The sequence below is a fragment of the Pelagibius sp. genome (assembly GCF_028281305.1).
GTDB lineage: Bacteria > Pseudomonadota > Alphaproteobacteria > Kiloniellales > Kiloniellaceae > Pelagibius.
Genome location: NZ_JANQKD010000001.1, coordinates 1 through 42,718, shown reverse-complemented (window position 1 = coordinate 42,718; position 42,718 = coordinate 1). Strand labels below are relative to the sequence as shown.

The following is a 42,718-nucleotide window of genomic DNA, read 5'->3' as shown; positions in this document are numbered from 1 at the left end:
CAGCGAGATCCGCCTGTGGTCCCTGAACCGGGTCACCGACAGTTCCGGCAACGCCATGACCTACCACTACATCGAGGACTTGGCGGACAAGAGCTACCGTCTCGACAAGATCGCCTACGCCTACGATGCCGCGGTCACGACGGCCAAAAGCGAAGTGCGCTTCCTCTACGAGGCCCGGCCGGATATCCGGACCGGCTACCTGGCCGGCGCCGAACTGGCCATGACCCGGCGCCTCACGACCATCGAGACCTGGACCGACAACGGCGGCGGGCTCGCGCTGGTGAAGGACTACCGTATCGCCTACGAGCTCAGCCCCGCAACAGACCGATCCCGCATCACAGCCATCACCGAGTGCGATGCAACAAACAACTGTCTGGAACCCATAGTCTCCGGTTGGCAGGGACAGACACTGGGATACACCTACGACCTTGTTCGGGACACCTGGGGCATGAGCGATGCCCATTGGGACGCGACCAAGCGGAAGATCCACATCGTTGATTACAACGGAGATGGTCTGAGCGACATCCTCCTACAAGGCCTGCAGGACACGCAGGACACCATCCTGCTCACCTCCAACGGTAGCGGCTTCAACTATACAGAAGTCACAGACTCCTGGGGAATGACCGGTTCTGAGTGGTCTGCGACTCGCAAGAACCTATTTGTCCTAGACCACAACGGCGACGGCCTCAGTGACATCCTGCTGCAAGGCAAGACCGACAGCAATGGTTCGGTCTTGCTGACCTCGAACGGCAGCAGCTTCGACTTCTCGAACGTCAGCACATCATGGGGCATGACCGGCGGGCACTGGGATGCCAGTAAACGGCGCCTTCACATAGTCGACGTCAACGGCGACGGTCTTACCGATCTCCTCTTGCAAGGTCAGATCCAGACCCACGCCAGCATCCTGCTTACCAACAATGGAGCCGGCTTCGACTATTCCAACATAACCAACTCCTGGGGCATGACCGACGGCCAATGGGCTGCGGATAAACGCCAAATCCATCTCCTCGACTACCAAGGCGATGGCCTCAACGACTTGCTGCTGCAAGGTCAATCGGGAACTGAAGCGTCAGTTCTTCTCACCCATGACGGCCCCACCCCCGACCTTCTGACCTCGGTCACCGACTCTCTCGGCCGTGTGTCGACACTCACCTATGCACCGCTGACGGACGGGACGGTCTACAGCAAGGGCGGCGATGCCGTCTTCCCGGTGGTCGACATCCAGGCGCCGCTCTATGTCGTGAAGTCCGTCTCCTCCGACGACGGCCTGGGCGGGCAGAAGGTCACGGCCTACGACTATGCCGGGGCCAAGGTCCACGTCCAGGGGCGCGGCTTTCGTGGTTTCAGGCAGATGACCGCCACCGATCAGCAGACCGGCATCGTCACGGCGACGACCTACGAGCAGGCCTTCCCCTACACCGCCCAGGTCAAGGGCTCCGCCAAGACCCTGGCCGACGGCACCACGGTCAAGACCATCGACAACACCTGGGACCAGCTCTCCCTCAACGCCGGCGCCACGGTCTATCCCTATGTCGCCACCTCGGTGTCGGAGGACTACGAGATCAACGACGGCCTCGGCAACCTGCCCGTCGTCAGCCGCAGCGCCAGCGCGGTCTTCGACAACTACGGCAACCCCACATCGCTGACGACCACCACATCAGGCGGTGGTGAGACCTTCACCGAGACCGTCGCCAACACCTACACAAACGACACAACCAACTGGTTCCTCGGCCTGCTCACCCGCTCCGAGGTCACCCGCAGCAGGGGAGCAACGCCATGACCAGCCACCGCAGCGCCGTCACTCCGCCTGCCTCTCTGCACCGCCTTCCCGCCGCCAGCACCCATCCGGGAGATCCCGTCATGACCCGTGCCGTCCCCGTCTCCGCCCCGCAGCACGTGCGCAATGAGGGCTTGCGCCTTGGCGTCAAGACAACGCCGCTCGCCCTGGCGGCGGGGCTGCTGCTGGCGGCCGGGCTGGCGCCGCAGGGGGCCTGGGCGCAGGCCAGCGAGACCCGGGTGCAGGCGTTCAGCTACCACCCCACTACCGCCCTGCTCACCCAGCAGGTGAACGAGCCGGACACCGCCGCCATCGCGCTCACCACCGACTACACCTACGACGGCTTCGGCAACCAGCTCTCGGCCACCGTCTCCGGCCCCGACATCGCCAGCCGCGCCACCTCCGCCACCTATACCCCGGACGGGCGCTTCCTCGAGACCGCCACCAACGCGCTGACACACTCCGAGACCCACGCCACCGACGCGCGCTTCGGCACGGTCACCAGCCTCACCGGCCCCAACCTGCTGGCCACCACCTGGGTCTACGACGGCTTCGGGCGCAAGACCACGGAGACCCGCGCCGACGGCACCGAGACCCGCTGGACCTACGAACTCTGCGTGGCGCAGTGCCCAACGGGCGGCGTCTATCTGGTCACCGCCCAGGACTTCGATTCCGGCGGCACCGCCAGCTCCGCCAAGGCGATCCAGTACCTCGACACGCTGAACCGCGTCTTCCGCTCGGAGACCGAGGGCTTCGACGGCACCCCGGTCTACGTCGACACCGAGTTCACCGCCCGCGGCGAGGTCCACCGGGTCTCCAAGCCCTACTTCCAGGGCACCCCCGCCCAGGACATCCTCTGGACCACCTATGCCTACGACGTGCTGGGCCGCGTCACCTCGGTCACCCTGCCCGACGGCGGGGTGGAGTCCACCGCCTACGACGGCCTCACCACCACGCTCACCAACGCCCTCACCCAGACCTCCGTCCGGGTGGAGAACGCCCTGGGTGAGCTCGTCTCGGCCACCGACAACCTCTCCAACGTCACCACCTATGCCTACGACCCCTTCGGTAACCTGACCGAGACCAATGCCGCCGGGGTCGTCACCACCATGACCTACGACGTCCGCGGCCTGAAGCTCACCATGGACGACCCGGACATGGGCGACTGGTCCTACGATTACAACGCGCTGGGCGAGTCCATCAGCCAGACCGACGCCAAGGGCCAGGTCACCACCATGGCCTACGACGTCCTCGGGCGCATGACCGCGCGCACCGACGCTTTCGGCACCGTCGATGCCGTCACCATCACCTGGACCTACGACACGGCCACCAAGGGCATCGGCAAGATCGCCAGCGTCTCCGCCCCCCACGACAGCTATGCGGAGGCCATGACCTACGACAGCCTGGGCCGGCCCAGCACCGCCAGCGTCACCATCGACGGCACCGCCTACGACACCAGCACCCTCTACGACACGGCCGGCCGCGCCGACACCCTGGTCTACCCGACGGGCTTCACCGTGCGTTCCTCCTTCACGCCGCGCGGCCACCTCTCCCAGGTCACCGACGATCTCGGCAGCACCGTCTACTGGCAGGCCGACACCGTGAACGCAGAGGGCCAGGTCACCGCCGAGACCCTGGGCAACGGCGTCACCACCGCCCGGGTCTACGACACCGCCACCAGCCGCATCGATTCCATCCTCACCACCAAGGCCGCCGTCACCATCCAGGACCTGGGCTTCGACTTCGACACTCTGGGCAACCTCACCGAGCGCCGCGACCTGCGCCAGGACCGCGCCGAGGCCCTCACCTACGACGGCCTCAACCGCCTGAAGTCCACGACGCTGACCGACACCGCCACCCTGCAGACCCTGGGCACCCCGGTCACCTATACCTACGACGCCCTGGGCAACATCACCAACAAGTCCGATGTCGGCGCCTACACCTACGGGACTGGCGCGCCCGGCCAGCCGGGGCCGCACGCCGTCGTCACCGCAGGGGGCAGCAGCTACACCTACGACGCCAACGGCTCCATGGTATCAGGAGCCGGCAAGACCACCACCTGGACGCCCTTCAACAAGCCGAAGCTCATCGTCGCCTCGCCCAATGACGAGACCTTCTTCGTCTATGGGCCGTCCCGCGCGCGCTTCAAGCAGAACATCAAGAAGGGCGGCCTGATCACCAATATGATCTACGTCGGGTCCCACTTCGAGAAAAAGACCCGCCTCGGCGAGGACGACGAGTTGGTGCACTACATCCGCGCCGGCACCACGGTGGCCATCTACACCGAGTACCGCGACGCCCAGGACACGGTCACAGGGAGCAAGACCCGCTACCTGCACCGCGACCACCTGGGCTCGGTGGAGTCCGTCACCGACGAGGCGGGCGCAGCGACCGAGTACCTCTCCTACGATCCGCATGGCAAGCGCCGCCTGACCGACTGGCAGGCCGGCACTCCCGTGGCTGCCGTCGAGACCCCCCGGGGCTTCACCGGCCACGAACACCTCGACGCCGTCGGCCTCATCCACATGAACGGAAGGGTCTACGACCCGACCCTGGGACGGTTCCTGAGTGCGGATCCTTTCGTCACCTACCCGGAGACCACGCAGGGCTTCAACCGCTACAGCTACACCGACAACAACCCCCTCAGCTACACCGACCCAAGCGGGTTCGGCTACAAAGATGAGCGCGACTTTCGTGGGGGATCAGCCAAGAAGGGCAAGTCTACCGGGCGGTCATCTCGGGACTACGGAAAGACCGGTTGGGAAATGGCGAAGGAGCGAAGAAAAGCAGAGTTTCATCAAGCAGCGAAAGAATACTGGAAAAACCCGGGGCTTTCGTGGCGCGGAGCGCTTGGACAAGTCCGGGGCAATGGGTTTCAGACCGCAAGCAAACAGTTGGCTGACCATTGGTGGCGCATTGAGGATGGAATCTGGAAGAGTACGTCGGGAATCACGTTCGACGCCAGGACACGGCAGCGTATTGGCTATGATGTAATGGAGGATGCATTTGCAAATCGAGAAGTCGACCCTGTAACGGGTGAAGTCACGTATACGCGAAATCCCGAAGTGGTTCGAGCCAGCTACGCCCTCGAAGTAGCTCTTATCGATCCGCAAAACTATGCTAAAGCCCATGGAATACCGGCTGCATTCGATTACTACAACAATCCCAATATAGACAGCATCCGGAATGCCGCAGCCATGCAGGCTGCAAATAAATGCCAGTGCAAAGTTGCCGGACGAGTACCCTACGAAGATATGGCTTACGTGGGTTTGAGTGCTGCTGGCATAGCAGTCACCGCCGCAACGAGATCTTTCTATCGTGGAGCCGCCAAAGGTCAGGTACCCGACTTCAAGGCCGCTTCTAGGGAGTATAGGGTTGATCCAACAACCGGATACGTGAAAGATTCCCATGGGGTCTCCGTGTTTGACAACCCCACCAGCGTTAGACAGAAAGGATTTGAACCACACGAAATTGATCTGAATTCGATCCCCGCTGAGCTACAGGTGAAACAACGAGGCCTTGATCCTAGACACTATGAAATTCGCCCGCGTCCGGGCACCAAGCTCACCCCCGAGCAGTATCAAGAAAAGCTGGATTGCATTCAGTGTTTCTAGGTGTGTGCCGGGAATAACGAATGGGTAACTACCAAATAGTTTGGCCCTCAGATTTTGATAGAATTGAGTGGCTGTTGGAGTCAAAAGGCGTGCTGTTTGACATAGAAGTGAAGGTCGGAGACCATACAATTATGGCGACCTTTTACGATCCAGTGAGGCTGTCGCAAGATATTGAAGAAGAGATTCAAAGTTCTGGGTTCTTTTCGGAGACTTTCATAATTGTTCTCGAAAGACTCACAAAGAGGAATATCGAAGCGACACTGGACAAGATGTATCGTTCAGGATTGTTAGAATCTATGGCTAAGGCGCAATTTGATCGCTAAGGAGGAAAGCTGCTCAATGGTGTTGAATGAACTGCTTACCAAATGAGTTTGATGTCCTTCTGGCAGATATCCAGCGCCAGGATTAAGGTGACAGTGCACTCAATTGACGTTGTCAGAACTCGGGTATAGCTTGCTTGTATGGCTCGTTTGGCGCGCGTGGTGATCCCTGACCTGCCGCACCACGTCACACAGCGTGGCAATGGCCTGATACCGACCTTTTTCAGCGACGACGATTGCCGGCTTTAACCTGATCTCTTGCGCAAACACTGTACGGAGGCGGAGGTCGGCATTTGGGCATGGGTACTCATGCCAAACCACGTGCATCTGACCTTAACGCCGCGGGACGCGGACGGCATCCGGCGGGCGCTTTCGAAGGTGCATCGCACCTATGCCGGCCGCATTCACGCGCGGCTGCGGAAGACCGGCCACTTTTGGCCCGACCATTCTTAACTGGGGCGGTTCGGTTGCGTGCCGATGGATGAAACCCATCTCGCAGCCGCCCTACGCTATGTCGCCCTCAATCCCGTGCGCGCACGCCTTGCGAAGCGGGCGACGGATTGGCGATGGTCGAGTGTGCACGATCAGCTCTCGCGCAAGCGGAGATGTACGCTCACCGATACGGCGCCGGTGCGCGAGCGCTATCCCGATTTCGCCGCCTTCATCGCCGCGGGCGAGGATGAGGACTTGTCCATGGCGCTGCGCCGGGCGGAGACCATCGGTCGCCCGCTGGGCGATGCGGCATTCGTGGAGCGGCTCGAGCGCCAAACCGGCCGCACCCTCCGGCCCGCCAAACGCGGGCCGAAGCCGCAACAGGCGGGGAAGGTGACAAGATGAGATCATCGATTAGGTGCACTGTCACCAGAGCCCCTGAGGCCCCGGAGGCGCATGGTTCGAGACGCATCCTGACGGATGCTCCTCACCATGAGGGTGTGGTGTGGTCCTCACCCTGAGGAGCTTGTGCAACAAGCGTCTCGAAGGGTGGAGCCCCACTCATGGTTCGAGACGCGTCCTGACGGAGGTTCCTCACCATGAGGTCGTAGCCATTCCCTTATCCTGAGGAGCTTGCGGAGCAAGCGTCTCGAAGGGTGTAGTCCCGCCCATGGTTCGAGACGCGCCCTGACGGGCGCTCCTCACCATGAGGGTGGTGCCGGGCGCACAGACGGCGCCGTGGTTCTTGCGGCGAGGCGCCGGGGCGCCTAATGCTGTCGGGGTCTTCGGTCTCACTCGCACGCACGCCCGGGTTCCGCTTTGGTCGTCCCCCTTCTCCCCCTCCTCCTCGCACCCTTCGTGGGCTCGTTCCTCGGCACGCTGATCGCGCGGCTGCCGGAGGAGCGGCCGGTGGTCTTCGACCGCTCGCGCTGCGAAGCCTGCGGGCATGTGCTCGGCGTGCGCGATCTGATTCCCGTGTTCTCCTGGCTGGTCCTGAAGAGGCGCTGCCGGCACTGCGGCGTGAAGCTCAGCACGTTCTATCCGCTGATCGAAGGGACGGCGCTGGGGGTCGCGGTCTGGGCGGTGCTCACCGTGCCCGCGCCCCTGGTCTGGCCGACGGCGGCGCTGGGCTGGGTGCTGTTGGCGCTCGCGGTGATCGATTACCGCCACTTCATTCTGCCGGATGTGCTGACCCTGCCGCTGATCCCGGCGGGGCTGGCGCTGGCCTGGTGGCTGGACCCCGGCACCTTCGGCAGCGGTCTTCCCGGCAGCGCCCTGCTCCACCACGCCCTGGGCGCGGCCGCCGGCTTCCTCGGCTTCGCCGGACTGGCCTGGGTCTACCGCACCCTGCGCGGGCGCGAGGGGTTGGGGCTGGGGGACGCCAAGCTGCTGGCGGCGGCGGGGGCCTGGCTGTCGTGGACGGGCCTCGGCTCCGTCCTGCTCTGGGCCGCGCCTCTCGCCCTGGTGGTAACGCTTGCCGCCGGAGTTATACAGGGTACACTATCCGATAAGTTGGCCGGCCGGTCGGCCCTGCCCTTCGGCCCCTTCCTGGCGCTGGGCTTCTGGCTGACCTGGCTCTACGGGCCGATCCGGCTCGGCGGACTGGGATAAACTGCGCCTTTCCAGGATCTTAACGGGAAAGGCCGGGACGTGAGGGGGCCGATCCCATGGGGGATCCCGCGGCGCTGCAAGGGCCCAGCCCAGGATTGGGTGAAGGGTTGCATGAGGAGCCTGCCGTAAAGCCTTCGGTGGAAAGACTTTCCGCCGGGGCTGCGCCGGCGGCGGGCCCGGCTTCAACCTCAGATACCAGACCGAACGGGGCCGCTTCGGAGGCCCCGGCGGACGGGAACGGGGCTGGTGCTCTGCATCCTTCGACAGAGCCCTCCGGACGCCCTCACCCTTCGAGACGGGCCTTCGACCCTCCTCAGGATGAGGGGAGTTTGGGGCCTCGCTCAACGCCTCATCCTGAGGAGGCGCCCCATAACCGAATGGGCGCCGTCTCGAAGGATGACGCCGCCGCACCCAAAACCGCTCCCCACCGCTCCGCCGGCGATCTGCTGGTGGCGCGGGGGCGGCTGGAGCCTGCGGCCCTGGCGCGGGCGGAGCGGGCCCAGGCGGAAACCGGGGAGCGGCTGGACCGGGTGCTGACGCGCCTCGGCCTCGTCGGCGAGCGCGACATGGCCGAGGCCCTGGCCGAACAGCTTGGCCTGCCGCTGGCAACGCGGGAGGACTATCCCGCCCTGCCCCTCACCGAAGACGCCCTTCCGGCGAAATTCCTGAAAGACAGCCGGGTGCTGCCCATCGCCCTCGACGAGCGCCGCGTCACCCTCGCCATGGCCGACCCGCTGGACGATTTCGCCGCCGAGGCGGTGGGCCTGCGCCTCGGCCTCGCGGTCGCGCGCTGCGTGGCCGTCGCGGCGGAACTGGAGGATGCGCTGGAGCGGCTGGCCGGTGCCGGCGCAGGCTCCCTGGAGCAGATCGCCGAAGCGGCGGCAACGGCTGAGGAGGAGTCCACCGAAGCGGACGTTGCCCGCCTGCGCGACCAGGCGAGCGAGGCGCCGGTCATCCGCATCGTCAACCTGCTCATCGCCAAGGCCGTGGAGGCCCGCGCCTCCGACATTCATATCGAGCCCTTCGAAGCCTCCTTGCGCGTACGCACCCGCATCGACGGCGTGCTGCGGGCGGTGGAGGCGCCGCCGGCCCGCCTCAGCGCCGCCGTCATCTCGCGCATCAAGATCATGGCCGGCCTCAACATCGCCGAGCGCCGCCTGCCCCAGGACGGGCGCATCAAGATGGTGGTGCGCGGCAAGGAGGTGGACCTGCGCGTGTCCACCCTGCCGACGCTGCACGGCGAGGGCGTGGTGCTGCGCATCCTCGACCGCGAGGGGGTGGTGCTGGATTTCGACGCCCTGGGCTTCGATGCCGGCACCAAGGCCCAGCTGCTCGGCCTGCTGGAGCGGCCCAACGGCATCCTGCTGGTCACCGGCCCCACCGGCAGCGGCAAGACCACCACGCTCTACACGGCGCTGAAGCACCTCAACGCGCCGGAGAAGAAGATCCTCACCGTGGAGGACCCGGTGGAGTATCAGCTCCACGGCGTCAAGCAGGTGCAGGTGCGCCCCAAGATCGGCCTCACCTTCGCCCAGGTGCTGCGCGCCATCCTGCGCCAGGACCCGGACATCATCATGATCGGCGAGATCCGCGACCTGGAGACGGCGCAGATCGCCGTGCAGGCGGCCCTCACCGGGCACCTCGTTCTCGCCACCGTTCACACCAACACGGCGGCGGCCACCGTCACCCGCCTGTTGGACATGGGGGTGGAGGACTATCTGCTCACCTCCACCCTGGTGGGCATCCTCGCGCAGCGGCTGGTGCGCCGGCTCTGCCCACACTGCCGGGAGCCCTATGCGGCGCTGCCGGAGCTGGCCGAACAGATTGCAGGAGGGGAGATCGAGCCCAGCGGTTCGGAGGTCACGCTCTACAGGCCGCGCGGCTGCGCCGCCTGCAACGGCACCGGCTATCACGGCCGCGCCGGCATCCTGGAGATCCTGCCCATGGCCGACGAGATCCGCCGCCTCGTTCTGCGCCATGCGGAATCGCGGGAGGTCCACAAGGCGGCGCTGGACCTGGGCATGCGTTCCATGCGCCAGGACGGCCTTCTGAAGGCGCGCGCCGGCCTCACCTCCTTCGAGGAGGTGGCGCGGGTCACCTCCGCCGCGGACGGCTAGGGGCGGGCGGCATCATGGCGAGCTTCCGCTACAAGTCGGTCAGCGACAGCGGCGAGGTAGTGCAGGGCACCCTGGAAGCCCTCGACCAGAGCGGCGTCGTGAGCCAGCTTCACCTCATGGGCCACACGCCGCTGCGCATCGAAGCGGCGGGCGGCGGCGGTCTGCAGGAGCTGCTGAACCGGGAAATCGTGCCGGCGCGGCCGGCCGCCGGCGGCGAGCTGGCCACCCTGACCCGCAAGCTGGCGACGCTGCTGCGCGCCGAACTGCCGCTGGACCGGGCGCTGGAACTGCTGACCGATCTCTGCGAAACGGCGACCAGCAAGAAGATGGTGGCGCGTCTGCTGACCGCGATCCGCGGCGGCAGCACCCTGGCCGACGCCCTGGACAAGGAAGCCCGCGCCTTTCCCAGCTACTACCGCTCCATGGTGCGGGCCGGCGAGGCCGGCGCCAGCCTGGAGGCTGTGCTGACGCGCCTCGCCGACTTTCTGGAGCGCGCGCAGCAGGTCCGCGCGCAACTGCGCTCCGCCCTCATCTATCCGGCCTTCCTGCTGGTGACCGCCGGGGTCTCCCTGGTGATTCTGCTGACCGTGGTGCTGCCCGCCTTCCAGCCGATGTTCGAGGATGCCGGCGCGGATCTGCCGGTCGTCACCCAGGCCGTGGTTTCCCTCGGTGCCTTCCTGCGCGAGGCCTGGTGGGCGATCGTCCTGGGGCTGCTGGCGCTGGCGCTGGCGCTGCGCCTCCACCTCGGCACGCCAGCCGGGCGGCTCTGGTGGCATGCGCGGGTGCTCAGGGTCCCGGTGCTGGGGGCGCTCTGGCTGAAGGGCGACATCGCGCGCTTCGCCCGCACCCTCGGCACGCTGCTGGCCAACGGCGTTGCGCTGCTGACGGCCCTCAAACTGGTGCGGGAAGTGATGGGCAACGCCGCCCTGGCCGAGGGCATCGCCGCCGCGGAGCCGGACGTTCAGGCCGGGCGCGGCCTGGCGGCGCCCCTGGGCGAGAACCCGCTGTTCCCATCGCTGCTGGTTCAGCTCATCCGCGTCGGCGAGGAAAGCGGCCGGCTGGAAGACATGCTGCTGAAGCTGGCCGAGATCTACGACCAGCAGAGCGAGGAGACGACGCGGCGGCTGATGGCGCTGCTGGTGCCTGTCCTCACTCTCGGCCTCGGCGGGCTTATCGCCTTCATCGTCGCCTCGGTGCTCTTCGCCCTCTTCTCCGTCAACGAACTGGTGCTCTAGATGCTGCAGGAAGACCGCAAGCCAATGGATCCGAGAGACGCGCGGGCGCAGCGCCACCGCAAGCGGCAGGCGGGCATGACCCTGATGGAACTGCTGGTGGTGATCACCATCCTCTCGCTGCTGACGGTCACCGCCGGGACGGTGGCGCTGAACTACCTGGGCCGCGCGAAGTCGGAGACCTCTTCCCTGCGCATCGATCAGGTGAGCTCCGGGCTGGAACTCTTCTATCTCGACGTCGGACGCTACCCGACGGAGGAGGAAGGCCTGTTGGCCCTGGTGGAAGGACCGGCAGGCCTCGACGACTGGCGCGGCCCCTACCTGAAGAAGCGCGAGGTGCTGGAGGATGCCTGGGGTGCCCCCTTCCTCTACGCCAACCCGGGCCGGCACGGCGAGGTGGACATCTATTCCCTGGGCGCGGACCAAGCCGAAGGCGGCGATGACGACGACAAGGACGTCACGAGCTGGTAGCCGCGCGATGGCGCGGCCTGGACGGCAGGGCGGCTACACCCTGCTGGAACTGCTGGTGGTCATGGCCATCGCCGGGCTGCTGGCCGTGACCTTGACCGGCACCGTCTTCTCCGGGCGCGAGACCGTCACCTTGCGCGCCGCAGCGGAGGACCTGACGGCACTGCTGAAGCGCACGCGCGGTGCGGCACTGCGGACGAACCGCGAGGCCGCGGTCTTTGTCGACGTGGCTGAGAAGACCTTTGGTGTGGAAGGCGGGCCCAAGCGCTGGCCGCTGCCGTCCGACAGCGATGTGACTCTGCTGACGGCGGCGGAAGAGATCCTGCACGAGGACCGCGGCGCGATCCGCTTCTTTTCCGACGGCAGCGCGACGGGCGGCGGCATCCGCCTGAGCCAGGACGGCAGCAGCTATCAGGTCAGCGTGCACTGGCTGACCGGGCAGGTCTCCCTTGCGAAGTGACCGCGCCCTCCGCCGCCGCCAGGGCGGCTTCACCCTCATCGAGGTGCTGGTCGCTTTCACCATCTTCGCGCTCAGTTTCGCCGCCATCCTGCAGATCTTCTCGGGCGGGCTTCACAACGGCGCCACCGCCGACCGTGCCCTGATCGCGCTGGGCCATGCCGAGTCCCTCATGGCACGCGCCGGCGTGGAGGAGCCGCTGACGCCGGGGCAAACCAGCGGGCAGATTGACGAAGGCATGACCTGGCAGCAAAGCGTCAGCCTCTACCGCGACGCCGCCATGACCGCCGAACCGCCGCCGCCCGGCATGACCCCCTATGCGGTCACCGTCTCCGTCACGTGGCAGGACCGCGGACGCACCCGCGACGTCACTTTGAACTCCCTGCGATTGGGAGACGCGCCATGACCCGCACAGCCAGAACCGCACGGCGCAACGAAGGCGGCTTCACGCTGATGGAACTCCTGGTCTCCATCACGCTGCTGGGACTCCTGGGTGTGATGATGGTGGGCGGCTTGAACTTCGGGGTCCGCGTCTGGGAACGCACGGGATCGGAAGTGCAGGATCAGGGCCGCGTCGCCGCGGTCCAGGCCCTGCTGCGCCGACAGCTTGCCGAGATGCAGCCATTGGAAGTGCGCGGTCTCGACCGCCGCCCGCGCGTCGCCCTCGACGCGACGCCTGGGGCGCTGACCTTCATCGGCCCGGTGCCGGAATACCTGGGCCGCGGCGGCTATCATCTGATCAGTCTTGGAACCGAAACGGTCAGCGGTGCGCGCAGTCTGGTCTTGCGCTGGGAGCCTTTCACGCGCAGCCAGCCGGGCCTGACGCTGAGCGATGACGCGCACAGGGAGGTTCTTCTCACCGGCATCAAGGACCTGCACTTTCAATATCTGGGCCAGGACCAGCGCGGGCAGTCCACCGGCTGGAAAGCGACCTGGACCGACCGCAGCCGCCTGCCCCATCTGGTCGAAGCGACCATCGTCTTCGATGACGAACGGAAGGAACGCTGGCCGCGCTTCACTGCGGCAATCATGACGGAGGCAATCCGGCGATGATCGGCGTGGTGCAAAAACTGCTGTCCGCCGTCGGCGCCTTCTTCCGCTGGTGGTTCGGCGAGCTGGCGGCCCTCGTGCCCGCACCCCTGCGCCGGGTCTTCAGCGGCAACGGCGAGCGCCTGCTGCTGGAACTCGACGGCGCCGAAGCCCGGCTCTACCGCCAGCGCGGCCGGCGCCGCGAGCAGCTCCCGGACAATGCAGTCAAGAAGCGCGCACGCGGCAAAGCGCTTGGCGTGACCTTGGCCTTGCCGCGCGCCCTGCTGGTGACCCGCGATACCGAGCTGCCCCTGGCCGCCGAAGAGAACCTGCGGGAGGTCCTGGGCTTCGAAATGGATCGCCTGACCCCCTTCAGCCGATCCGAAGTCTACTATGACTTCAAGGTCGCCGGGCGCGATGCGAAGCGCGCAAAGCTCCGCGTCTCGGTTCTGCTCTCGCCGTGCCGCGCGGTCGACAGTCTGATCGCCGAATCGGAGCGTCAGGGCTTCTCCGTAGCGGCAGTGGACGTCGCGGCCGAAACGGAGGACGAGACGCTTGGCGTCAATCTGCTGCCGTCGATGGCCAGCCGCCCGGCGTCGCGCTTCGCGCGCTTCGCCGCCGGGGCGTTGACGGCCAGTGCGGCTACGCTGCTGTCTCTGGCTGCAGAGATCCCCATGCAGCGCCAGGCCGACTATGCGGAAGCCCTCAGCCAGCAGGTTGCGGCCGAACGCGCGCGCGTCACGGCCTTGCGCAAGCTCGAAGCGGAAATCGCCGGCCTGCTGCAGCAGGACATCTCGCTCGCAGACTTGAAGAGCGCCGATGCGCTCTCCTTGGCGAAGCTCGATCACATCACCCGCCTGCTGCCGGATGGTGCCTGGCTGACGCAGTTGAGCCTCGCCGGCGACCGCCTGGAGCTGTCAGGCTTCTCGCCGGCCTCTTCGAAGCTGCTCACTACCTTCGAAGAGTCTCCGCTGTTCACTGAAACGGTCTTCCGAGCACCGGTCACGCAGGATCCGCGGCTTGGCCTGGAACGTTTCAGCCTTTCTTTGAAAGTCGTAGCGCCGGAGGCCAGGCCATGACCCGCCTCCACCCCCTGCTGAGCCGCGCCCTGGCGTTCACTCTCCTGATCGCAGCGGCCGCCGCCGTCTATCTGCTGGCCGTGGAACCCTATCAAGAGCGCAAGACGGAGTTGGCCGACTCCATTGCTCTGTCGGAGAGCGTTCTCGAACGCTTGATGCAGGTAAGTGGCGACCCCGAGGCCTTGGTGCGCCGGCGCGACGCCTTGGCCAATGCAAAGCCTGCCCCCGACGGCCTGCTGCGCGGCAACAACGAGCCCATCGCCGGCGCCTTCGTGCAGTCCTTCCTGACGGTGGCGATCGAGGGGCGCGGGGGGACCGTGCGCTCGATCCAGGTGCTGCCGGTGCGCCCTGAACGCGGCCTCAGGCGTGTTTCGGCGCGCGCTCAACTGCGCATCACCTCTGCGGGCCTGCGCGACCTGTTACACCACATCGAGGGCGCCCGGCCTTCTCTCTTCATCGACAACCTCGACATCCGCAGTGGCCAGCAGGCGGCCGGAAGAAACACCGCGCAAGAGGAAGCCGTTCCCCTGCTGGTCCGCCTGGATGTCTACGGATACCTTGCCGCTGCGCCTGTGGCGGAGGAGCGCTCATGAGGGCGCTCACCGCATACAACATCCTGGTCCTCCTGGCCTGCGCGGGGCTGGGTGCCTGGACGTTCTCGGAAACAACGCAGGCGCCCCCTGCCCTGCCGGAACGCCCTGACTCCATCGTCACGGTCCAACCTGCGACGCCGCCGGCACCCCAAAGCGCCTTTCGCATGCCACCGAAGAACACCTACCGGCAGCTTGTCACCCGGCCGCCGTTCTCTCAGACCCGCCGGCCCCCGCGGGCGAAGCCGGCGCCCAAACCGGTCGTCCAGAAGCCGGCCGTTCCGCCGCCCCCGGCGCCGGTTACCGAACCGCAGATTACCCTGGTGGGCATCGTGATCCATGCGGGAAAGAGCGTCGCCATGGTGCGCAAACCAGGAGAAAACGACCTCCTGCGCCTGGCCAAGGGCGCCGACCTCGACGGCTGGCTCGTGGAGGGTGTGCTGCCGGACCGTCTCTTGCTCAGCCATGGGGAAAAACTCCTGGAACTGGAGCTCACCGAGGCTGCTCAGAAGAGCACGGCAAGCGGCCGTAGCAGCCCCCCGGCGCGACCCAGGCGGCAGTGACCCATGGGAATTGCCCGATTCACGACTTGTACCCATAGATTTCTTAGACCGCGGGCGGCTAAACTCATGGTCGAACATCATAAGGGGGGTTAGGGCGAGAACGTGGGGAGGTTCTGGCGCATCAAAGCAGGCCTGATCGCTGCCCTGCTCGCGGGCGGAGTGGCCGCTTGCGAGGCTCCGAAAACCAGCAGCCATGAGTTCTTTCGCGACGTCTGGCATGCGGAGAAGCAGCGGCCCGTGCAGCTCCCTTCTGAACAGGGCAGCGCGGAGACCTACGAGCCGCAGGCCGTAGCGGATGCCAGCGGCGGCATCCAGCCGTTCGAGGTGCGTGGCAGCGGCCAGCTGGCGCGGGTGCCCGGCCCGCGGCCCAGCCTGCAGATCGCCCAGGTCCAGGACACAGCCGAAGGCGTCACCCTCAACTTCGTCGATGCCGATCTTCGCGAGGTGATCCGGGCCGTCCTGGAAGACACGCTGGACCTCAACTACGTCATCGATCCCAATGTGCAGGGCCGTGTGACCCTGCAGACCAGCCAGCCGCTCGAGCCGGAGCAGGTCCTGCCGACGCTGGAGGAACTGCTGCGCATCAACGGCGCCGCCCTGGTGGAGATGGAGGGGCTGTTCCGCGTGGTCCCGGCCGACCAGGCGGGCCTCGGCCTTCCCAATCTTTCCTTCGACGGCGCCGGCGGCCCTGCCGTTCCGGGCGGCGTCAGCACTCGGGTCATCCCGCTGCAGTTTGTCTCCGCCGAGGAGCTGGGCGGCCTCGCCCAGTCCTTCCTGGCAAACCCCGGCAACATCCGGATCGACGCCGCCCGCAACCTCCTCTTCGTTACCGGCAACAGGGCCGAGATTTCCTCTCTCCTCAGCCTGATCTCTGTGTTGGATGTCGACTGGCTGTCCGGCATGTCCTTCGCCCTGGAGCCGCTGGAAGCCGTCACGCCGGAGGTGATGGTGGCGGAACTGGAGCAGATCCTCGACAACCCCGGCGGCCCGCGTCTCGGCGAGTTGCTGCGCTTCGTGCCCATCGAGCGCATGAACGCCGTGCTCGTCGTCTCCAAGCAGCCACGCTATCTGGAGGAGGCGCGGCGCTGGATCGCCCGTCTCGACCAGGGCAGCAGCAACGCCCAGCGTGTCTTCGTCTACTATGTCCAGAACCGCCGTGCGGAGGACTTGGCCGATACGCTGGGTCAAATCTTCGCCACCGATACGGCGACGGTTTCGCTGGGCAGTGAGACCGCCGTCGCCCCGGGCCTGACTCCCGCGAGCCTCACCAGCAACCCGGAAAACGACGGGGCGGAGCCTCCGGTCTCCTTGGCCCCACCTGCGGATACGCCGGCTGCAGGGGCAGGCGCGGCCTCGGGCGGCACGGCGCTGGGGGGCACGGCGTTGGGCGGCGTGGGCGAGATCCGCATCCTCGCCGACGAGAAGAGCAACTCCCTCGTCGTCCTGGCAACGCCAGAAGGCTACCGACGCGTGGAGGCCGCCCTGCGCCGCCTCGACATCCTGCCGCTGCAGGTGCTGATCGAGGCGACCCTGGTCGAGGTTACCCTGAACGACGACCTGGAGTACGGGGTGCGCTGGTTCCTGGAATCGGGTAACTCCAGCTTCACCTTCACCGACGCGGCCACCGACGCCGGCGCTGCGGCGCTCGGCTCTTCCTTTCCCGGCTTCTCCTACGTCTTCGACAGCGACAACCTGCGCGCCACGGTGAATGCCCTGCAGGGCGTCACCGACGTGAAGTTCCTCTCCGCCCCCACCCTCATGGTGTTGGACAACGAAACGGCGCGCCTGCAGGTGGGCGACGAGGTGCCGGTGGTGACCCGTTCCTCCACCAGCACCGTCGACGACGATGCACCCATCGTGAACACCGTGGAGTTCCGTGACACCGGCGTCATTCTCAACATCACGCCGAGAGTCAACGCCGGCGGCCTGGTCATCCTCGACATCGACCAGGAAGTCAGCGAGGTGATCGAGACCACCACTTCGGGCATCGACTCCCCCACCATCCAGCAGCGCAAGCTGGAAAGCACGATCGCCGTGCAGAACGGCGAGACAGTGGCCCTCGGCGGCCTGATCCGTGACCGGCTGGAAGAGAACGAGACCGGCATTCCCGTACTCGGCGACATCCCTATCTTCGGCAACCTGTTTAAGGCGACCGACAACTCCGCGACACGCACTGAGCTTCTGGTGCTGATCCAGCCCCGCGTGGTGCGCAATCAGGAAGACGCCCGCGCCGTCACCGAGGAACTGCGCCGCAAGCTCCCGGCCATCTTCCCGCCGGAAGAAGCAGAGGCACCGGAAGACGGGGTGGCGCCGGCGGCAACGCCGAGCGGCTGACGGGCCCACCCTTCGAGACGGCGCTGACGCGCCTCCTCAGGGTGAGGGCTTAACTCAACGCCTCATCCTGAGGAGGGCCGAAAGGCCCGTCTCGAAGGATGAACGAGCACACTCGGCCCTGCACCACATACTCCCTTAGCAGGGGAGCGCAGTTGCGCGCGACCCAACTCAAACCCTCATCCTGAGGAGGGCCGAAGGGATGCGTCGCTAGGGACGGAGCTTCGCATGACAAACACACCCTTCGAGACGCTTGCTGCCGCAAGCTCCTCAGGGTGAGGCTTTACAGATACCCTCATCCTGAGGAGCCACGCAGTGGCGTCTCGAAGGATGGGATGCCGCGCTCCCCTCCCCCTCGTGCGCGTTACCGCCGCCCCTGCTCCCAGGTGAGGATGTGGAAGGGTTTGCGGGCGCCGGGGGTGAGCGCCACCACGGCCTCACGGACGAAGACGGCGCCGCCTTCGGTCTCCGCCTCCGCGCGGATGGTGACGATGGGAATGGCGCTGGGCACGAGGTAGGGGCTGTCGCCGAGAGCACTCCCAAGCTCTCCCGCCTCACCGTCCCGGCCGGCAGCCAGGGCCTCAGCCTGCGCGGCGCTCACGCCCGGCAGGGCGGCCAGCGCCGCCGCCGGCGCGGTCACCGGATCGATGCCCTTGGAGCGGGCATAGACCGTCACCGCCGGTGCCACGGCATCATAGACCTGCCGGGTCATGCCCAGCACCTGCAGCAGCTCGTCGCGCCGCTCGAAGGGCCGGTCCTTGGCACCCCAGGCGAGCCCGGCGCTGCGATAGTCCGCATCCTCCGCGCCCCGCGGCTGCGGATCGGAATCGGCGTCGCGAAAGTCCGCCACCGCCGCCGCCAGAGCCTCGGGATCGCGCGCACCGCCCGCGGCAAAGAGTCCCGCCAGCAGCCCGGCCTCGGCGCCGTTCAGATCGATCTTGCCGCCCTCGGCCTGCACCGCGGTCGTAACCCGGGCCCCGCCGAAGACCCAGTCCCGTTCGCGCCCGTCGCGCGCCACCGCCTCACCCTCAGAGGCCAGCGCCAGCACCGCCCGGTGAAGCCCCGCATCCGCCAGCGCCCGCGCTTCCGCATTCTCGATCTGATTGCGCGCGCCGACGATCTCCGTGCGTTGCGTTGTCGCAAAGCTCGCGGCGATGGCCGCCAGCAGACTCACGGTCCAAAGCACAGCCACTAGCGCGATGCCCCGGCTCCGGCAGCGTTGCGTATCAGATCGGCTCTGCGGTTGTGCGCGTGCTCTCATGAGACACAGCCTAGCCTGCCTTTGCGGGAACCAGAAGCCGCAATCGGGTGCATGCCGGCCCGCCAACGAAGTGAACCGCGTCCGCCGCTACGCTGCCGGTGTCGTTGGCGACGAGGATGACGGAGGGACTTAACAGTGGATCGAAGCTGTCGCTGTCGTGAAGATTTTAGGGAACGATAAGATCTCGTATTTGTAGAGCTGAGCCATGCTAAAGAACATGCAAGTCTTCAATTCGCACAATAACATCATCGTTATCAATTCGAATGTTCATTGTCAAAGTCAGGTCACTCAGCCCTTCCTCCACTGTCCAAAGAGGCAAGTCGACAGACCATTCAGCGTCCGAGCCTTCGATGGGATAGCTGTCTGCGAAATTCCACCCATCATCTGGTAGTGATATCAGCTTGCGGCCATACTCGGCGATTACCCGTCTTAAATCGCTAGCGGTCAATCGCCCTACTCGACCATCCACCTCCAACGCCCCAAAGTCGCCTTTAACAATGTGCTCGACCAGATCCCAAATTGCGGGCTTTAGTCGCGAGTCTAGGGGCATATCTCTATCTCCGATTCCCAGGAATGCGGGTTGTTGTACTTGGCGTTACGCCAATCGATTGGAAGTAGTCATCAGACTGCTCAATCGCTTTCCTAGCATCTTGCCGAGAAGTACCGCCGCGCCGAAGTGCTTTGTACCCGATCCTGCGCTCGGCAGCATATGACCCACCGCCCGCCTGCCGCTGTACTTGTGTCGCAGCATAATGCGGAGATCCGACACGTGTTGACGGTCCCGATAGCTGGACTGCAGGCGCGCGGCTGCGACTATAACCTGGTAGGTTTCGGACGGCAGCATCCTGAATCACATGATGAGCATCTTTGAGTCCTGCTCGTCTCAGCGCTCCGTATGTACTTGCCGAAAAGCTGCTAATCGCCGTACTGGCGACTCTTCCTCCAATGGAGTTACGTGCAGCACCGACTCCCTTTCCGACAGCCTCACCCGCCCGGCGCAGGCCCGGCAGGTATCGCACGCCCAGCGCCCAAGCCCCTCTGCCGAGCATCCCGCCAGCGGGGCCGAGAACGGCACTGATGAGAAGTCCTTCAGCCGTAATCGTGCCGGTGAAGTAGCATTCAAGAGCTCCACCGACTGCGACACCGATAATGATCGGTACAAGCTGAGCCGCCTCGCCCGTCGGATCCGTATAGCGCAGAGGGTTGGCGTGGACATAGGCGTAGGTGTTGAGGCCGCCCTCCAGCCCGATGGGATCGCTCTGTATGTATCGTCCCAGCGCCGGGTCGTAGTCGCGGAAGTAGTTGTAGGCGAGGCCGCTTTCGCTGTCGGCGAACTGGCCGGGGAAGCGCAGAGGGTTCTGGCTGAAGCCACCCGTCGCGACCGTCTGGCCGAAGGGCGTCTGGTCGCGCCACCAGAGGAGCTGCGCCCCGGCATCGGTCATCGCCTGGGGCGTGCCCAGGTGGTCCGTGTGCAGGTAGGCGATGTCGGCCGTCCCTGCCGGGCCGCCGACGAAGCGGACCGCGTCCGCCGCCACGCTGCCGTTGCCGTTGGCCACCAAGGTGACCGTGGGATTGTTGAGCGGATCGAAGCTATAGCTGCCGAGATACTGCCAGAAGCCGCCACCGACCCGCTGGTTACGGGTGACCTCCGCCGTGCCACCGTCGTGCACGATGCTGTAGCGCGCGTCGCTCGCCCGCGTCTCGTCCGAGGTCCATTTCGCGTAGACCTGATAGGCTCCCGCCGCCGGCAGGACCGGCGCCCAGGTGACGGCGTCGGTGAGGGGCTCGGCCTTCACGACATAAAGGGCATCGGCCACGACGACACCGTTGGCGTCGTCCGACAGGGTAATGCCGTAGGCAAGTCCGGCCTCCATGGCGAAGACGCCCAGCTCGTTCCACTGGCCGCCGCGCTGGGCCTGGCTGACGGTCACCACCGTGGGGCCGCCGGTATGCTGGATGGTGTACTTGGCATCGGTGGCGTGGCCTGGCCCCTCCGGCCAGCGCGCGAAGACCCGGTAGTCGCCGCTCTCCGCCGGCGTGTAGGCCCAGGTGGCCGTGCGGATCTGGGAAGGGTCGGCCGTCAGGCGCACGGCGTCTGCAACCACTTCCCCATTGGCTTCATCGGTGAGTACCACGGAACCGGAACCGTCACCGGGGATCAGATAACTGCCCAGCGATTTCCAGACCCCGAGATCGACCTGCTGATTCATGGGTACAGTATCGCTGCCGAGCAGGTGGTTCACGGTAAAGGGTGCGTTTGTCGCCCGGTTGCCGTTGGAAATCCAACGGGTCTCGACGGTATAGAACTCGTCCACCGGTACGTTCAGCGCCCAGCTCACGCTGTTAGGCGCGCCGTCGGTGGGGATCATCTGGATGGCGTCGGCGAAGACGAATCCGCTGGGGGTGTTGCTCAACTCGATCCGATGGTTGCTGCCCGGCGCGAAGGTATAGGTCCCCAGCAGATTCCATTGACCGCCGAGGGCTGTCTGATCGACCACCACCGGCGATGATCCCCCAGCATGGTGGATGACGTAGGTCGCATCCGGCGCACGGTTGGCCGCCTCCGACCAGCGCGTGTAGACCGCATACTCCCGCGTCGCCGCGATGTCGGGCGTCCAAGTCGCGGTCGGCGGCGGCGCGGCAGGGTCCGGGTTCACCGGCTCGAACTTCACCGCATCGGCAAGCGTGGTACCGCGGGCGAAGTTCGTTAACTCCACCCGGTGGTTGCTGCCCGGCGCAAAGGTATGGCTGCCGAGCAAGACCCATTGCCCGCCATTGATGCGCTGATCGACCACTGCATCACTGCTGCCGCCGGCATGATGGATGGTGTAGGTCGCATCTTGCGCGCGCCCGCCTTCGGCGGTCCAGCGGGCATAGACATTGTAATCCTGGCTAACAGGTATCACCGGCGTCCAGGTTGCGGTATTGGGCGTACCATCGACCGGGAAAAACTGAATGGCGTCGGCGACGATCCGGCCGTTGCCCTCGTTAGTAAGCTCAACACGGTGATTACTGGCGGAATCCAGATTGAATGTGCCCAACAAATTCCAACGGTTGTTGTTGGTACGCTGATCCACAACGACATCCGTACTGCCGCCGGCATGGTGAACCGTATAGGTTGCGTCAGAAGCCCGGTCGCCCGCCTGATTCCACCAAGCATAGACACGGTACTGCTTGCTCGTCGGAATATCCGGCGTCCAGGTAGCCGTATGCGATGCGGGGCCACCGGGGACGCCTTCTTGCCAGAGAAAGTTCCCGCCATAGACTGCGCCTCCGCCGGTCCAACCGGATGTGTTCCAGCTGCCGGTGAAACTGAACCCCGGATCCTGATTGTCGACGACGGTCGCATCCGGCGACACGGTGGTCGCGTAGATCCAGCGCGCATCAAGGCCGAGCCGCCCACCACCGCCGTTCCAGGTCGATGTTTGCCAGGTACCGTAGGTGCTGAAACCGGGCGAGGCGTTGTCGACTGTCAGGGTATCCGCAGGATCGGCATCCGGCGCTGCGTAGACCATATCGGTGCCGTAGGGCGCGCCGCCGCCCGTATAGGGCGTCGGCCGCCAATATCCGGTTATCGAGAAAGCCGGGTCAAGATTATCAATATGGATCGTCTCCGCGGAGATGCCGTTCTCGTGACGCCAGAGGTAGTTCGGTCCCGAGTGCCCCCCAAGCGTTCGGCTGGCGGTGTTCCAGGGCCCAGCGACGGTCACCGCGGCATCAAGGTTGTCGACCTCCAGTTGATCGGCGAAGGGGCCGCTGGCGCTGCGGGCCTGGTAGTTCGCGCCCTCGAAGCCCGGCAGGGCACTGGCCTCCGGCCAGAGGCCGGTGGTGGAGAAGTCCGGCGAAGCGTTGTCCAGCACCGTCCCGCCGGCGGGCACCGGATCGGCGCCCGGGTGGACCAGGTAGTCCACGCCCTCATGACCGGGCAGAGTCGCTTCTGCCGACCAGTTGCCGAGGGCAATGGCTTCCGGGCTGTCGTTGTCCAGGCTCTGGTCGCTCTGGGCCCCGCCCCCACCGCCCAGCGGTTCGATCTGCGCGATGGGCAGGCCGTCGAGGTAGATGTAGCTGCGCTGGAAGGCGCCGAGGTCGTCGCTCTCTCCCAGCAACTGGCCGCCGGCGCCGTAGTGGAAGTGGGTGACGACGTTGGTCGCCAGTTGCTCCTTGGAGACCCGCTCGCCGAAGGCGTTGTGGCGATAGTCGGTCTCTGCAAGGCCGGCGATCTGGAGCTGCACCAAGCGGTCGTTGTCGTCATAGACGAAGCCCAGATCGTCGCTCAGGCCCCGGTCGTCGCCGGTGATCTGGCCGCTGGCGCTGTAGCCGAAGCCCTGGGTGGTCACCCCGTCGCTCAAGGTCAGCAGCCGGTTGCTGGCAGTGTCGTAGGTGTAGGTCTCGGTCAGCAGGCCGGCCATATCGTCGATGGTCCGGCTGGTCCGGTTGCCGACGGCATCATAGCCGTAGTCGATGGTGCCGTAGAGCCCGATTGCCTGGGTCAGGCGGTAAAGATCGTCGTACTGGAAGCTCTGGCTGCGGCTGGCGTCCAGGGCGTCGGTGATGGCGGTGATGTTGTCGGCGTTGTCGTAGGCAAGGGTCAGATCCTGTACCGAGGTGACGCCGTCGCCGGCGACGATGCCGGTCAGGCGATAGTCCTGGTCGTAGAGGTAGTCGAGGGCGACCCCGTTGCCGAAGGTGAGCCCCGAGACCGGCCCGAAGGGCTCGTAGACGATGTCCGAAGCGACGACCACCGGGGCCGCCGCCGCGTCGGCCTGGGCCAGAACCGAGGTGGCACGGCCCAGGTCGTCGCGCCCGTAGCTGACGATGCGGCCCTCGGGGTAGACGATCCGCAGGAGGTTGCCGGCGACGTCGGTGTCGTAGCGCGTCACATAGACCACCCCGCCGATGGTCCGGCTTTCCTCCACCAGGTGACCGTAGTCGTCATAGGTGAGACCGGTCGACCCCGTCCGGTCGGTAACACCCGTCAAACGGCCAACGCCGCGGTTGCCCAGGGTGGCGTCGTCGTAGCTGTAGGTGACGTCCTCCGCCGGTGCTGCCGGGTAGCTGCGGGTCAGCGGCCGGTCGAGCGCATCGTAGGTGAAGGCCGTCACCGCGCCGCGGGCATCGGTCTGGGAGAGCACGTTGCCGGCCGGGTCCAGGGTGAACACCGTGGTTCCGGTGTCCGGGCTCTCCAGTTGTATCACCTCGCCGAAACCGTTGTAGGTGTAGGTGGTGACCAGCCCGCGCGGGTCGGTGACGGTGACCAGGTTGTCCTGGGCGTCGTAGCCGTAGCCGGTGATGCCGTTCAGCGGATCGGTCATCTGGACCAGCCGGTCCAGGGCGTCGAAGGCCTGGGTCGTCGGCCCGTTCAGCGGATCGGTGATGGAGGTCAGGTTACTGTTGAGGTCGTAGCCGAAGCTGGTCGTCTGGGTGGCGGCGCCGACCTGCTGCAGCAGGCGCCCGAGTTCATCAAAGACACGGGTCTGGCTGCGCACGATGGCCCCGGTATCGGAGCGCAGAACCTCGCCCGTCACGTTGCCCATGGCATCCAGGGTGTATTCGATGCGCTCACCCTGCGCGTTGGCGATGGCGGTCAGGCGCTGGGCGGCATCGTATTCGTAGAGGAGCTTCTGGCCGTCCGGCTGGGTGACTGCGGTCATCAGGCCAGCGGCGTCGTAGCCGAAGGATGTGACGGCATCGCCGGCCGCCCCCTTGACCCGGCTGCTCATGAGGCGTCCGCGCGGATCGTAGGCCAGTTCGGTCTCGATGCCGTTCTCGTCGAGCAGCGTGAGCGGCAGGCCGCGGTCGTCCCGCGCGGTGATGCTGGAGACATGGCCCAGCGCGTTGGTGACCGTCTCCAGCTCACCAAACGTGTCATAGGCGAAGTCGACGGTGTCCGTCACGTCACCGCGCGGCCCGTCGAGGAAGACCAACTGGCGTGGGAGTGGCAGTTGGGGCACATCGGTGCGAATCAGATTCGCAAAAACGAAATCAAAATAGGCGTTGTTGGTAACGCCCGCACCCCGGACCCCGCGCAGGGTGATGCGCACGGAGCGCGCGCCCGAGGGGACAACCGCCATGAGTTGCCGTCCCTGCCACCAGGTCGTTGCGGCGAGAGGAACGGAAACAGGATGGCCAATGCCGAATCCGCCCCCATCCAGAAAGGTGGCGCTGGCGGTACCATAGTCGCTGCTGTCGAACGAGTACTGGCGCCAGGTCAACTCGAGATCGCGATGGCCGTCGTCTATGGCGGCGAACTGATCGGCCGGAAAGGGAACGACTTGTGAAAGATGGCTCTCCGGGAAATCTCCCGGCGCAAAATAATGGTCGGCTTGCGCCGGTACCGGCTCTGTCGTTCGGATGTAAAAACTGCCGAGGTCGCTGGTCCAGCCGGTGAGGTCTCCGGTCTCCGCATGCGGATTCTGGACGACAAGAGGAAGCCGCGCCGGGTCCCGCTCCTCCAGCGACATCGAAAAATCGTCGAAGTAAGAGTGATTGCCGATGGTATCGAAGCGGATCGCACGAACCTCGAGCCGGATCTTCCGCGTCAGGGGCGGGACATCTACGGCGATGCTTCGGGGAGACCAGGTTGCTATGCCGGAGCGAAGATGCTCGAAGGGGTCACCGATGGACTGATCCATCGCATCAAGGAAATGGATGATCACCGTGCCGTTGGCGCGGCCTTGGTAGGTGTCGTGCTGCCATTCGACTCGCACGGCGCGCGAGCCGGCATCGACCTCGGCGTGGTTCGCACCAGGAACCGCCACATCCTGATGCATGCGGCTGACCGGCATGTTTTCGCCGCCGTAGAAGTAGTAGCTCCCCTGGATCGGGTCCGGAACGGCCGAGCGCACTGTGAAACCGCCTTCGGTCAGCGTCCACCCGGTCATGTCACCAGTCTCCGCGTCCGGGTTGACCAGCGTAAGCGGTACGTCAGCCAATGGCGGTGGTGTGCCCGGCGCCGCGCCGCCGTCGCTGTAGGTGAAATCCCAGGTGCGCGTCTGCCCGTTGGTCGAGTAAGGCACCACGTGGCTCGTGGTATCCGTCACCGTCCGCTCGATAAGCAGGCCGTCGTTGTCATAGGTGAGGTCTGTGATCTGGCGCGGCGCGACGATCTGCGTCGGCAGCCGGAAGTCGTTGTGCCAGGTCGTGGTGGTGGTACGTTCCTCCGGGGTGCCAACCGCCTCGGTCAGGCTGGTGAGCAGGCCGCGGTTATCGTGGACATAGTCGGTGACGTTGCCCTCCCAATCTGTCGTGCTGGAGAGGAAGCCGTTGGCGTTGTAAGTGTAGTCTGCGTTGGCGGCCAGGCAATTGGCGCTGGCGTGCCCTTCGACCTGCGAGACCTTCGGGCCACCGTTGATGGTGGTGAAATGATAGGTGGTCTGCTTGCCAAACGGGTTGGTGACGGTCCGCGACCCATCGGGGTTGTAGGCAACATCGAAGGCATCGACGCCGCCCGCATGAACGCTGGAGATCGCCCGGCCCTCGCTGTCATAGGCCCAGGTCGCATAGCGCTCGCCGGTTTCGTCGATGAGACCGGTCAGCGCAACCGGAAAGGCCGGATTCTCATAGAGGTATTGGACGCGCGGATTATCGTCCTGATCCAGTGGCGTGCTGTCTGGGTAGGCGACTTCTTCCAGCAGCGTCTCGGCCTGGGCGACATAGTTGAACAGCTTCCGATAGCTATAGCGGACCTCCCGACCTCCGCTGTCCGTCAGCGAAACCAGCATGCCCTGCGAGTTGTAAGTGAAGCGCAGCCGGCCGCCGTGCGAATCATGGACGAGCGAGAGCTTACCGTCCGGTCCGTCGAACTCCAGTGCCTGTTGGTACCCGTTTCTCTCGGTGATGCTGAGAAGACGGCCGCTGCTGTCGTAGGTTTCGGTGCGATCAAGTTTGTCATTAAGCTCCCAGTGATCGCCCACCTGCGTGAGCGTAAAGATGACGTCGCTGGCCGGCAGCCAATCAGACCCGGCCTTGTTGAAGGTCAGGACCTTGCCGTCCTTGGCGTGATAGACGACCTGCGCGTTGCCGATGAAGAACAGTCTCCGGTCGAAGCTATGACGCCAGCCCTGCCCGAGCGAGGTCGTCACCTTGCTTTGGCTGTTGTAGTAGCGTGTGAACGCGAGGTTATGGGAGCCGGCGGTCTCGAAGTCCGTCACCACCTGGAACTTGTTGCCCGAAATGACCGATATGGGATTGCCGGCCGACGGAAGTGTATCGTTGGAGCCGTCGCCACAGAGCAGCCCTATCAGCCACTCCCAGAGGTTTAACTGGCACCCTGAGGCATTGTTCGCATTGACCTCATAGCCCGCCGGGCAACTGGGTTCTGTCAAATCTATGTAGTAAAGAGGCAGGTTATCGAGGGTAATATGGCAGTCATACCGAAAGATGTTCCCCGCGCTGTCGTAAAGCGGCTCGATCTTGTAGACGTGGGCATGGTTCGGATCGCGGAACTGCCGCCACCCTTCGCAAGCTTTCTCCACTGTCTCGCATGACCCGAGGAAACCGGCACCCGTGCAAACGGTCGACGACGATGGGCCGGACCACGCCGCCGTTGCTGGCGCACTGCCGGCACAAAGCGCCAGGACGACAATGAAAGAAGCAGCGAACATAACGGCTGCCTGCCGGCTTCTCCGTGTTCTGCCAAGTAGATCAAGCATCTTCAGCCCCCCATTGAGCCCCTGGTGGCTCAGACAAACCTCTCCCGTTCCGGCTTGGTCAGCCGGTTTCAGAACGTGATGATGATGGTCAGGAGGAGTGGTCGTTCAGGGTCCGAGTGTGCGCCGCATCGTGCTTCCCCCTCTGTCGCGCGCTATTCCGAACTGCAATCAGCAGCCGCAAATCCCCAATACGCGCTTAGGGCACAAAGCGTACGAGAATTCCCGCAGAAGTTCAATTGGCAGATTGATTATTTGCCTTGGCCTACCATCAAAAGGTGCAGTCAGCGGTTGGCGCGCATCGTGCGACCCGGTGGAGCCCCAGGTGCCGTACGGACACGACAAGAGCCGGCAAACCTGCCGGCTCTTGGGCATCTATGCGTTCGACCAAACGCTGAGTTGTGATGGTAGCGGGGGAGGGACTTGAACCCCCGACACGCGGATTATGATTCCGCTGCTCTAACCAGCTGAGCTACCCCGCCAGAGGAAGATCGGCACCCTATCACGGGGGCCGCGCAGCCGTATATGGCCTCGCCCCCTGCCCTGTCAAGCGGCTTTGGGCGGCTGCGGCGACTTGCGGCCGTAACGCCCGGCCGGCGAGTGATGGGCCGGCGCCAGCCCGGGCTCTCCCCTGCCCTGCCCCTGCCCAGCGCCTATCCAGCCCTACCCAGCCCTCTGCCCAGCCCTCTGCCCAGCCCTCTGCCCAGCCCCGCAGGCCCACCGGTAGCTCGACCTAATCATTCGTGCTAGACTTCGTGTTGAGGACTGGCCGTTGCCGTCGGGCAGAGGGGGGCCATTCGATGACAGCATCCGTACCGCAAGACGCCGGAACCGCCCGTGGGGGGGAGGCTTCGGCCAAGCGCCGCTTCCATGTCACCCTGATCAAGCCGTCCCACTACGACAAGGACGGCTACGTGATCCAGTGGTGGAAGGCCTGGATTCCGTCCAACTCCCTGGCCGCGCTCTACGGGCTGACACAGGACCTGCAGGAGCGCCGGGTCCTGGGCGACGGAGTCGAGCTGGCCATCGACGCCTATGACGAGATGAACATCGTCATCCCCTACAACAAGATCATCGCGCGCCATCGCCAGGCGGCGGCGGAAAGTGCCGATGGCGACAAGGGTGGCCGCGACGGCGGCGGCGGGCTGGTCTGCCTGGTGGGCGTGCAGTCCAACCAGTATCCGCGCGCCCTGGCCATCGCCCGCCGCTTCCGCGCCGCCGGGCAGCAGGTCGCCATCGGCGGCTTCCACGTCAGCGGCTGCCTCTCCATGCTGCCGGAGCTGCACGAAAGCCTGCAGGAGGCGCTGGACATGGGCGTGACGCTCTTCGCCGGCGAGGCCGAGGAGCACTTGCACAGCGTTCTGGGCGACGCCTTGGCGGGCGAGCTGAAGCCGGTCTACAACGCCATGAACCAGCTGCCGGACCTGCAGGGTGCGGTCACGCCGTTCCTGCCGGAGCCCCTGGTGCGCCGCTACGACGGCGTGCTCAGCAGCTTCGACGCCGGGCGCGGCTGTCCCTTCCAGTGCAGCTTCTGCACCATCATCAACGTGCAGGGCCGCAAGTCGCGCTTCCGCAGCGCCGACGACGTGGAGCGGCTGATCCGCGCCAACCATGCGCAGGGCGTGACCCACTACTTCATCACCGACGACAACTTCGCCCGCAACAAGAACTGGGAGGCGATCTTCGACCGCATGGCCGAACTGCGCGGCGAGGGCATCGACATCCGCTTTCTCATCCAGGTCGACGTGCTCGCGCACAAGATCCCGGGCTTCATCGACAAGGCCAAGGCGGCCGGCTGCAAGCAGGTCTTCATCGGGCTGGAGAGCATCAACCCGGCCAACCTGAAGGAGATGAAGAAGAACCAGAACAAAATCACCGAGTACCGCACGATGTTCCAGGCCTGGCGCGCGCGACAGGTGGTGACCTACGCCGGCTTCATCATGGGCCTGCCCAACGACACGCCGGAGACCATCCGGCGCGACCTGGAGATCATCCAGCGCGAGATCCCGGTGGACGTGCTGGAGATCACCATCCTGACCCCCCTGCCCGGCTCAGAGGATCACAAGACTCTCTACACCAAGGGCGTCTGGATGGACCCGGACCTCAACAAGTACGACCTGGAGTGCGTGACCTTCGAGCATCCGCTGATGTCGAAGGAGGACCTGCAGCAGGCCTACTGGGACGCCTGGGACCACTATTACACCCTGGAGCACGCGGAGACCCTGATGCGCCGCGCCATGGCCGACGGCATCAAGCCGGTCCGGATCTGGCAGAACCTGCTGCAGATCTACGGCGCCATGGGCTTCGAGCGGGTGCATCCGCAGCAGTGCGGCTACTTCCGCCGCCGCGTGCGCGCCGAGCGGCGCCCGGAGCTGCCGCGCGAGAACGCCCTGCTCTTCTATCCCAGGAACGTGCTGCGCACGCTGCGCAGTTACGCGGGCATCGGCCTCTACGCCTGGCGCCTGCACCGGATCCGCAAGCGCGTCGAGGCGGACCCGGCCTCGAAGACCTACCGCGATCTTGCGCTGACCCCGGTGGTGAGCGCCGAAGACGAAGAGTTGGAGATGTTCCACCTGAACCAGGCTGCCGAAGCCGCCGTCGCCAAGGCCAAGGCGGAAGCCGCGGCGCGGGAGCGCCAAGCCGCCAAGCGCGCCGCAACCGGCGCGGCGGACTAGGGAATTCAGGCGGAGGAAATCTGGGCCGTCAGTCGCCCAGCATGGTGGCCAGCTTCATGGCGACGCCCATGGAGCCTTCGATCTTCAGCTTGCCGGTCATGTAGGCCAGGGTGGGGTCGAGGCTGCCATCGATCAGGCTGCCGAGCTGATCGGGGCTGATGCGCAGGGTGGTGTCCGCCTCGGTGCCGTTGACCTCCACCGGCGCGATCTCCGCCGGGGTTTCCTTGCCATCCCAGAGGATCGCCCCCTCCTCGCCCAGGTCGAAGAGCACGCGGTAGCCCAGCGGCGGGTTCAACGCGGCCTGGGATTTCAACTGTTCGGTCAGACTCTCCAGGGACATGGCGGGTGGCTCCTCCGCTTCGGTCTTTTTTTCAGGCACCCATTATCAGACCCCGCGGCCTCTCAGGCCACGCGGCCGTCAGGCAGCGAGGCGGTTCTCCGCGGCGGCGATCCAGCCGCCGCCGAGGACCCGGTCGCCATCGTAACAGACCGCGGCCTGGCCCGGCGAGATGCCGAACTGCGGCGTTTCCAGCACCAGCTCGGCCCCGCCGCCCTCGTTGCCGGAACCCGCGCGCGGGAAGATCCGCGCGGACGCCGGCTCGCTCACTGAGCGCAGCTTCACCTGAACGGCGCGCCCGGCAGCCTCCAAAGGCGTGCCCGCCAGCCAATTGAGGCTGCGCAGCACCACCGCATCCGTAGCCAGGGCCGTCTTGGGCCCGACGACCACCCGGCGGGCCTCCGGCTCCAGGCGCACCACGAACAGCGGCTCGCGCTCGCCGCCAACGCCGAGGCCGCGGCGCTGGCCGATGGTGTAATGAATGATACCCTCGTGACGGCCGAGGACACGCCCGTCGACGTGCACGATATCTCCGGGATCGGAGGCGCCGGGGCGCAGCTTCTGCACCACCGTGGCGTAGGAACCCTGGGGCACGAAGCAGATGTCTTGGCTGTCCGGCTTGTCGGCCACGGCGAGGCCGTGGCGCTCCGCCTCCGCCCGCACGGCATCCTTCTCCAGCCCACCGAGCGGGAAGCGCAGGAAGTCGAGCTGCTCGCGGGTGGTGGCGAAGAGGAAGTAGCTCTGGTCGCGGCGGCGATCGACGGCGCGGTGCAGCTCCGCCCCCTCCGGCCCCATGACCCGGCGCACGTAGTGGCCGGTGGCCAGCGCATCGGCGCCCAGGTCGCGCGCCGTCGCCAGCAGGTCGCGGAACTTGACCGTCTGGTTGCAGCTGACGCAGGGGATCGGCGTCTCACCGCGCAGATAGCTGTCGGCGAAGTCCTCCATCACCGACTGGCGGAAGCGACTTTCGTAATCCAGCACGTAGTGCGGAATGTCCAGGCGCTCCGCCGCCTGGCGGGCGTCATAGATATCCTGGCCGGCGCAGCAGGCACCCTTCTTGGCGACCGCCGCCCCGTGGTCGTAGAGCTGCAGGGTGATGCCCACAACGTCGTAGCCCTCGGCGCGTAGAAGCGCCGCCGTGACCGAGGAATCGACCCCGCCGGACATCGCGACCACCACGCGGGTCGCGCCCACCGCCTTGTTGATACCGAGCGAATTCATGCTGGCGGACTATAGGCCAAGCGGCCCCCGGCGCAAGGCCGGGGCTTCGCCCGGTGCCTGGAAGCGGGTGCCGGATAAAAAATAAATGACAGATATTGAAATTTGTCATTCACTGCTCATATCCCTCCATCATCGGACTGCAATCATTGAACCGGCCATCATTGAACGGGAGGTATAGGCAATGCTGACGCGTCAACTCGGACAGAACGGGCCGACGGTTTCGACCCTGGGGCTGGGATGCATGGGAATGTCGGACTTTTATGGCCCCGCCGACCGCAAAGAGAGCCTCGCGACCATCGACGCGGCCCTCGAGGCCGGGATCACCCTGCTCGACACCGGCAACTTCTACGGCATGGGCCACAACGAGCTGCTGCTGCGGGAGGCCTTGGCCGGCGGACGGCGCGAGCGGGTCTTCCTGGCCGTCAAGTTCGGCGCCCAGCGCAGCCCCGACGGCGCCTTCATCGGCTTCGACGGCCGCCCCGCGGCGGTGAAAACGGCACTGGCCTATAGCCTTCAGCGGCTGGGGACCGACACCATCGACCTCTACCAACCGGCCCGCCTGGACCCCGCGGTGCCGATCGAGGACACCATGGGCGCCCTCGCCGAAATGGTGAAGGCCGGCTACATCCGACACATCGGGCTTTCGGAGGTGGGGGTGGAGACCCTGCGCCGCGCCCAGACGGTGCACCCGGTCACCGCGCTGCAGATCGAGTACTCACTGCTCAGCCGCGGTATCGAGGAAGAGATCCTACCGACGGCCCGGGACCTGGGCATCGGGATCACCGCTTACGGCGTGCTGTCCCGCGGCCTCCTCAGCGGCCATTGGTCGCCGGAGCGCAGCGCCGGGGCCAGGGAGCTCCCCAGGGACTTCCGCAGCCACCTGCCGCGCTTCCACGGCGAGAACCTGGACCACAACCTGGCCCTGGTGGAGACCCTGCGCGGGCTCGCCTGGGAGCGCTCGGTCACCGTCGCGCAACTGGCCATCGCCTGGGTGCTGGCACGCGGCAACGACATCGTCCCCCTGATCGGGGCGCGCCAGCGCAAGCGGCTGGACGAAGCGCTGAGCGCTCTCGATCTGCACCTGACAGAAAGCGATCTGGCCCGTATAGAAGAAGCGGTGGGGCCACAGGCGGCGGCAGGAGACCGCTATGCTGCCGACCAGATGGCCATCCTCGACAGTGAAAGGGCGGCAGCGCCGGGCGCATGACCGAGACGGTACTGACAGCAGAGCGCATTCTCGATGCGGCGGAGCAGGTGCTCCGCCGCTACGGGCCGGCCAAGACCACGGTGGTCGACGTGGCCCGGGCACTCGGCGTCAGTCATGGCACCATCTACCGCCACTTCCCCAGCAAGTCGGCCCTGCGCGAAGCCGTGGCGGCGCGCTGGCTGCACCGGGTCTCTGAACCCCTGCAGGCGGTCATCGCCGACCGCAGCCCGGCGCCGCAGCGCCTGCGCCGCTGGTTCGACACCCTTATGAGCGTCAAACGCCGCAAGGTGCTGGAGGATCCGGAACTCTTCGCCACCTATCATGCCCTGGTCGAGGATGCCGGCACGGTGATCCAGGACCACATCGAAGAGCTCGTCTCGCAACTGGCTGACATCATCGCCGACGGCATCGCCGAAGGGACCTTGAGCGTCGACGATCCGCAGCAGGCGGCCCGGGCAATGTTTCAGGCGACGATCCGCTTCCATCACCCCGTACACGCCGGGGACTGGCAGCGACCGGGGATCGAGCACGACTTCGACGCCCTCTGGCAGCTTGTGATGGCAGGGCTCACCACCGGCGCACAAGGCCGGCCATCTAAGGGCGGGTGAGAATCTCCACCAGGCGGTCCAAAGGCTGCGGCTGTCGGCTCAGATCAAGAGAGACGGAGAAGTGCCCCTGCCGGCGGATGAAGAGATTCTCCGGCGGCACGGCCCAGCGCCGCGCCAGCGCAAGGCCACCGGCAAAGGGTGTGACCGTATCGGCTTCGCCCAGTGCCATCACGATCTGCTCCGCCGGCATCACCGGGGCGCCGCGCGGCTCCAGCAAGGGTACGTAGCGGGAGAGGTCGGCATCGCTCCAGCCGGCCCGGTGCAGGGCAGACCCGAAACCCACCGCCTGGGACAGGCTGCCGCCCAGGGCGATATCCAGCAGATCGCCGCTGGTCGCCACCAGGATCAGCGCATCGGGGCGCAGCCGCTCCGGCCAGGCGGCAGCGGCAACGGCCGTCAACTGGCTGGTCAGGGCACCCAGGCTGACGCCGCCGATGGCGACCCGCCTGCTGCCGCTGCGCCGCGCCCAATCGACCAGCACCGCAACATCGGCACCCCAGGCCGCAAAGAGCCGGCGGAACCCTTCCGGCCCATAGGCCATGGCCGGCTCCCCGCCATAGAACCCGGCGCAGCGGCGTCGACCGTGCCAGGGCCCCTCCGGCCTGATGACCCTGAGGCCCCGCTGCGTGAGGCTCGCAGTGTGGTCGACGGTCCCCTTCCAGAAATCGAGCTCCATGCCGATGCCATGAAGGTTGATGAAGGTGGGGGCACCCTCGGCATCCTCCGGCTCGAAAACCCGCGCCCAGGCCGTATCGCCGTCGAGGCCCGGCGAGGGGAAGCGCAGCCAACGCTCCGGTCCGAAAGGCCCGGGCACCGGATGCGATGCCTCGACCTGCGGCAGAGCCCCCTGCGCGTCGAAGGGAGCGGCGATGCAGGTGCCGGCGCTGGCGTGCTGGGCGTCGAGATGGTCCTGATCGGGCGGCGCCGGCACCTGCCAGGCCACCGCTGGGCTGCGGCTGCGGATGCCCAGGAACCCGAAGCGCGCAGCCATTAGGGTACTGGCCGAGGCGATGCGGTGCGCCTCGGCCTCGACCAGGTCGCGGTCCGCCGGCCGCGAGCGGCCGAAGAAGGCCGAGCGCCAGTGATCGTCTGCCGCTCTATGATGGTCCCGGCGCCTGAGGGTCGCGGCAACGGCCCGGCGCAGGCGCCGGCCGGTCCAGCCGTCGGGAAAGCGGTCCTGCCCGACAGCCCGGGCAAAGCAGTCTTCGTCCTCACCATGGGCCAGGGCCGCCGCCCAGGCACGCGACAGGGGCAGGTACCAGCGCGCAACGAGGTGAAGCGCACAGCGGTCGTACCACGGCCGCATGACGAGGTTCCCTAAAGGGTCCCAGTCAAGCGGGTTGCGGCCCGGCATAGGCAGATGCGAATCGGTCGTCGTCATGGCCGCGCGAGCATAGACGCTGAACGCCCAATTCACAGGGAATTTACGCAAGGCCCACCATCGCCTGAGGATAGAGTGGGATTGTCGTTCCGACCCGGGAAAGGACCACGGCCTATGCGCACCGCCCTCGCCGCCCTTATCCTCGCAGCCGGCCTGATCACAGCGCCGCCACCCGTGCGAGCAGACCTCAGTCCGCAGCCCCTGCCGGGATGGCAAGTCCTGAAGACCGGGCACAGCTACACGGACCTGGTGCAGCGCCTGGAAAGAGCCATCACCGCCAACAGGATGGGCCTCGTCTCCCGCGCCAGCGCAACCCTGGGGGCAAAGCGCGTGCTGAACAAGACCATCCCCGGCAACACCGTGATCGGCGTCTACCGTCCGGATTTCGCCGTGCGTATGCTGGAAGCCAGCCTCGCCGCCGGTATCGAGGCGCCGATCCGCTTTTACGTCACCGAGAACGCGGACGGCAGCGCGACGCTCAGCTACAAGATGCCGAGCGCGGTCTTCGCACCCTATGCGGATGGCGGCGAAGCCCTTAAGACTCTGGCGGAGGAACTCGACGCGATCTTTGAGAGGATCGCCGCCGAGGCAACCGGAAGCTAGGGTAGGCAGCCGATGCGGGAGCAGGCATGAGTCTGGAGAAATCAGAGCCGCCAAAAGCGAAGCCGCTCGATCTGGACGGCCTCGACCTCTGGCTCGTCGAGCGGGGCATGCAGGGCCTGCCGCTCGGCGAACAGATTGCCGGGTTCTGTCAGAAAGTGTTCGATAGCGGCTTTCCGATGAAGCGGGTGTCGATGGGCATGTACACGCTTCATCCCCGCTACGGTTCGCACACCTTTCTTTGGGAGCCCGGCGTCGCAACCATCGAGCACACGCCGCAGGAACGCGCCGTTCTCAGTCGTGACGTCTACCTGAAAAGCCCGGTCCACCATATGCGCAGCCGGGGACTTCTTTCGCTGCGCCGGCGGCTCGACGGCGTCGATACGGACGATTTTGTCCTGTTCCCCAAACTGCGGGCGGAAGGGCTCGTCGACTACGCCGCCTACATCGTTCCTTACGAGTCCCGGCAGGCGGAGGCCATGTCCAAACGGACGGGCACGATCAGTGACCCATACAGTCCAGGGCGGGCGCTCGACGGGATCTTCTTCTCCTGCGCCACCGACCGGCCGGAAGGCTTCGACGACGGACAACTCGGGCAGGTCGTCCAGGCGCTTCCCTATCTGGCGCTATCCGTAAAGTCTCGGCTGACCTACGACGTCGCCAGCACGGTGCTCGAGACGTACCTCGGCAAGGATGCCGGTCACCGCGTGCTGACAGGCGCGATCGAGCGCGGCACGGCCGAAGCGATCCGGGCCGTGATCTGGTTCTCCGATCTCCGGGGCTTCACCCGCCTGACCGACAGCCTGCCGCGCGACGTTCTCATGGAAACGCTCGACGACTACCTCGAGGCCATGGCAGCGCCGGTCCACGAGAACCATGGCCAGATCCTGAAGTTCATGGGCGACGGACTGCTTGCAACCTTCGACCTGACCGGCCGTGACGAAGCCGCCGTCTGCAAGGAGGCCCTCACGGCCGCCGCGCAACTGCGTGACGACCTCCCTGTCTTCAATGAGGAGCGCCGGGCAGCGGGCAAGCCGGTGATGGACTTCGGCCTCGCTTTGCATCTGGGCGAAGTGCTCTACGGCAACATTGGCGCAAGCGAACGCCTGGATTTCACGGTCGTCGGCCCGGCGGTCAACGAAGCCAGCCGCCTCCAGGCTCTATGCCGGCCGCTGGAGCGCAACGTGCTGATCTCCAGCACCCTGCGCGACAGCGCCGGCGAGAGTGCCGCAGGCCTCGTGTCCCTGGGTTTTCATGCACTGCGGGGGGTGCGCGAACCGCACGAGCTCTTCACCCTCGGCGCATGAATTCGGCTGCCCTGGGCCTTGCCGCGTCGCTGGCCTGACGGCATCTGCGGTGCTGCAACCGGTCCTTCGCGTGCCCCCGCCGGCTGCGTAGGGACGCCGTCCAGCAGCAGCGTATGGAGCACCGGATCGGTTCCGCCAACCGGCCCGCTGATCATCAGCGCCGTGAGCTGACGCTGCAGTTCACCCTCTGCCGGGGTGCCTCGCTGGAGCCGGGTGCGGCCCGCCGCGCCCATGATCTGGTTGAATATTTTTCCGAACATACCGACAAAGTTAGCGGTTCTGCATTGACAATCAAACGCGAAGACTGCGATAGCTATTGAAGTTTCTTCAATCAAATGTCGGCCATGCGCGCTCTTCCATCGCTGAGAGGCATCCAGGCCTTCGAGGCTGTCGCCCGGCTGCGGACCCTGGCCGCGGCAGCGGACTTTCTCGGCATCACCCCCAGCGCCGTCAGCCACCGTGTCCGCGGCCTGGAGAAAGAGCTGGGCGTGCAGCTCCTCAAGCGATCGCCAAAGGGGCTTTCCCTCACCGATGCGGGGCGCCGCTACCGGGGCGGCGTCGAGGATGCTTTTGCCGGGCTGGCACAGGCAACGGCCGATCTTCTGGACCGCGACACCGCCCGCCCGCTGACCATCAGCCTGACGTCCGAGGTCGGCATGCGCTGGCTCATGCCCCGATTCCACCGCTTCAGAGCGCAGCACCCGGATGTCGACACGGCGATCCTCAGCACCTACCGCATCGCCGATCTGCAGGCCGGCGAGGCGGACCTGGCGCTGCGCTACGGTAACGGACAGTGGACCGACGCCGAGGTGGAACCGGTACTGGAGTTCTCCGTCTCCCCAGTCTGCACAAGCACCCTGCAAAAAAAGGTCGCCGGGCTGACACCGGCGGACGCGCTGAAAGGACAGATCGTTATTCGCGATGCCTATGACGACTGGGATCTCTGGTTCGAAGCCGCCGGCATGGCGGACTTCGAGCCGTCGCGCCAGCTTCATTTCATGGACTATTCGATGGCGGTCACCGCCGCGCTTGCCGGCGAGGGCTTCATGCTCGGCTATTCGGGCTACGTCGATCAGGAACTCGCATCCGGCACCCTGGTCCAGCCCTTCGACCTCACAGTGCCGACGGGCAAGGGGTACCATCTGGTCTATCGCCGCGAGCGGCTTTCCGATCCCCGGGTGCGCAAGTTCAGGGACTGGGTACTCTCCGAAACCGCCCGCGCGCCCGCACCCGGCCTTTAGCACGCTACGCCGCAGTCTGCTTAGAGAAGACGACCCCAAGGAGCCGTTATGGCCGCAACGCCCGATCCGCTGACCCGCTTTCCCGTCACCGGAGATCGCTCCGTGGTCTTCCTCAAGGCCATCGTCAGCAATCCGCAGATCGAAGTCGGCGACTTCAGCTACTATCATGACTTCGACGACCCCGAGGGCTTCGAGCGCAACGTGCGCTATCTCTTCCCCTTTGTCGGCGACCGGCTGATCATCGGCCGCTTCTGCGCCATCGCCAGCGGGGCAACCTTCATCATGAACGGCGGCAGTCACGCGACGGAGGGGCTGTCCACCTATCCCTTTTCAATCTTCGGCGGCGACTGGGCGGAGGCCGCGCCCGAGGCCTGGCCGCACCGCGGCGATACGGTGATCGGCAACGATGTCTGGATCGGCCACCGGGCGACGCTGCTGCCGGGCGTAGCCGTCGGCGACGGCGCCGTCATTGCCGCCGAAGCCGTGGTGACGCGCAACGTGCCGCCCTATGCGGTAGTGGCGGGAAATCCTGCGGAGGTGGTGCGTCTGCGCCTGCCGGAAGCCAGCATCGCGCGCCTGCTCGCCCTGCGCTGGTGGGACTGGCCGCCGACGACCATCACCGCGCAGGCCAAAAACATCGTGTCTGGAAACCTGGAAGCCCTGGAAGCGGCAGCCCTGGAAATGGATCGGTGATCCGCCGTCGGCGCCCGCCGCGGCGTCCGCGCAATCTAGCTTTCGGTCCGCTGCTCGCTGTCGTCGTCGCGCTGCTGCGGCAGCAGGGGGGCCATAGGCGGCATCCACGGCGCCCAGGCGGCCTGGGTCAGGCGCGTCCACATGAGCAAGGGGTTTGCCCAGGGATTGGACCAGGGATTCATGATGGATGCGGCGCCCAGAGACAAAAACGGAAGGCTGCCCTGCTTTGCCAGATGATCGGCAAAGGCGCCGAGCGACGGCACCGCGGTCATCCGCAGGGTAATGGTCTCGGCGTTCTCCTCCGGCAGGGAGCGCCGCGTGATCTCCACATCCAGATGGGGCAGTTTGGCCGCTATCTTGGTCTCTTCCATCGCATCATCCTCAGGGAAGGATCAGGCCGGCGTCAGCCGAGCATGTTGTTCACTTCCTTGGGCAGCTCCACCTCAAGCCCGTCGAGCTCGTCGCTCATGACGATCTGACAGCCGAGGCGCGAGGTGGGTTTCAGGCCGAAGGCCAGATCCAGCATATCCTCTTCGTCTTCAGACGGTTCGCCCAGCTTGCCGTACCACCCATCTTCGACGATGACGTGGCAGGTGGCGCAGGCCAGCGAGCCCTCGCAGGCCCCTTCGATATCGACGTCAAAGCGATGCGCGATCTCCATCACGGAGAGGCCGTTGGGGGCATCGACCTCCTTGCGGTTACCGTCCTTTTCGATGAACACCAACTTCGGCATAAAACCCTGCTCCCATTCTGCAAATCACAATGCGCGCCAGCGGGGCACTGTGGCTACTCCGCGGCCTGGCTGCCCGCAGCGCGCAGGGCGCGCACCTTGCTCACCAGTTCCTCGATCGCCACATCGATCTCCGCCTCGGTGGTGAAGCGTCCGATCCCGATCCGCAAGGACGCGCGCGACAGTTTCTCCGGCAGGCCCAGGGCCTGCAGCACGTAGGACGGCTCGACCGAGGCCGAGGTGCAGGCCGATCCGGTCGAGACCGCAAGCCGCGGTGTCGCCCGCATCAGAGCTTCCGCATCCACGCCCTCAAAAGCCAGACTGAGGTTGCCGGCGATGCGCTGCTCGGCATGGCCGTTGACCTGCACGCCATCCAAGCGGCGTCTAATGCCCTCTAGGAGCCGGTCCTTCAAGCGCGAAATCCGGGCCGTCTCCTCCGCCATTTCCGCGGCCGCCAGGCGCGCCGTCACGCCAAGGCCGACACAGAGCGGTGTCGGCAGGGTGCCGGAGCGCAGGCCCCGTTCCTGGCCGCCGCCGTCAATCAGCGGCTCCAGGCGGACCCGCGGGCGCCGGCGCACGTAGAGCGCCCCGACGCCCTTGGGCCCATAGACCTTGTGGCCGGAGATGCTGAGCAGATCGATCCCGGCGGCGGTCACATCCAGCGGGATCTTGCCGACCGCCTGGGCCGCGTCGCAGTGGAAGTAGGCCCCCTTCTCGCGGCAGATAGCCGCGATCTCCGCCAGCGGCTGGATCACGCCGATCTCGTTGTTCACCGCCATAATGGAAACAACCGCCGTCTCCTCGGTGACCGTCTCCCACAACAGATCGAGGTCGATCAGGCCGTCGGGCCGGACCGGAAGAACCGTGAGCCGGTGACCCTCCCGCTCCATCTGGCGGCAGCTCTCCAGCACGCACTTGTGTTCGGTGGTGCAGGTCACCACGTGCGGGCGCCGCTCGCGGTGGAAGCGGGCCGCGCCCTTGATGGCCAGGTTGTTGGACTCCGTGGCCCCGGAGGTGAAGACGATTTCGCGGGCCGAGGCGCCGATCAGCGCCGCCACCTCGGCGCGCGCCTGCTCAACGGCTTCCTCTGCGTCCCAGCCGTAGGCATGGCCGGTCGAGTGCGGGTTGCCGAAACGCTCGGTAAAGAACGGCAGCATGGCCTCGACCACCCGCGGGTCGGTGGGCGTGGTCGCCTGATTGTCGAGATAGACCGGCTGCACCGAACGGTTGGGCCGCCCTGCCCCGGACTCCTGCTCGCTGGTCTTCTGCTGCTCTGCCATACGCTTCTTCTCTATGCCGCCTGGCTGCGGCGGTAAAGATCGCCCCAGGCGGCCAGAAAGCGGTCGACCTCGGCCTCGGTGCTCTGCCAGCCGAGGCTGACGCGAATGGCCGAGGCCGCTTCGGCAGCGCTCGCTCCCATGGCGGTCAGAACATGGGAAGGCTGCACCTTGCCGGAGGAGCAGGCCGCCCCGGCGCTGACCGCGACCCCGGCAAGATCGAGGGCCATGATCTGGGTCTCCGCCGGCAATCCTGCGACCGCCAGACAGCTCGTGTTCGCAAGACGCTCCACCTCGGCACCGAAGACAATGGCGTCGGGCGCAAGGGCGCGGACCCCCGCTTCCAGGCGGTCGCGCAGGACCTCGACTTCGGCAAACCCCGGCAGGTCGCGCCCGGCCGCCGCGGCTGCCGCAGCGAAGCCGGCAATGCCCGGCAGGTTCTCGGTTCCCGCCCGGCGCCTGCGCTCCTGCCCGCCGCCGCGCAGCAGCGGCGCCAGGGGAACGTCGTCACGGCACAAGAGGGCGCCCACCCCCGGCGGCCCGCCCAGCTTGTGAGCGGAAAGCGTCAGGCAGTCGACGCCGAGCCGGCGCATGTCCAGCGGCAGCTTCCCGGCGGCCTGCACCGCATCGCAATGCACCCGGGCACCGGCCGCCCGTGCCAGGTCCACCACCGCCTCGATGGGCTGAAGGACACCGGTTTCGTTGTTGGCCAGCATCACCGAAACCACAGCGCCCTGCGGCGCCTCCGCCAGCGCAGTCTCCAGCGCGGCAAGATCGACGCGGCCATCGGGACGAAGCGGCAGACGGCGCGCCTCCGAAACCGCCTGCAGGACGGAGTCATGTTCGCCGGCGGACACGAACACCGGGCCGCCGAGCCCCTTGAGCGCCGTGTTGTTGGCCTCTGTCCCGCCGGAGGTGAAGATCACCCAGGCCGGCTCGGCGCCCGCCAGCCGGGCCACCTGCTCGCGGGCGCGCTCGACAGCTGCGCGGGCCCGGCGGCCGGCGCTGTGCACCGAGGAAGGGTTGCCCGGCGCCGCCAGGGTCTTGGTCATGGCGGTGAGAGCCTCGGGCCGCAGCGGCGCAGTGGCGTTGTAGTCCAGGTAGGCAGTCATAAGCTTCTGTGCCGGGATATCCCTGTCGGTGCGCCTGTCCGGTGACGCTGACGCGGGGTCACTCGCCTGCTTCGACCAGCAGAGGAGAGACGTCTTCGGCGCCGCAGCTGCCCGGCATCACACCGCTGGTGCCCAGGATGCGCCGGGCGATGACATCTTCCACCGTCACCGAAGAAAGATAGAGATAGATCTGGTTGCCGAGTTCCTCCCAGAGATCGTGGGTCTGGCAGCGGCTCTGGTTGCCGCGGCAGCCGATCGGCTGGCCCGGCATGCAGCGCGTGGCTCTGATCGGTTCATCGACGGAAAGAATGATGTCGGAAATCCGCGTGTCGCCGGCCTTGTGGGCCAGAAGGTAGCCGCCGCCCGGCCCGCGCACGGACTTCACCAAGCCGCCACGGCGCAGCTTGGCGAAGAGCTGCTCCAGGTAGGAGAGCGAGATCTCCTGGCGTTCGGCGATATCGGCCAACGCCACCGGCTTGCCCTCGGCATGGGTCGCGAGGTCGCACATCGCCATCACTGCGTAGCGGCCCTTGGTGCTCAGTTTCACGTCTGCCTTCCTTTCGTTGGCCTCAATCCGTGCCGGCCCTTAATGCGTCAGCACTTGCCTTCGGCCGTCTCTGAGGTCTCGTCATCGCGTTCATCGCCGGCGCCGGCAGGCTCGCGTCCATTGCCGGTATCCGCGCCGCCACCTTCGAGGGCATTCACCCTTGCGCGCAGGCTCTGCACCTCGTCCAGCAGCCCGTCGAGGGCACGGGCGACCGGATCGGGAATGTTGCCGGTGGGCGTTCCGTAAGCCACGA

Annotated in this window: 35 protein-coding genes, 1 tRNA gene and 1 pseudogene; 24 read left to right on the top strand and 13 right to left on the bottom strand. The window is 66.1% G+C overall.

Annotated features, from left to right (window positions below; genetic code table 11):
• The 16 genes from Q0982_RS00185 to gspD all read left to right on the top strand — a co-directional run.
• Window positions 1–1,780, top strand: a 1,780-nt coding sequence (locus Q0982_RS00185) for a toxin TcdB middle/N-terminal domain-containing protein (RefSeq protein WP_299390698.1), incomplete at its 5' end; no start/stop codon positions are given.
• Between the two features lie 80 nt (window positions 1,781–1,860).
• Window positions 1,861–5,391 (top strand): RHS repeat-associated core domain-containing protein, encoded by a 3,531-nt coding sequence (locus tag Q0982_RS00180; RefSeq protein WP_299390697.1) that lies wholly within the window; start codon window positions 1,861–1,863, stop codon window positions 5,389–5,391.
• A gap of 20 nt (window positions 5,392–5,411) precedes the next feature.
• Complete coding sequence (locus tag Q0982_RS00175; RefSeq protein WP_299390695.1) at window positions 5,412–5,714, top strand: hypothetical protein; 303 nt, start codon at window positions 5,412–5,414, stop codon at window positions 5,712–5,714.
• Between the two features lie 255 nt (window positions 5,715–5,969).
• Window positions 5,970–6,164, top strand: coding sequence for a transposase (locus Q0982_RS23830; RefSeq protein ID WP_299390694.1), 195 nt, complete (start codon window positions 5,970–5,972; stop codon window positions 6,162–6,164).
• A gap of 24 nt (window positions 6,165–6,188) precedes the next feature.
• Window positions 6,189–6,548, top strand: coding sequence for a hypothetical protein (locus Q0982_RS00165; protein ID WP_299390692.1), 360 nt, complete (start codon window positions 6,189–6,191; stop codon window positions 6,546–6,548).
• A gap of 453 nt (window positions 6,549–7,001) precedes the next feature.
• On the top strand, window positions 7,002–7,754 hold the full coding sequence (locus Q0982_RS00160; RefSeq protein ID WP_299390690.1) for an A24 family peptidase: 753 nt from the start codon (window positions 7,002–7,004) through the stop codon (window positions 7,752–7,754).
• Window positions 7,755–8,131: 377 nt separating this feature from the next.
• On the top strand, window positions 8,132–9,871 hold the full coding sequence (gspE, locus tag Q0982_RS00155; protein ID WP_299390689.1) for a type II secretion system ATPase GspE: 1,740 nt from the start codon (window positions 8,132–8,134) through the stop codon (window positions 9,869–9,871).
• A gap of 14 nt (window positions 9,872–9,885) precedes the next feature.
• Window positions 9,886–11,106, top strand: coding sequence for a type II secretion system F family protein (locus Q0982_RS00150; RefSeq protein ID WP_299390687.1), 1,221 nt, complete (start codon window positions 9,886–9,888; stop codon window positions 11,104–11,106).
• 24 nt (window positions 11,107–11,130) lie between these two features.
• Window positions 11,131–11,574 (top strand): type II secretion system major pseudopilin GspG, encoded by a 444-nt coding sequence (gspG, locus tag Q0982_RS00145; protein ID WP_299390685.1) that lies wholly within the window; start codon window positions 11,131–11,133, stop codon window positions 11,572–11,574.
• Window positions 11,575–11,581: 7 nt separating this feature from the next.
• Window positions 11,582–12,031 (top strand): GspH/FimT family pseudopilin, encoded by a 450-nt coding sequence (locus Q0982_RS00140; RefSeq protein ID WP_299390683.1) that lies wholly within the window; start codon window positions 11,582–11,584, stop codon window positions 12,029–12,031.
• The gene (locus tag Q0982_RS00135) at window positions 12,021–12,434 is read left to right on the top strand and encodes a prepilin-type N-terminal cleavage/methylation domain-containing protein (RefSeq protein WP_299390681.1); all 414 of its coding nucleotides are present in this window, start codon (window positions 12,021–12,023) and stop codon (window positions 12,432–12,434) included. The genes Q0982_RS00140 and Q0982_RS00135 overlap by 11 nt, the downstream gene beginning before the upstream one ends.
• Window positions 12,431–13,081 carry a prepilin-type N-terminal cleavage/methylation domain-containing protein gene (locus tag Q0982_RS00130; RefSeq protein ID WP_299390679.1) on the top strand — a complete coding sequence of 217 codons (651 nt, stop codon included), beginning with the start codon at window positions 12,431–12,433 and terminating at the stop codon, window positions 13,079–13,081. The genes Q0982_RS00135 and Q0982_RS00130 overlap by 4 nt, the downstream gene beginning before the upstream one ends.
• Window positions 13,078–14,136, top strand: coding sequence for a PilN domain-containing protein (locus tag Q0982_RS00125; protein WP_299390677.1), 1,059 nt, complete (start codon window positions 13,078–13,080; stop codon window positions 14,134–14,136). Before Q0982_RS00130 ends, Q0982_RS00125 begins: the two co-directional genes overlap by 4 nt.
• The gene (gene gspM, locus Q0982_RS00120; RefSeq protein ID WP_299390676.1) at window positions 14,133–14,729 is read left to right on the top strand and encodes a type II secretion system protein GspM; all 597 of its coding nucleotides are present in this window, start codon (window positions 14,133–14,135) and stop codon (window positions 14,727–14,729) included. Before Q0982_RS00125 ends, gspM begins: the two co-directional genes overlap by 4 nt.
• Window positions 14,726–15,289 carry a hypothetical protein gene (locus Q0982_RS00115; RefSeq protein WP_299390674.1) on the top strand — a complete coding sequence of 188 codons (564 nt, stop codon included), beginning with the start codon at window positions 14,726–14,728 and terminating at the stop codon, window positions 15,287–15,289. Before gspM ends, Q0982_RS00115 begins: the two co-directional genes overlap by 4 nt.
• Window positions 15,290–15,526: 237 nt before the next feature.
• Entirely contained in the window at window positions 15,527–17,623 is a 2,097-nt protein-coding gene (gene gspD, locus Q0982_RS00110; protein WP_299390672.1) for a type II secretion system secretin GspD, read from the top strand.
• Window positions 17,624–17,984: 361 nt separating this feature from the next.
• On the opposite strand, the gene Q0982_RS00105 is transcribed toward gspD, so the two are convergent.
• From Q0982_RS00105 to Q0982_RS00090, 4 genes are all read right to left on the bottom strand, one after another.
• A complete protein-coding gene (locus Q0982_RS00105) occupies window positions 17,985–18,812 on the bottom strand; it encodes a general secretion pathway protein GspK (protein WP_299390670.1) in 828 nt (275 codons plus the stop codon).
• Between the two features lie 277 nt (window positions 18,813–19,089).
• Complete coding sequence (locus Q0982_RS00100; protein WP_299390669.1) at window positions 19,090–19,431, bottom strand: hypothetical protein; 342 nt, start codon at window positions 19,429–19,431, stop codon at window positions 19,090–19,092.
• A gap of 4 nt (window positions 19,432–19,435) precedes the next feature.
• On the bottom strand, window positions 19,436–27,355 hold the full coding sequence (locus tag Q0982_RS00095) for an RHS repeat-associated core domain-containing protein (RefSeq protein WP_299390667.1): 7,920 nt from the start codon (window positions 27,353–27,355) through the stop codon (window positions 19,436–19,438).
• 579 nt (window positions 27,356–27,934) lie between these two features.
• Window positions 27,935–28,011: transfer RNA gene (locus Q0982_RS00090), tRNA-Met, on the bottom strand.
• 318 nt (window positions 28,012–28,329) lie between these two features.
• Between Q0982_RS00090 and Q0982_RS00085 the strand changes: the two genes are divergently transcribed.
• Window positions 28,330–30,204, top strand: coding sequence for a radical SAM protein (locus Q0982_RS00085; protein WP_299390665.1), 1,875 nt, complete (start codon window positions 28,330–28,332; stop codon window positions 30,202–30,204).
• 28 nt (window positions 30,205–30,232) lie between these two features.
• Here Q0982_RS00085 and Q0982_RS00080 read toward each other — a convergent pair whose 3' ends face one another.
• A complete protein-coding gene (locus Q0982_RS00080; RefSeq protein ID WP_299390663.1) occupies window positions 30,233–30,544 on the bottom strand; it encodes an SCP2 sterol-binding domain-containing protein in 312 nt (103 codons plus the stop codon).
• A gap of 78 nt (window positions 30,545–30,622) precedes the next feature.
• Window positions 30,623–31,762 (bottom strand): tRNA 2-thiouridine(34) synthase MnmA, encoded by a 1,140-nt coding sequence (mnmA, locus tag Q0982_RS00075; RefSeq protein ID WP_299390661.1) that lies wholly within the window; start codon window positions 31,760–31,762, stop codon window positions 30,623–30,625.
• Window positions 31,763–31,943: 181 nt separating this feature from the next.
• Between mnmA and Q0982_RS00070 the strand changes: the two genes are divergently transcribed.
• Together Q0982_RS00070 and Q0982_RS00065 are read left to right on the top strand one after the other, a co-directional pair.
• Window positions 31,944–32,969 (top strand): aldo/keto reductase, encoded by a 1,026-nt coding sequence (locus Q0982_RS00070; RefSeq protein ID WP_299390660.1) that lies wholly within the window; start codon window positions 31,944–31,946, stop codon window positions 32,967–32,969.
• Window positions 32,966–33,577 carry a TetR family transcriptional regulator gene (locus Q0982_RS00065; protein ID WP_299390658.1) on the top strand — a complete coding sequence of 204 codons (612 nt, stop codon included), beginning with the start codon at window positions 32,966–32,968 and terminating at the stop codon, window positions 33,575–33,577. Before Q0982_RS00070 ends, Q0982_RS00065 begins: the two co-directional genes overlap by 4 nt.
• On the opposite strand, the gene Q0982_RS00060 is transcribed toward Q0982_RS00065, so the two are convergent.
• Window positions 33,564–34,883: a S9 family peptidase gene (locus tag Q0982_RS00060; protein ID WP_299390656.1), complete on the bottom strand. Its 1,320-nt coding sequence runs from the start codon at window positions 34,881–34,883 to the stop codon at window positions 33,564–33,566. The two genes, Q0982_RS00065 and Q0982_RS00060, sit on opposite strands and share 14 nt — an antisense overlap.
• Before the next feature lie 189 nt (window positions 34,884–35,072).
• Between Q0982_RS00060 and Q0982_RS00055 the strand changes: the two genes are divergently transcribed.
• The 5 genes from Q0982_RS00055 to Q0982_RS00035 all read left to right on the top strand — a co-directional run bounded on the left by Q0982_RS00055 (window position 35,073) and on the right by Q0982_RS00035 (window position 38,799).
• A complete protein-coding gene (locus Q0982_RS00055) occupies window positions 35,073–35,561 on the top strand; it encodes a DUF302 domain-containing protein (protein ID WP_299390654.1) in 489 nt (162 codons plus the stop codon).
• A gap of 26 nt (window positions 35,562–35,587) precedes the next feature.
• The gene (locus tag Q0982_RS00050) at window positions 35,588–36,865 is read left to right on the top strand and encodes an adenylate/guanylate cyclase domain-containing protein (protein WP_299390652.1); all 1,278 of its coding nucleotides are present in this window, start codon (window positions 35,588–35,590) and stop codon (window positions 36,863–36,865) included.
• Between the two features lie 113 nt (window positions 36,866–36,978).
• Window positions 36,979–37,185, top strand: coding sequence for a hypothetical protein (locus Q0982_RS00045; protein ID WP_299390650.1), 207 nt, complete (start codon window positions 36,979–36,981; stop codon window positions 37,183–37,185).
• A 24-nt stretch (window positions 37,186–37,209) separates the two neighbouring features.
• A complete protein-coding gene (locus Q0982_RS00040) occupies window positions 37,210–38,106 on the top strand; it encodes a LysR substrate-binding domain-containing protein (RefSeq protein ID WP_299390648.1) in 897 nt (298 codons plus the stop codon).
• Window positions 38,107–38,154: 48 nt separating this feature from the next.
• Complete coding sequence (locus tag Q0982_RS00035; protein ID WP_299390646.1) at window positions 38,155–38,799, top strand: CatB-related O-acetyltransferase; 645 nt, start codon at window positions 38,155–38,157, stop codon at window positions 38,797–38,799.
• Between the two features lie 35 nt (window positions 38,800–38,834).
• On the opposite strand, the gene Q0982_RS00030 is transcribed toward Q0982_RS00035, so the two are convergent.
• The 6 genes and pseudogenes from Q0982_RS00030 to Q0982_RS00005 all read right to left on the bottom strand — a co-directional run.
• Complete coding sequence (locus Q0982_RS00030) at window positions 38,835–39,170, bottom strand: hypothetical protein (RefSeq protein WP_299390645.1); 336 nt, start codon at window positions 39,168–39,170, stop codon at window positions 38,835–38,837.
• 32 nt (window positions 39,171–39,202) lie between these two features.
• A complete protein-coding gene (locus Q0982_RS00025; RefSeq protein ID WP_299390643.1) occupies window positions 39,203–39,532 on the bottom strand; it encodes a ferredoxin family 2Fe-2S iron-sulfur cluster binding protein in 330 nt (109 codons plus the stop codon).
• 53 nt (window positions 39,533–39,585) lie between these two features.
• On the bottom strand, window positions 39,586–40,809 hold the full coding sequence (locus tag Q0982_RS00020) for an IscS subfamily cysteine desulfurase (RefSeq protein WP_299390641.1): 1,224 nt from the start codon (window positions 40,807–40,809) through the stop codon (window positions 39,586–39,588).
• A gap of 11 nt (window positions 40,810–40,820) precedes the next feature.
• Window positions 40,821–41,918 carry a cysteine desulfurase family protein gene (locus Q0982_RS00015; protein ID WP_299390639.1) on the bottom strand — a complete coding sequence of 366 codons (1,098 nt, stop codon included), beginning with the start codon at window positions 41,916–41,918 and terminating at the stop codon, window positions 40,821–40,823.
• Window positions 41,919–41,976: 58 nt separating this feature from the next.
• A complete protein-coding gene (locus tag Q0982_RS00010) occupies window positions 41,977–42,465 on the bottom strand; it encodes an Rrf2 family transcriptional regulator (RefSeq protein WP_299390637.1) in 489 nt (162 codons plus the stop codon).
• A gap of 47 nt (window positions 42,466–42,512) precedes the next feature.
• Window positions 42,513–42,718: pseudogene (locus Q0982_RS00005) on the bottom strand (hypothetical protein); the annotation flags it as partial.

Coding starts and splice junctions, on each gene's coding strand:
- Q0982_RS00180 (WP_299390697.1), top strand. CDS start 1,861: ATGACCCGTGCCGTCCCCGTCTCCGCCCCGCAGCACGTGCGCAATGAG.
- Q0982_RS00175 (WP_299390695.1), top strand. CDS start 5,412: ATGGGTAACTACCAAATAGTTTGGCCCTCAGATTTTGATAGAATTGAG.
- Q0982_RS00165 (WP_299390692.1), top strand. CDS start 6,189: ATGGATGAAACCCATCTCGCAGCCGCCCTACGCTATGTCGCCCTCAAT.
- gspE (WP_299390689.1), top strand. CDS start 8,132: ATGGGCGCCGTCTCGAAGGATGACGCCGCCGCACCCAAAACCGCTCCC.
- Q0982_RS00150 (WP_299390687.1), top strand. CDS start 9,886: ATGGCGAGCTTCCGCTACAAGTCGGTCAGCGACAGCGGCGAGGTAGTG.
- gspG (WP_299390685.1), top strand. CDS start 11,131: ATGGATCCGAGAGACGCGCGGGCGCAGCGCCACCGCAAGCGGCAGGCG.
- Q0982_RS00140 (WP_299390683.1), top strand. CDS start 11,582: ATGGCGCGGCCTGGACGGCAGGGCGGCTACACCCTGCTGGAACTGCTG.
- Q0982_RS00130 (WP_299390679.1), top strand. CDS start 12,431: ATGACCCGCACAGCCAGAACCGCACGGCGCAACGAAGGCGGCTTCACG.
- Q0982_RS00125 (WP_299390677.1), top strand. CDS start 13,078: ATGATCGGCGTGGTGCAAAAACTGCTGTCCGCCGTCGGCGCCTTCTTC.
- gspM (WP_299390676.1), top strand. CDS start 14,133: ATGACCCGCCTCCACCCCCTGCTGAGCCGCGCCCTGGCGTTCACTCTC.
- Q0982_RS00115 (WP_299390674.1), top strand. CDS start 14,726: ATGAGGGCGCTCACCGCATACAACATCCTGGTCCTCCTGGCCTGCGCG.
- Q0982_RS00100 (WP_299390669.1), bottom strand. CDS start 19,431: ATGCCCCTAGACTCGCGACTAAAGCCCGCAATTTGGGATCTGGTCGAG.
- Q0982_RS00085 (WP_299390665.1), top strand. CDS start 28,330: ATGACAGCATCCGTACCGCAAGACGCCGGAACCGCCCGTGGGGGGGAG.
- Q0982_RS00080 (WP_299390663.1), bottom strand. CDS start 30,544: ATGTCCCTGGAGAGTCTGACCGAACAGTTGAAATCCCAGGCCGCGTTG.
- mnmA (WP_299390661.1), bottom strand. CDS start 31,762: ATGAATTCGCTCGGTATCAACAAGGCGGTGGGCGCGACCCGCGTGGTG.
- Q0982_RS00070 (WP_299390660.1), top strand. CDS start 31,944: ATGCTGACGCGTCAACTCGGACAGAACGGGCCGACGGTTTCGACCCTG.
- Q0982_RS00065 (WP_299390658.1), top strand. CDS start 32,966: ATGACCGAGACGGTACTGACAGCAGAGCGCATTCTCGATGCGGCGGAG.
- Q0982_RS00060 (WP_299390656.1), bottom strand. CDS start 34,883: ATGCGGCCGTGGTACGACCGCTGTGCGCTTCACCTCGTTGCGCGCTGG.
- Q0982_RS00055 (WP_299390654.1), top strand. CDS start 35,073: ATGCGCACCGCCCTCGCCGCCCTTATCCTCGCAGCCGGCCTGATCACA.
- Q0982_RS00050 (WP_299390652.1), top strand. CDS start 35,588: ATGAGTCTGGAGAAATCAGAGCCGCCAAAAGCGAAGCCGCTCGATCTG.
- Q0982_RS00045 (WP_299390650.1), top strand. CDS start 36,979: ATGGAGCACCGGATCGGTTCCGCCAACCGGCCCGCTGATCATCAGCGC.
- Q0982_RS00040 (WP_299390648.1), top strand. CDS start 37,210: ATGCGCGCTCTTCCATCGCTGAGAGGCATCCAGGCCTTCGAGGCTGTC.
- Q0982_RS00035 (WP_299390646.1), top strand. CDS start 38,155: ATGGCCGCAACGCCCGATCCGCTGACCCGCTTTCCCGTCACCGGAGAT.
- Q0982_RS00030 (WP_299390645.1), bottom strand. CDS start 39,170: ATGGAAGAGACCAAGATAGCGGCCAAACTGCCCCATCTGGATGTGGAG.
- Q0982_RS00025 (WP_299390643.1), bottom strand. CDS start 39,532: ATGCCGAAGTTGGTGTTCATCGAAAAGGACGGTAACCGCAAGGAGGTC.
- Q0982_RS00020 (WP_299390641.1), bottom strand. CDS start 40,809: ATGGCAGAGCAGCAGAAGACCAGCGAGCAGGAGTCCGGGGCAGGGCGG.
- Q0982_RS00015 (WP_299390639.1), bottom strand. CDS start 41,918: ATGACTGCCTACCTGGACTACAACGCCACTGCGCCGCTGCGGCCCGAG.